At 69.0% G+C, this 56,723-nt stretch carries 50 protein-coding genes, 1 tRNA gene and 2 pseudogenes (2 of these 53 cut by a window edge); 22 read left to right on the forward strand and 31 right to left on the reverse strand.

Annotation, left to right across the window (positions count from 1 at the left end; translation table 11 throughout):
• Together VFE83_RS10390 and hrpB are read right to left on the reverse strand one after the other, a co-directional pair.
• Positions 1-284 carry the start of a hypothetical protein gene (locus tag VFE83_RS10390; protein WP_324905797.1) on the reverse strand. Its footprint begins 706 nt before the window's first position, so only the first 284 of its 990 coding nucleotides appear in the window; the start codon lies at positions 282-284; its stop codon lies beyond the left edge, outside the window.
• Positions 285-308: 24 nt separating this feature from the next.
• On the reverse strand, positions 309-2,849 hold the full coding sequence (hrpB, locus tag VFE83_RS10395; protein ID WP_324905799.1) for an ATP-dependent helicase HrpB: 2,541 nt from the start codon (positions 2,847-2,849) through the stop codon (positions 309-311).
• Between the two features lie 120 nt (positions 2,850-2,969).
• On the opposite strand from hrpB, the gene VFE83_RS10400 reads away from it, so the two are divergent.
• The gene (locus tag VFE83_RS10400; protein ID WP_324905801.1) at positions 2,970-3,764 is read left to right on the forward strand and encodes a TatD family hydrolase; all 795 of its coding nucleotides are present in this window, start codon (positions 2,970-2,972) and stop codon (positions 3,762-3,764) included.
• Positions 3,765-3,884: 120 nt separating this feature from the next.
• On the forward strand, positions 3,885-4,226 hold the full coding sequence (locus VFE83_RS10405) for a winged helix-turn-helix domain-containing protein (protein WP_324905803.1): 342 nt from the start codon (positions 3,885-3,887) through the stop codon (positions 4,224-4,226).
• A 9-nt stretch (positions 4,227-4,235) separates the two neighbouring features.
• Here VFE83_RS10405 and panE read toward each other — a convergent pair whose 3' ends face one another.
• The 4 genes from panE to VFE83_RS10425 are packed head-to-tail and all read right to left on the reverse strand — an operon-like array spanning position 4,236 to position 7,442.
• Positions 4,236-5,183 carry a 2-dehydropantoate 2-reductase gene (gene panE, locus VFE83_RS10410; protein WP_324905949.1) on the reverse strand — a complete coding sequence of 316 codons (948 nt, stop codon included), beginning with the start codon at positions 5,181-5,183 and terminating at the stop codon, positions 4,236-4,238.
• The gene (locus VFE83_RS10415) at positions 5,180-5,635 is read right to left on the reverse strand and encodes a hypothetical protein (protein WP_324905805.1); all 456 of its coding nucleotides are present in this window, start codon (positions 5,633-5,635) and stop codon (positions 5,180-5,182) included. The genes panE and VFE83_RS10415 overlap by 4 nt, the downstream gene beginning before the upstream one ends.
• Positions 5,636-5,643: 8 nt before the next feature.
• Positions 5,644-6,450 (reverse strand): ABC transporter permease, encoded by an 807-nt coding sequence (locus VFE83_RS10420; protein ID WP_324905807.1) that lies wholly within the window; start codon positions 6,448-6,450, stop codon positions 5,644-5,646.
• Complete coding sequence (locus VFE83_RS10425) at positions 6,447-7,442, reverse strand: ABC transporter ATP-binding protein (RefSeq protein ID WP_324905809.1); 996 nt, start codon at positions 7,440-7,442, stop codon at positions 6,447-6,449. Before VFE83_RS10425 ends, VFE83_RS10420 begins: the two co-directional genes overlap by 4 nt.
• 144 nt (positions 7,443-7,586) lie before the next feature.
• On the opposite strand from VFE83_RS10425, the gene VFE83_RS10430 reads away from it, so the two are divergent.
• Positions 7,587-8,300: a ferredoxin--NADP reductase gene (locus VFE83_RS10430; RefSeq protein WP_414674721.1), complete on the forward strand. Its 714-nt coding sequence runs from the start codon at positions 7,587-7,589 to the stop codon at positions 8,298-8,300.
• Here VFE83_RS10430 and VFE83_RS10435 read toward each other — a convergent pair whose 3' ends face one another.
• A complete protein-coding gene (locus VFE83_RS10435) occupies positions 8,301-8,660 on the reverse strand; it encodes an MmcQ/YjbR family DNA-binding protein (protein ID WP_324905813.1) in 360 nt (119 codons plus the stop codon).
• A gap of 1,040 nt (positions 8,661-9,700) precedes the next feature.
• On the opposite strand from VFE83_RS10435, the gene gltB reads away from it, so the two are divergent.
• The 4 genes from gltB (at position 9,701) to VFE83_RS10455 (ending at position 18,168) form a co-directional block, all read left to right on the forward strand.
• On the forward strand, positions 9,701-14,296 hold the full coding sequence (gene gltB, locus VFE83_RS10440) for a glutamate synthase large subunit (RefSeq protein ID WP_324905815.1): 4,596 nt from the start codon (positions 9,701-9,703) through the stop codon (positions 14,294-14,296).
• A 253-nt stretch (positions 14,297-14,549) separates the two neighbouring features.
• Complete coding sequence (locus VFE83_RS10445) at positions 14,550-16,037, forward strand: FAD-dependent oxidoreductase (RefSeq protein WP_324905951.1); 1,488 nt, start codon at positions 14,550-14,552, stop codon at positions 16,035-16,037.
• Between the two features lie 521 nt (positions 16,038-16,558).
• Positions 16,559-17,839 (forward strand): TCR/Tet family MFS transporter, encoded by a 1,281-nt coding sequence (locus VFE83_RS10450; protein ID WP_324905953.1) that lies wholly within the window; start codon positions 16,559-16,561, stop codon positions 17,837-17,839.
• A 95-nt stretch (positions 17,840-17,934) separates the two neighbouring features.
• Positions 17,935-18,168 (forward strand): hypothetical protein, encoded by a 234-nt coding sequence (locus tag VFE83_RS10455; RefSeq protein ID WP_324905817.1) that lies wholly within the window; start codon positions 17,935-17,937, stop codon positions 18,166-18,168.
• Between the two features lie 16 nt (positions 18,169-18,184).
• On the opposite strand, the gene VFE83_RS10460 is transcribed toward VFE83_RS10455, so the two are convergent.
• From VFE83_RS10460 to VFE83_RS10470, 3 genes are all read right to left on the reverse strand, one after another.
• Positions 18,185-18,622 carry a barstar family protein gene (locus VFE83_RS10460; RefSeq protein WP_324905819.1) on the reverse strand — a complete coding sequence of 146 codons (438 nt, stop codon included), beginning with the start codon at positions 18,620-18,622 and terminating at the stop codon, positions 18,185-18,187.
• Positions 18,619-19,047: a ribonuclease domain-containing protein gene (locus VFE83_RS10465; RefSeq protein ID WP_324905821.1), complete on the reverse strand. Its 429-nt coding sequence runs from the start codon at positions 19,045-19,047 to the stop codon at positions 18,619-18,621. The genes VFE83_RS10460 and VFE83_RS10465 overlap by 4 nt, the downstream gene beginning before the upstream one ends.
• 63 nt (positions 19,048-19,110) lie before the next feature.
• Positions 19,111-19,410, reverse strand: a complete 300-nt coding sequence (locus tag VFE83_RS10470) for an I78 family peptidase inhibitor (protein ID WP_324905823.1) — start codon at positions 19,408-19,410, stop codon at positions 19,111-19,113.
• Between the two features lie 840 nt (positions 19,411-20,250).
• On the opposite strand from VFE83_RS10470, the gene VFE83_RS10475 reads away from it, so the two are divergent.
• Complete coding sequence (locus VFE83_RS10475; RefSeq protein WP_324905825.1) at positions 20,251-20,874, forward strand: DUF938 domain-containing protein; 624 nt, start codon at positions 20,251-20,253, stop codon at positions 20,872-20,874.
• Positions 20,875-20,921: 47 nt separating this feature from the next.
• Positions 20,922-21,131: a hypothetical protein gene (locus VFE83_RS10480; protein WP_324905827.1), complete on the forward strand. Its 210-nt coding sequence runs from the start codon at positions 20,922-20,924 to the stop codon at positions 21,129-21,131.
• Between the two features lies 1 nt (position 21,132).
• On the opposite strand, the gene VFE83_RS10485 is transcribed toward VFE83_RS10480, so the two are convergent.
• The 8 genes and pseudogenes from VFE83_RS10485 to VFE83_RS10520 form a co-directional block, all read right to left on the reverse strand.
• A complete protein-coding gene (locus VFE83_RS10485; protein WP_324905829.1) occupies positions 21,133-21,594 on the reverse strand; it encodes a hypothetical protein in 462 nt (153 codons plus the stop codon).
• Positions 21,595-21,694: 100 nt separating this feature from the next.
• Positions 21,695-21,883: pseudogene (locus VFE83_RS10490) on the reverse strand (haloacid dehalogenase-like hydrolase); the annotation flags it as partial.
• A gap of 16 nt (positions 21,884-21,899) precedes the next feature.
• The gene (locus VFE83_RS10495; protein ID WP_324905831.1) at positions 21,900-22,403 is read right to left on the reverse strand and encodes a hypothetical protein; all 504 of its coding nucleotides are present in this window, start codon (positions 22,401-22,403) and stop codon (positions 21,900-21,902) included.
• Positions 22,400-23,560 (reverse strand): cell division protein ZapE, encoded by a 1,161-nt coding sequence (gene zapE / locus VFE83_RS10500; protein WP_324905833.1) that lies wholly within the window; start codon positions 23,558-23,560, stop codon positions 22,400-22,402. Before zapE ends, VFE83_RS10495 begins: the two co-directional genes overlap by 4 nt.
• The gene (locus tag VFE83_RS10505; protein WP_324905835.1) at positions 23,557-24,246 is read right to left on the reverse strand and encodes an alpha/beta hydrolase; all 690 of its coding nucleotides are present in this window, start codon (positions 24,244-24,246) and stop codon (positions 23,557-23,559) included. Before VFE83_RS10505 ends, zapE begins: the two co-directional genes overlap by 4 nt.
• Before the next feature lie 63 nt (positions 24,247-24,309).
• Positions 24,310-25,992, reverse strand: coding sequence for an ExeM/NucH family extracellular endonuclease (locus tag VFE83_RS10510; protein ID WP_414674722.1), 1,683 nt, complete (start codon positions 25,990-25,992; stop codon positions 24,310-24,312).
• A 136-nt stretch (positions 25,993-26,128) separates the two neighbouring features.
• Positions 26,129-26,644, reverse strand: coding sequence for a c-type cytochrome (locus tag VFE83_RS10515; protein WP_324905837.1), 516 nt, complete (start codon positions 26,642-26,644; stop codon positions 26,129-26,131).
• Between the two features lie 111 nt (positions 26,645-26,755).
• Positions 26,756-26,832: transfer RNA gene (locus tag VFE83_RS10520), tRNA-Arg, on the reverse strand.
• A gap of 145 nt (positions 26,833-26,977) precedes the next feature.
• On the opposite strand from VFE83_RS10520, the gene ubiA reads away from it, so the two are divergent.
• Positions 26,978-27,880 (forward strand): 4-hydroxybenzoate octaprenyltransferase, encoded by a 903-nt coding sequence (ubiA, locus tag VFE83_RS10525; protein WP_324905839.1) that lies wholly within the window; start codon positions 26,978-26,980, stop codon positions 27,878-27,880.
• 43 nt (positions 27,881-27,923) lie between these two features.
• Here ubiA and VFE83_RS10530 read toward each other — a convergent pair whose 3' ends face one another.
• A complete protein-coding gene (locus tag VFE83_RS10530; protein ID WP_324905840.1) occupies positions 27,924-28,475 on the reverse strand; it encodes an HdeD family acid-resistance protein in 552 nt (183 codons plus the stop codon).
• Positions 28,476-28,646: 171 nt separating this feature from the next.
• Here VFE83_RS10530 and VFE83_RS10535 point away from each other — a divergent pair, with 171 nt between their 5' ends.
• Positions 28,647-29,150 carry a Rid family hydrolase gene (locus VFE83_RS10535; RefSeq protein WP_324905842.1) on the forward strand — a complete coding sequence of 168 codons (504 nt, stop codon included), beginning with the start codon at positions 28,647-28,649 and terminating at the stop codon, positions 29,148-29,150.
• A 170-nt stretch (positions 29,151-29,320) separates the two neighbouring features.
• Here VFE83_RS10535 and VFE83_RS10540 read toward each other — a convergent pair whose 3' ends face one another.
• A complete protein-coding gene (locus VFE83_RS10540; protein WP_324905843.1) occupies positions 29,321-30,049 on the reverse strand; it encodes a ComF family protein in 729 nt (242 codons plus the stop codon).
• Between the two features lie 49 nt (positions 30,050-30,098).
• On the opposite strand from VFE83_RS10540, the gene bioB reads away from it, so the two are divergent.
• The 7 genes from bioB to VFE83_RS10575 all read left to right on the forward strand — a co-directional run bounded on the left by bioB (position 30,099) and on the right by VFE83_RS10575 (position 36,845).
• Positions 30,099-31,136, forward strand: a complete 1,038-nt coding sequence (bioB, locus tag VFE83_RS10545; RefSeq protein WP_414674723.1) for a biotin synthase BioB — start codon at positions 30,099-30,101, stop codon at positions 31,134-31,136.
• A 12-nt stretch (positions 31,137-31,148) separates the two neighbouring features.
• The gene (gene bioF / locus VFE83_RS10550; protein WP_324905845.1) at positions 31,149-32,372 is read left to right on the forward strand and encodes an 8-amino-7-oxononanoate synthase; all 1,224 of its coding nucleotides are present in this window, start codon (positions 31,149-31,151) and stop codon (positions 32,370-32,372) included.
• The gene (locus VFE83_RS10555) at positions 32,369-32,773 is read left to right on the forward strand and encodes an ACT domain-containing protein (RefSeq protein ID WP_324905847.1); all 405 of its coding nucleotides are present in this window, start codon (positions 32,369-32,371) and stop codon (positions 32,771-32,773) included. The genes bioF and VFE83_RS10555 overlap by 4 nt, the downstream gene beginning before the upstream one ends.
• A gap of 40 nt (positions 32,774-32,813) precedes the next feature.
• Complete coding sequence (gene bioH / locus VFE83_RS10560) at positions 32,814-33,587, forward strand: pimeloyl-ACP methyl ester esterase BioH (protein ID WP_324905849.1); 774 nt, start codon at positions 32,814-32,816, stop codon at positions 33,585-33,587.
• A 134-nt stretch (positions 33,588-33,721) separates the two neighbouring features.
• Complete coding sequence (gene bioC, locus VFE83_RS10565) at positions 33,722-34,642, forward strand: malonyl-ACP O-methyltransferase BioC (protein WP_324905851.1); 921 nt, start codon at positions 33,722-33,724, stop codon at positions 34,640-34,642.
• On the forward strand, positions 34,639-35,631 hold the full coding sequence (locus tag VFE83_RS10570) for a multidrug resistance efflux transporter family protein (RefSeq protein ID WP_324905853.1): 993 nt from the start codon (positions 34,639-34,641) through the stop codon (positions 35,629-35,631). Before bioC ends, VFE83_RS10570 begins: the two co-directional genes overlap by 4 nt.
• 620 nt (positions 35,632-36,251) lie before the next feature.
• Positions 36,252-36,845, forward strand: a complete 594-nt coding sequence (locus tag VFE83_RS10575) for a hypothetical protein (protein WP_324905855.1) — start codon at positions 36,252-36,254, stop codon at positions 36,843-36,845.
• Here the strand turns inward: VFE83_RS10575 and VFE83_RS10580 are convergent.
• The 6 genes from VFE83_RS10580 to VFE83_RS10605 form a co-directional block, all read right to left on the reverse strand.
• Positions 36,812-38,332 (reverse strand): glycosyltransferase family 39 protein, encoded by a 1,521-nt coding sequence (locus VFE83_RS10580; RefSeq protein ID WP_324905857.1) that lies wholly within the window; start codon positions 38,330-38,332, stop codon positions 36,812-36,814. The genes VFE83_RS10575 and VFE83_RS10580 overlap by 34 nt on opposite strands.
• Before the next feature lie 90 nt (positions 38,333-38,422).
• A complete protein-coding gene (locus VFE83_RS10585; protein ID WP_324905859.1) occupies positions 38,423-38,848 on the reverse strand; it encodes a ketosteroid isomerase-related protein in 426 nt (141 codons plus the stop codon).
• Positions 38,849-39,007: 159 nt separating this feature from the next.
• Complete coding sequence (locus VFE83_RS10590) at positions 39,008-39,754, reverse strand: MHYT domain-containing protein (RefSeq protein WP_324905861.1); 747 nt, start codon at positions 39,752-39,754, stop codon at positions 39,008-39,010.
• A gap of 30 nt (positions 39,755-39,784) precedes the next feature.
• Entirely contained in the window at positions 39,785-40,543 is a 759-nt protein-coding gene (locus tag VFE83_RS10595) for a hypothetical protein (RefSeq protein WP_324905862.1), read from the reverse strand.
• Between the two features lie 221 nt (positions 40,544-40,764).
• On the reverse strand, positions 40,765-41,751 hold the full coding sequence (locus VFE83_RS10600; protein ID WP_324905864.1) for a pyridoxal-phosphate dependent enzyme: 987 nt from the start codon (positions 41,749-41,751) through the stop codon (positions 40,765-40,767).
• Positions 41,752-41,766: 15 nt separating this feature from the next.
• Positions 41,767-42,690: a DMT family transporter gene (locus tag VFE83_RS10605; RefSeq protein WP_324905866.1), complete on the reverse strand. Its 924-nt coding sequence runs from the start codon at positions 42,688-42,690 to the stop codon at positions 41,767-41,769.
• A gap of 181 nt (positions 42,691-42,871) precedes the next feature.
• Here VFE83_RS10605 and VFE83_RS10610 point away from each other — a divergent pair, with 181 nt between their 5' ends.
• The 4 genes and pseudogenes from VFE83_RS10610 (at position 42,872) to VFE83_RS10625 (ending at position 47,657) form a co-directional block, all read left to right on the forward strand.
• A complete protein-coding gene (locus tag VFE83_RS10610; protein WP_324905868.1) occupies positions 42,872-43,423 on the forward strand; it encodes a hypothetical protein in 552 nt (183 codons plus the stop codon).
• A 510-nt stretch (positions 43,424-43,933) separates the two neighbouring features.
• Positions 43,934-45,739: pseudogene (gene mnmG, locus VFE83_RS10615) on the forward strand (tRNA uridine-5-carboxymethylaminomethyl(34) synthesis enzyme MnmG); the annotation flags it as partial.
• A 197-nt stretch (positions 45,740-45,936) separates the two neighbouring features.
• Positions 45,937-47,217, forward strand: coding sequence for a sialidase family protein (locus VFE83_RS10620; RefSeq protein ID WP_324905872.1), 1,281 nt, complete (start codon positions 45,937-45,939; stop codon positions 47,215-47,217).
• Positions 47,214-47,657: an aldehyde-activating protein gene (locus tag VFE83_RS10625; protein WP_324905874.1), complete on the forward strand. Its 444-nt coding sequence runs from the start codon at positions 47,214-47,216 to the stop codon at positions 47,655-47,657. Before VFE83_RS10620 ends, VFE83_RS10625 begins: the two co-directional genes overlap by 4 nt.
• A gap of 20 nt (positions 47,658-47,677) precedes the next feature.
• On the opposite strand, the gene VFE83_RS10630 is transcribed toward VFE83_RS10625, so the two are convergent.
• From VFE83_RS10630 to glyS, 5 genes are all read right to left on the reverse strand, one after another.
• Positions 47,678-48,184: a GNAT family N-acetyltransferase gene (locus VFE83_RS10630; RefSeq protein WP_324905957.1), complete on the reverse strand. Its 507-nt coding sequence runs from the start codon at positions 48,182-48,184 to the stop codon at positions 47,678-47,680.
• A gap of 191 nt (positions 48,185-48,375) precedes the next feature.
• Positions 48,376-48,795, reverse strand: a complete 420-nt coding sequence (locus VFE83_RS10635) for a hypothetical protein (RefSeq protein ID WP_324905875.1) — start codon at positions 48,793-48,795, stop codon at positions 48,376-48,378.
• A 16-nt stretch (positions 48,796-48,811) separates the two neighbouring features.
• Positions 48,812-52,753, reverse strand: a complete 3,942-nt coding sequence (locus VFE83_RS10640; RefSeq protein WP_324905877.1) for a translocation/assembly module TamB domain-containing protein — start codon at positions 52,751-52,753, stop codon at positions 48,812-48,814.
• 7 nt (positions 52,754-52,760) lie between these two features.
• A complete protein-coding gene (locus VFE83_RS10645) occupies positions 52,761-54,551 on the reverse strand; it encodes an autotransporter assembly complex family protein (RefSeq protein WP_324905879.1) in 1,791 nt (596 codons plus the stop codon).
• Positions 54,552-54,955: 404 nt separating this feature from the next.
• Positions 54,956-56,723 carry the 3' portion of a glycine--tRNA ligase subunit beta gene (gene glyS, locus VFE83_RS10650; protein ID WP_324905881.1) on the reverse strand. It continues 308 nt past the right edge of the window, so 1,768 of the gene's 2,076 nt are visible here — the last part of the coding sequence; its start codon lies off the right edge, out of view; the stop codon is at positions 54,956-54,958.

A 56,723-nucleotide genomic window follows, 5' to 3' on the forward strand; every position in this document is an offset into this window, starting at 1 on the left:
CCCTGCAACTCCGGCCAGCTGTCCAGCAGGCGGCTGAGCAGCGTCGAACCACAATGGCCGATGTGGAAGATCGCGTGCGCAGGCGTGGGGTTGGCATTGTCCGCGGCGAGCAGCGGGTCCAGCGCCATCCATCCACCCTGTGGATCGGACGGCATTGCGCGATCGTCGAGGAAAGCCGCCTCGCGCCGCTGCTGCGCATCCAGCCGCAGCCACAGCACGCGCCGCATCACCAGGTCGATCTTGAACGGCAGGAATTCAGGCTGCTGCAGGGGCGATGCGCTCATCGGGCGAGTGTAGCCAGAGTCCGGCTACGTACCGCGCGGTTTGGCGCGGTGCGTGGCGGTGGCGGTCCACGGGTCGTCGGGCCAGGGGTGCTTGGGGTAGCGGCCCTTCATTTCCTTCTTCACTTCCGGATAGGTGCGGTCCCAGAAGCCTTTCAGGTCCTGCGTGATCTGCAGCGGCTTGCCGCCGGGCGAGAGCAGGTGCAGCGTCAGCGGCACGCGGCCGTCGGCGATGCGCGGCGTGTCGGCCAGGCCGAACAGTTCCTGCAGCTTCACCGCCAGCACCGGCGCGATCGGCGCGTCCGCCGCGTCGTCGTAGCCGTATTCGATGCGGCGCTCCATGCCCGACGGCACGGTGATGCGCGTGGGCGCCAGGGCGTCGATCTTCTGCCGCAGCGACCAGTCCATCGTGGACCTCAGGGCTTCGCCGAGTTCCTGCTCGCTCAATGCGTCCAGGCGGGTCTTGCCGCTGAGGACCGGCTTGAGCCAGCCGTCGAGTGATGCAAGCAACGCCGCGTCGGACAGGTCCGGCAGGGCGCCGTCGCCTTGCGCGAGCTCCGGCATCCACGCGCGCAGGCTGCGTACGCGTGCGCGCCACTGCTGCAGCGATTCTGTCCATGGCAGCGCGGAGAGGCCGAGTTGGCGCACCGCATCGATCAACGCATCGGCGTAGCGCGCGGGATCGGGCCGGGCCAGCGGCCTGCTCTCGATGACGATGCGGTCGTAGCGCGTCTCGCGCACCGCGGCGATGCCGCGCGCAGCGGTATCCCAGACGACGCGATCCTCGGTGACGAAACGACGCGGGAAATCGCGGCGCAGGCGTTGTTCGTCCAGCGGCGCGCCACGCAGCACGCGCGCATCGCGCGGATCGTCGCGCAGTTCGCTGATCACGATCCACGGCTCGCCGTACAGCGTCGATTCGTCGAACAGCCGCGCGCTGCGGCCGTTGGCCAGCTGGTAGCGGTACGGGTCGGTCGGATGCTGTCGCGCGATGCGATCGGGGAAGGCATGCAGCAGCACGTCGCCGAGCAGGTGCGCGGGCATGCCGCTCGGCGGCGCGGTGTCCAGACGCAGGCGACGGCGCCATTGCTTCGCGGCCTGGTCGAGCGCGGCCAGCGCCGAGCGCGATGCATCCGGACCCACGCGACCGGCGCGGAAGGCGGCGAGCGCCTGCCAGCGCTCCGCGACCGAGTCCGATCGAGACCGCAACGGATCGCGCGCTTCCAGCAGGGCCGCGAGGTCGCACGCCAGCGCCTGTTCGTCCCGGTTCGCCGGCGCCAGCAGCATCGCGGCCAGCCGCGGATGCGTGCCCAGCGCCAGCATGCGCCGCCCAAGCGGCGTGATGCTGCCGTCGTCCAGCGCGCCCAGCCGCTGCAGCAGCTCGCGTGCGGCGGCCATCGCACCGGTCGGCGGTGCATCGACGAAACGCAGGTTGGCGTCGCCCCATGCGGCCAGTTCAAGCGCCAGCCCGGCCAGTTCGACCTGGGCGATCTCCGGACGCCGTTGCGGTTCCAGCCGCTGCGATTCGGGCCAGAGTCGATACGCCCAACCTTCTGCGACGCGACCCGCGCGGCCCGCGCGCTGGTCCGCGGAAGCCTGCGCGATGTTCACCACGTCCAGCCGCGCGAAGCCGCTGTTGGGGTCGTAACGCGGCTCGCGCGCCAGGCCCGAGTCGATGACCACGCGCACGCCGGGCAGCGTCACGCTGGACTCGGCGACGTTGGTGGCGAGCACGACGCGGCGGCGACCCTTCGGGTCGGGCTGCAATACGCGCGACTGCTGCTCGACGGGCAGTTCGCCGTGGAGGGTGAGGATGTCGACGCTTTGCTCCTCCCCCTGCGACTGCAGGGCAGGGAGTGAGCTGCCCAGCACCTGCTCGGTGCGCGCGATCTCGCGCTGCCCCGGCAGGAACACCAGCACGTCGCCCGGGTGCTGTGCGAGTGCGTGCTCGACGGCGCGGCGGGTCTGGTGCTCCAGCGCCTCCTCGCGGCGCGCGGGAAAGTGCGCGATCGACACCGGAAAGCTGCGCCCCGCGCTGCTCAGGCGCGGGGCGTCGAGGAAACTCGCCAGCCGTTCGCCGTCGAGCGTTGCCGACATCACCACGATGCGCAGGTCCTCGCGCAGGCCGGCCTGCACGTCCAGCGCCAGTGCCAGGCCCAGGTCCGCGGCCAGGTGGCGTTCGTGGAATTCGTCGAACAGCAGCGCGCCGACGCCTTCCAGCATCGGGTCATCCTGCAGCATGCGGGTGAGGATGCCTTCGGTGACGACCTCGATGCGCGTGGCCGACGAGACCCGGTTCTCGAACCGGATGCGATAGCCCACCGTGCCGCCCACGTCGTCGCCGCGCTGGCGCGCCATGAAGTGCGCGGCGGCGCGTGCGGCCACGCGGCGCGGTTCCAGCATCACGATCCTGCGGCCTTCCAGCCATGGCTCGTCGAGCAGCGCCGGCGGCACCTGCGTGGTCTTGCCGGCGCCGGGCGGCGCTTCCAGCACCAACCGCGGATGCGCCGCGAGGCTGGCGCGGATCTGCGGGAGCAGGGCGTCGATCGGAAAGGCAGGACGGTTCACCGCGAAAGGATACGTGCCCCTGCGATGCTTTCGTAGGAGCCAGCTTGCTGGCGACCGGGCGCTTCCGCCGCATTGTCGCCAGCAAGCTGGCTCCCACAGGCGAGTTGATAACATTCGGCGATGCAACTCATCGACATCGGCGCCAACCTCACCCACGACTCCTTCGACCACGACCGCGACGCGGTACTGCAGCGCGCGCGCGAGGCCGGCGTGTCGCAGATGGTGATCACCGGCGCCAGCCGCGAGCACTCGCCGCTGGCGCTGAAGCTGGCGAAACAACATCCCGGCGAGCTGTTCGCCACCGCCGGCGTACACCCGCACCACGCCACCGAGTACACGGACGAGTGCGATGCGGAAATGCGCGAGCTGCACACCCACAGCGAAGTCGTGGCCGTGGGCGAGTGCGGGCTGGACTACTTCCGCGATTTCTCGCCCCGCCCGGCGCAGCGCCGCGCGTTCGAACGGCAACTGCAGATCGCGGCCGAGACGGGCAAGCCGCTGTTCCTGCACCAGCGCGATGCGCACGCCGACTTCATGGCGATGATGAACAACTTCGACGGGCGGGTCGGCCCGGCCGTGGTGCACTGCTTCACCGGCACGCGCGCGGAGCTGTTCGACTACCTGGACCGCGACTGGTACATCGGCATCACCGGCTGGCTGTGCGACGAACGCCGCGGCCAGCACCTGCGCGAACTGGTCAAGCACATCCCCGCGCAGCGGCTGATGATCGAGACGGACGCGCCCTATCTGCTGCCGCGCACTATCAAGCCGGCGCCCTCGCACCGCCGCAACGAGCCGATGTTCCTGGCCCACATCGTCGAGGAACTGGCCCGCGACCGCGGCGAGGACGTCGCCACGACAGCGTCGCAGACCACCGCGGCGGCGCGCGCGTTCTTCCGCCTGCCGGGGCGCTGAAACCATCCTGCCGCCGGCCGCGACCGCTCCGCCATCACGCCGGGTATGCGACGGACCGGCAAAGCTCGGCCGGATCAAGGAGCGGCCTGCGTAGGGATGAAGATTCTCAGCCGATTTGCCATGAGCGGCCCCGACCCGCCCCAGCTGGTCTTCGACGACATCACGCTCGACCTGGCGGGCGGCCGCCTGTTGCGCGAGGGACGGCCGCAACCGCTGCATCCGGATGCCTTCGCCGTGCTGTGCCTGCTGGTGCGCTCGCCGGGACAGGTGTTCTCGCCGGCCGAGATCGCGGAGGAAGTGTGGGGCCGGCGCCCGGTCTCGCCTGCGCGGCTGGGCGCGGTCATGGCGCGGCTGCGCGAGGCATTGGGCGACGATGCGGAGCATCCGCGCTATCTGTGCCTGGTGCCGGGCTACGGCTATCGCTTCGACCGGCCGTCAGCCGCTTCATCGCGACCGCATTGATCGCGTGCCTTACGAGGCCTCGCGGCTCGCTTCATAGGCCTGCAGATGCGTCCACGCGGCGGCGAGCAGCGGTACGTCCTGGTCCGCGGCGCGGGCGCGCTGGCGCATGTCGCCGACGATCTGCATCGCTTCCACCGGCTGTCCGGCTTCCAGATCGCGCAGCATCGAAGCCTTCAGCGACGAGCCGCGCTGTGTGAGCGTCGCCAGCGCGGTGCGCTGCGCGGCGACCTCGATCGGCTCGCCTGCCGCGGCCGCCACCGCCACGCATTCGGCGTACAGGCCGCGCATCAGCGCCTCGCCATCTTCGGTCGCGACGATGCGGCCCACGCTGGAACGCATCAGGCACGTGCCCGCCGCCAGCGTCGCCAGGAAGGTGAACTTGGTCCACTGCTCGCGCGCGATGCTCAGCGAGCGCACATGGTCAATGCCGGCCTGCGCGCACGCATCCGCGAAGGCGCGCGTGCGGGCGCTGTCGGCTTGGTCGGACCGCTCGCCAAAGGTGATGGAGGCCGGCTGTCCCAGGTGCAGGATCTCGCCGTCGGGACCTTTCATCGCGCTGATGAAGCACAGTCCGCCGACGACGTGGTCGCGGCCAAAACGTTCGTCGAGTGGTGCGTAGTGGCGCAGGCCGTTGAGAATCGGCAACACCCACGTACTGCCGCTGACCGCCGGAGCGACGGCTTCCATCGCGCTGTCCAGGTCGTACGCCTTGCAGCTCAGCAGCACCATGTCGAATGGACGCTCGCCGGTCAGTGCGGGCAATGCATCCGCGGTGACATGCGCGGCGCGCACGTCCGCATCGCCGAGGGGACTGCGGATCGCCAGCCCCTGCGCCTTAAGCTGCGCCGCGCGCGCGGGTCGCACGAGGAACGTGATGTCGGCGCCGGACTGCGCCAGACGGCCGCCGAAATAACCGCCGGTGCCACCGGCGCCGAGAACGAGGATGCGCATCGTCAGGGAAGACTGGAGGCGGGCATGGCGGAAGGACCGGCATCGTCTGCAGCGGTGAGCAGTGCGTCCACTTCGCGCTGCACCTGCGTGCATTCTTCGACGTACTGCTGCACGCGTTGCGGAGACGGTGAGGTCGATTCCGACTCCCACTGCGCGTCTATGGATTTCAAGGTTCCGGCCATGCGCTCGAATCCTTCCATCACGACGCGCTGATAGGCGACCGCATCGAAACTCCCCGCGCCCGTGGGCGTTGCCGCCTGCGCCCGCCGCTGCAGCGCGGCCATCAGTGCCGTGCCGACGTTCTCCGGCGCACCGCAGTAGAGGGCCTGTGCGAGCAGCATGCCGTCGGCTTCGGCTTCGGCGCGCGCCTCCACGCTCGGCGGAGCCGCGTCGGCGAACACCGGCGGTGCGACCATCGCCGCAGCCGCCAGCACGATCAGCGCAGGACGAACGCGCACCATCACGCTCAGCTGCGCAGTCCTACGCCGCGCTTGAGCAGCCACAGCCCCAACGATGCCAGCGCCACGACGAAGGCCAGCATCAGCGCGTACGCCACCCACAGCGGCACGTCGCTCACGCCCAGCAGGCCGAAGCGGAACGCATTGACCATGTAGAAGATCGGGTTCGCGTGCGTCATCGCCTCGGCCCACGGCGGCAGCAGCTTCACCGAATAGAACACGCCACCCAGGTAGGTCAGCGGTGTGAGGATGAAGGTCGGCACGATGGCGATGTCGTCGAACTTCTTGGCATACGCCGCATTGACGAAGCCGGCCAGCGAGAAGATCGTCGCGCCCAGCAGCACCGTGGTGAAGGTGACCAGCGGATGCGGCACGCGCACCTTGGTGAACAGCATCGCGATGACCAGCACGATCGCGCCGACCATCAGGCCGCGCAGCACCGCGCCCGCGACGTAGCCGGTGAGGATCACCCAGTTCGGCATCGGGCTGACCAGCAGTTCCTCCACGTGGCGGCCGAACTTGGCGCCGAAGAAGCTGGAGGAAATGTTGCCGTAGCTGTTCTGGATGACGCTCATCATCACCAGGCCGGGAACGATGAAGTCCATGTACTTGATGCCGTCCATCGACCCCACGCGCGAGCCGATCAACCCGCCGAAGATCAGGAAGTACAGCGTCATCGTGATGGCTGGCGGTACCAGGGTCTGGCCCCAGATGCGCAGGATGCGCGCGACTTCGCGGCGGACGATCGTGCCCAGCGCGACGAAGTTGCGCTGCGTGACGGTGAGTTCGGAGGTGGTCTGCGTCATGTCGTTCATGCCACCTGCTCCGGCGGCGTCTGCGCGGTGCTGTCCTGCGCGTTCTCGCCGGTCAGGCGGACGAACAGTTCTTCCAGGCGGTTGGACTTGGTGCGCATGGAGCGCACGCGGATGCCCGCATCGCCCAGCGCGGCGAACACCCGGTTGAGGTCCATCGCGCGTGGCATCTCGATGTCCAGCGTGTGATCGTCGGTGGCGACCAGCGTGGTGCCCTCGATGGCCGGAAGCGTTGCGGGCAGGCGGCCGTCGATGTCGAGCAGGAAGCCTTCGACGTCGAGCTTGGCCAGCAGCGCCTTCATCGGGCCCTGTTCGACGATGCGGCCGCGGTCGATGATGGCGAGGTTGCGGCACAGGCTCTCCGCTTCCTCCAGGTAGTGCGTGGTGAGGATGATCGTCGTGCCGGCGGCATTGATCTCCTTCAGCGTCTTCCACATGCCGCGACGGATCTCGATGTCCACGCCGGCGGTGGGCTCGTCCAGGATCAGCAGCTTCGGCTGCGTCATCATCGCGCGGGCGATCATCAGCCGCCGCTTCATGCCGCCGGAGAGCGTGCGGCTCATCACGTTGGCCTTTTCCCACAGGTGGGCGCGCTTGAGCTCCACCTCGGCCCGGCGCAGCGCCTCCGCGCGCGGCACGCCGTAGAAGCCGGCGTAGTTGACCAGGATGTCCAGCGGCTTCTCGAACATGTTGAAGTTCAGCTCCTGCGGGACAAGCCCGATCAGGCGCATCGCCGCGTCGCGGTCGCGCAGCAGGTCGACGCCGAAGATCGACACCGATCCCGCGCTGAGATTGACCAGCGAGCTGACGATGCCGATCAGCGTGCTCTTGCCGGCCCCGTTGGGACCCAGCAGCGCAAAGAAATCGCCGGGCGCGACGTCCAGCGAGACGCCCTTGAGCGCCTCGACACGGTTGTCGTAGGTCTTGCGCAGGTCGCGGACCGACAGTGCGGGCGCGGCCAGTGCCGCCGGAATGGGCTCGGAAACGGGAGTCATCGTGAAGGCCTGCGCCGCGAGCCGCGCGGCGATAGACGGTAGTATAGGCGGCCTCGTGTGGGCGCTCCGGCCACACACTGTTGCATCACCGTCGGTACCGCCTTGGCCATCCAGCACTTTCCCCTCAAGCTTGTCTCGCGCCGGATGCTGGCCCCCACCGTCGGGCACTACACCTTCGTGCGTGACGACGGCCAGCCGCTGGACTTCATCCCCGGCCAGTTCATCCAGGTGCATTTCACCTACGCAGACGGCACGGCCACCAAGCGCAGCTATTCGCTGGCGACCATCCATGACCACGCGCTGGGCCCGGGCGAGGCGGTGGAGATCGCGGTGAGCTACGTGCCCGGCGGCGCCGCGACGGCGCTGTTCGAGGGACTGGACGTCGGCGGCCACGTCGACGCAAGCGGACCGTTCGGCCGGTTCTGCCTGATGCCGAGCGACACCAACGCGCGCTACCTGCTCATCGCCACCGGCACTGGCGTCACGCCGTACCGCGCCATGCTGCCGCAGCTGGACGCGCTGATCCGCGAGCGCGGCATCCGCGTCGTGCTGCTGTTCGGCGCGCGTACGCCGGCCGAACTGCTGTACGGCGGCGAATTCCGCGCGTTCGCCGATCAGCATCCGGAACACTTCCGTTTCGTGCCGTGCTTCTCGCGCGAACTGCCGGAAAACCCGCATCCCGACGTGCGCCACGGCTACGTGCAGCAGTTCCTCGAAGAGTTTGGTCCGAATGCCGGTGGCGACGTCGCCTACCTGTGCGGCAACCCGAACATGGTCGATGCGTGCTTCGAAGCGCTGAAGGGCCACGGTCTGCCGGTGCCGCAGATCCGCCGCGAGAAGTACGTCAGCAGCAAGTGATCAACCGCCGATCAGTTCGGCACGGCGCTTGCGGCTGAGCTTCTCCAGCGCGCGCCGGTACGACCACGTCACCAGCTCGCGCAGGTACTCCTCAGGCACGCGCCGCACGTCCACCACCGTCACCCAGTACCAGCGGCCCATCCAGCGTGCCGGCTTGATGCCGGGCTGGTCGGTGAGCTCGACGAACCGCTCCGGCGTGACGCGGAAGCTGAAGCGCCAGCGTTCCGGCTCGCTGGTCTTGAAATACGCGAACGTCTTGCCGCCGACGGCATAGACCAGGATGTTCGACGGCTCGCCGTGCAGGGTTTGCTCCGCGGCGGGAAACGAGGCACAGAATCGCTTGAGGCCGGCGGTGTCCATGAGGGCATTGTGGACCGGGCTGCTGACAGCGCGTTGTCAGCAGGGTGAGTGGCTTGGGTCAGGTGTACCGAAAGTCGAGTTTCGCCGTTGATTGCCCGCTAGTCGTCGGGCGAAGCGGATTCCGCCTTGCTTCGGTTTAGCCGAACATCCAGCGCCTTTTCATGCTTGCGGGCACGCTCTGCGGGCAAGCGCAGCTGGCACTTTCGCCGTTGCTCGTCATCCGGTGAAGCTGCGATCCGTTGTGTTGTTGCCCTTGTTCGTCATCCCCGCGAAAGCGGGAATCCAGCGCCTCTCCACGCTTTACCGATTGCCGTGAAGCAATTGCCAGAGGTTCCCGCCGCCTAAAAGGTCCGGCTGGACTCTGGCTCTTTCGCGGCGAAGACGCGAGTGGCATGTCTCTAAGTTGCTGGATGGTTCTACCAGGCGAAAGAGCGGAATTCGCTTTCGCGAATGACGAGCATGGATCGCTAGTGCGATTGCGTTGACCGTTGCTCTTGCTGTCTAACAGACCGATCCCTTTGGCTACGTTTGACAGAAGGCGCCCAGTCGGACCTGGGTCAGCAAAGCCAAGTGACCCGGCCTGCTTTAGAGGGAAGGAAGCTTTGGCTGTCGCTCCTGACAAGGCAACGGTGAAGCGTGAAACGTCCATGGATCCCCGCCTTCGCGGGGATGACAGGCAGAAGCAACAGCAAAATGGATCCCGGCTTTCGCCGTGACGACGAGCACTCTGCGAGGCGTCCTCATCCTGGGACCGATCGATCCCGCGCAACCTCCGTCTCAATGGTTTCAATCGTTACCAAACGCCGGCGCATGGCGCTTGGTTTTCTCAGGTTGATCAATCACTTGCATCCCCGCACTTGACGGCCCGCGCCCGAGTTGATCCACAAATTGCCGCAGCGCACAAAGTGTGGTCTAGTCGGAAGAACCATGGGTGGTGAGGCAGGCCGGACCGCGCGAGCGGACCGCGGTGCCCCGTCGCCGGAAGCCAGGTTCGTTGTCTCGTTCGACAAACCCAGCGGTACAACCCGCACGGAGAAACGATGGAGCAGCAGCATCGCCCCGGTCCTGTCGGTCTTTACGATCCCCACGACGAGCGGGACGCGTGCGGCTTCGGCCTGATCGCGCAGCTCGACGACAAACCCAGTCGCGAACTGGTCGACCGTGCGATCGAGGCGCTGGTGCGCATGACCCATCGCGGCGGCATCGCTGCGGACGGTCTGTCCGGCGATGGCTGCGGCCTGCTGATCCGCCAGCCTGACGGCTTCCTGCGCGCGCTGGCGCGCGAGTCCGGCATCGCGTTGCGCGCGCATTACGCGTCGGGCCTGGTGTTCCTGCCGCACGACGAGGCGCAGGCCGCGCACGCGCGCGAGATGCTGGCCGTGCAGCTGCAGCGCGAGCGCGTCGATGTCGCCGGCTGGCGCGTGGTGCCGGTGGACACCGCCGCATGCGGCGAACTCGCGCGCCGCACGATGCCTCGCATCGAGCAGATCTTCGTGCAGCCTTCGGGTGCGTTCGATGCGGCGAGCTTCCAGCGTTCGCTGTTCCTGGCGCGCCGCCGCGCCGAACAGCAGCTGTCCGAAGTGGCCGACTTCTACGTCGTCAGCCTGTCGATGGCGAGCATCGGCTACAAGGGCATGGTGCTGCCGGACCGCCTGCCGCAGCTGTATCCGGACCTTCAGCGCGCGGACCTGGCGGCCAGCGTGGTGGTCTTCCACCAGCGCTTCTCGACCAACACCACGCCGCGCTGGCCGCTGGCGCAGCCGTTCCGCCTGCTGGCGCACAACGGCGAGATCAACACCATTTCCGGCAACCGCGCCTGGGCGCAGGCGCGCGCGCATGCGTGGCGCACGCCGACGCTGGACCTGACCGAGTTCGATCCGGTGATCACGCTGCAGGGCTCGGACTCGCAGTCGCTCGACAACATGCTCGAGCTGCTGCAGGCCGGCGGCATGGATCTGCTCAAGGCCATGCGCATCCTGATTCCGCCGGCGACGCAATCGCTGGAATACAAGGACGCCGACCTCGCCGCGTTCTACGAGTACTACGCGCTCAACACCGAGCCGTGGGACGGGCCGGCCGGCATCGTCACGGTGGACGGCCGCTATGCGGCGTGCACGCTGGACCGCAACGGGTTGCGCCCCGCGCGCTGGATGCGCACGCGCGACCGCCACTTCCTCATCGCGTCCGAAGCCGGCGTGTGGGAGCGGCCCGCGGAGGAGATCGAAGCCAAGGGCAAGCTCGGTCCGGGCGAGATGATCGCGGTGGACCTGTACCTGGGCGAGGTGCTCGACTCCGACGCCATCGACCGCATCAACCGCGCACGCGCGCCGTACAAGCGCTGGCTCAAGCAGGGCATGACCTACCTGCAGACCGAGCTGATCGACCCGGCGCTGGCCGCCGAACCGTTCGACGCGGAAACGCTGACGCGCTTCCAGAAGCTGTTCCAGCTCACGCGCGAGGAGCGCGAGCAGGTGCTGCGTCCCATCGCAGAAACCGAGCAGGAAGCCGTCGGTTCGATGGGCGACGACGTGCCGATGGCGGTGCTGAGCCAGCAGGTGCGGCCGCTGTACGACCAGTTCCGCCAGGCGTTCGCGCAGGTGACCAACCCGCCGATCGATCCGCTGCGCGAGGACTGCGTGATGTCGCTGTCCACGCAGCTGGGTCGCGAGGGCAACGTGTTCGTCGACGGCCCGGCCAACGTCAACCACATCCATCTCAACTCGCCAGTGCTGTCGCAACGCAAGCTGCGGCAGATGCTGGCGATGGAACAGTACGAGTACGCCAACGCGCTGATCCATCTGCACTACGCGCCAGAGGAAGGCCTGAAGGCCGCGATCGAGCGCATCTGCGCTGAAGCCGAAGCCGCGGCGCGCGCCGGCAAGGTGCTGCTGGTGCTCAGCGACCGCTATCCCGAGCAGGGCCGCCTGATGGTGCACGCGCTGCTCGCCACCGGCGCGGTGCACCAGCACCTGGTGCGCACGGGCCTGCGCTGCGAATCCAACCTCATCATCGAGACCGGCACCGCGCGCGATCCGCATCACTTCGCCTGCCTGATCGGCATGGGCGCGACGGCGGTGTATCCGTACCTGGCCTACCAGACACTGCACGACCTGGGCGTGCGCGGCATCCTCAAGACCAAGCACGGCGAAGTCGCGCAGATCGGCCGCAGCTATCGGCGCGGCATCAAGAAGGGCCTGCTCAAGATCATCTCGAAGATGGGCATCAGCACCATCGGCAGCTATCGCGGGTCGCGTCTGTTCGAGATCGTCGGCCTGGATCGCGAGGTGGTGGACCTGTGCTTCGCCGGTACGCCTTCGCGGATCGGCGGCGCGGGTTTCGCCGACCTGCAGGCCGACGCGCAGGAACTGGCCGATCACGCCTGGAACGCGAACGCGCTGCCCGCCATCGGCGGCCTGCTCAAGTACACGCCGGGCGGCGAGTACCACCTGTTCAACCCCGACGTGGTGATGAACCTGCAGCGCGCGGTGAGCACGGGCGACTGGAGCGACTGGCTGCGCTACGCCGCCGCCGTCAACGAACGCCCGACGGCCGCGCTGCGCGACCTGCTCGAAGTCGACACCGCCAATGCGGTGGCGATCCCGCTGGACGAGGTCGAACCGGTGTCGGCCATCGTGAAACGCTTCGACTCCGCGGCGATGAGCCTGGGCGCGCTGTCGCCGGAGGCGCACGAAGCGCTGGCCATCGCGATGAACCGGCTGGGTGGGCGCAGCAATTCCGGCGAAGGCGGCGAGGATCCTGCGCGCTACGGCACGGAGCGCGTGTCGAAGATCAAGCAGATCGCGTCGGGACGCTTCGGCGTCACGCCGGAATACCTGGTCAACGCCGAGGTATTGCAGATCAAGGTCGCGCAGGGCGCCAAGCCTGGCGAAGGCGGCCAGCTGCCGGGGCACAAGGTCAACGAGCTGATCGCGCGCCTGCGCTACGCGATGCCGGGCATCGGCCTGATCTCGCCGCCGCCGCACCACGACATCTATTCGATCGAGGACCTGGCGCAGCTGATCTTCGACCTCAAGCAGGTCAATCCGCAGGCGCTGGTGTCGGTGAAGCTGGTCTCGCACGCGGGCGTCGGCACGATTGCGACGGGCGTGGCGAAGGCCGGCGCGGACCTGATCACCGTGTCGGGCCATGACGGCGGCACGGGCGCCAGTCCGATCTCGTCGATCCGTTACGCCGGCACGCCGTGGGAGCTGGGGCTGTCGGAAGCGCGCCAGGCGCTGGTGTCCAACGACCTGCGCGAGCGCGTGATCCTGCAGACCGATGGCGGCCTGAAGAGCGGCCTGGACGTGGTGAAGGCCGCACTGCTGGGCGCGGAGAGCTTCGGCTTCGGCACCGCGCCGATGATCGCGTTGGGCTGCAAGTACCTGCGCATCTGCCACCTCAACAACTGCGCAACCGGCGTGGCCACGCAGGACGACGCCTTGCGTCGCGACCACTTCACCGGCCTGCCCGAGCGCGTGGAGAATTTCTTCCGCCTGCTGGCCGAGGAGGTGCGCATGTGGCTGGCGCAACTGGGCGTGCGCACGCTGGGCGAGATCGTTGGCCGCACCGACCTGCTTCGTCAGCTGGAAGGCGACGGCCAGCGCCAGCACGGCCTGGACCTGTCGCCGCTGCTGGCAGGCGTGCCGGGCAAATCCCCCCCAGCCCCCCTTTTGCAAAGAGGGGAGACGAGCAGCGCGGTGGGATCGGACGACGCGACAGCGCCGCCGCGGGTTGGATTCCCCCCTTTGCAAAAGGGGGACCAGGGGGGATTGGCTCTTCCCGACGCAGCCTGCTGCGGCGCTCCGACACCGGTGGCCGAGCCCGCCGGCCTGGCTCTGCAACTCGACGCCGACCTCGCCGAGGCCATCGCCCACAAGCATGGCGGCACCTACGCCTATGCGATCCGCAACACCGATCGCAGCATCGGCGCGCGCCTGTCCGGCCGCATCGCGCGGCTGCACGGCGATCGCGGCATGGACGATGCGCCGATCGCGGTGCGCTTCGACGGCACCGCCGGCCAGAGCTTCGGCGCGTTCAACGCCGGTGGCCTGCAATTCGAGCTGCACGGAGAGGCCAACGATTACGTCGGCAAGGGCATGGCAGGCGGACGCATCGTGATCCGGCCGCCGCAGGGTGCGCGTTACACCGCGCACGAGACGCCGATCCTGGGCAACACCTGCCTGTACGGCGCGACGGGTGGCGAGCTGTATGCCGCCGGCCGCGCCGGAGAACGTTTCGGCGTGCGCAACTCCGGCGCGACGGCCGTCGTCGAAGGCGCGGGCGACCACTGCTGCGAGTACATGACCGGCGGCGTGGTCGCGGTGCTGGGCCGCACCGGCCTGAACTTCGGTGCGGGCTTCACCGGCGGCATGGCGTACGTGCTGGACATGGAGCGCGATTTCGTCGACCGCTACAACCACGAGTTGATCGACATCCTGCGCATCGCGCCGGACGGTTTCGAGAACCATCGCTCGCACCTGCGCGACCTGCTCGACATGCACGTGCAGCTGACCGGCAGCCTGTGGGCGCGCCGCATCCTGGACGAAATGCGCGACTTCCTCGGCAAGTTCTGGCTGGTGAAGCCAAAGGCGGCGAGCCTGGAGTCGCTGGCGGAGAATCTGAGGAGGGCGGCGTGAGCCATCGCTTCCCTGCAATGAGGTTGCGTCCCGGCCCGGATTGCAGTGGCTCCCTCTCCTTCGGCCGTGCCGGGGGAGAGGGTCGGGTGAGGAGGGCTTTCGCTGTCGTTGCAGCTTGCAAGGAAGCAAAAGTCCTCACGCCTTCGGCATTCGCCCCCTCACCCCAACCCTCTCCCCCGCCTCGCCGGGGAGAGGGAGCGGAGATGGCTGCGTGCGAAGTGACGGCACATGAGCGGAGGCACGCGTGAGCAAGATGGACAGCAAGAAGCCCGTGTTCGCTTTCCGCGAGACGCCCCGGCAGATGCCGTCGCGCATTCCGCTGGAGTTGCGCCGCAGCGGCGACTGGAGCGAACTGTACGGCCGCTTCGGCGAAGCCGAGGCGAAGCACCAGGCCGGTCGTTGCCTCGATTGCGGCAATCCGTACTGCAGCTGGAAGTGCCCGCTGCACAACTACATCCCGAACTGGCTGGAACTCGCGCGCGAAGGCCGCATCGCCGAAGCCGCAGCACTCGCGCACGAGACCAATCCGTTGCCAGAGATCTGCGGCCGCGTGTGTCCGCAGGATCGCCTGTGCGAGGGCAGCTGCACGCTCAACGACGGGTTCGGCGCGGTCACCATCGGCGCGGTGGAGAAGTACATCGCCGATCGCGCGCTGGCGGACGGCTGGCGTCCGGACCTGTCGCGGGTCGCGGCCACCGGCAAGCGCGTGGCGGTGATCGGCGCGGGCCCGGCGGGGCTGTCGTGCGCGGACCGGCTGGCACGCGCGGGCATCGAGGCGGTGGTGTTCGACCGTTACGAGCAGATCGGCGGCCTGCTGCATTTCGGCATTCCCAGCTTCAAGCTCGATAAGTCCGTGCTGTCCACGCGCCGCGAGGTGCTGGAAGGCATGGGCGTGGCGTTCCGCCTGGGCGTGGAGATCGGCCGCGACGTCGGCCTGGACGAATTGCTGGCGCAGTTCGATGCGGTGTTCCTGGGCCTGGGCAGTTACCGCTACACCGACGGCGGCCTGCCTGGCCAGGACCTGCGAGGCGTGGTGCCGGCGCTGCCGTTCCTGGTGCACAACGGACGGCTGGTGCACGGCGACGACGAAGCGCACGCGCGACCGATCGCCGGCTGGGAAGACCGCGTCGCCCTGCCCGACCTGCACGGCAAGCGCGTGGTTGTGCTGGGCGGCGGCGATACCGGCATGGACTGCGTGCGCAGCGCGGTGCGCCTGGGCGCGGCGCGCGTGACCTGCGCGTACCGGCGCGACGAAGCCAGCATGCCCGGCTCGGCTCGCGAGGTCGCCAACGCGCGCGAGGAAGGCGTGCAGTTCCTCTTCAACCGCCAGCCGCTGGCGCTGCTGGGCGACGATGGCGAGGTCACCGGTGTGCGCGTGGTCGAGACGCAGCTGGGCGAGCCGGATGCGCGCGGCCGCCGAAACGCGGAAGCGGTACCCGGTACCGAATCCGTGCTGGCCGCCGACGTGGTGATCATCGCCTTCGGCTTCCAGCCCGATCCGCCGCAGTGGCTGTCGGCGCACGGGATCGAACTGGAGTCGAACGGGCGCATCCGCGTGACACAACCCGCGTCGGGCTGCGGCTCACGGCGCTCGGCTGCATCGGACGCGCTGCCGTTCCAGACGACGAACCCACGCGTGTTTGCCGGCGGCGACGGCGTGCGCGGCGCCGACCTGGTGGTCACGGCCGCATACGAGGGCCGCGAAGCCGCGGCCGGGATCGTGCGGTTGCTGGTAGGGTGAGGTGCGCGCGTTCCTCTGTTTGCGGCCAGCTCATCCTTCTGCGGTTGCGTGCAGCACGCGAACGACCTGCGTGATGCCCATGGAGTCGGCGTTCCAGGTTGCCTGGCTGCCCGGATAGAAACCGCAACTGCAATCACAACGCAGCCGCAACCGCAATCAGGCGCCCTGGCCTGCTCTTGCCCGTCATCCCGGCGAAGGCGGGGATGCAGTTCCTCTCCGCGTTTTGCCCGTTCCCTCTGAAGGGCTGTCGCTTAACTAAGCGAAGCAGAACGACAACAAATGGACCCCGGCTTTCGCCGGGATGACGAGCGTGGGCGAGGGGCGACAGCGAAACGGGCAGCGGCAGCGCGAAATGGGGCCACGCCCCAAAACGCACGAGAGCCGTTGCTGCGGCAATCGCGGCTCACACCTGGCACAGCGGAACCAGACCGCGCAGCGACCATTGGCCCGGTCACGCAAACGCGCGCACCAGACCCGCATTGCCACCATCGCGGCGTTAAACTTCCCGCCTTCCCGACCGCATCCCGGCCCTCGTGACCGACACCGCTCCCGCCACGGGCGCGCGCCGACGCGCCGCGCTCGTCTTCATCTTCATCACCATCCTGATCGACGTGCTGTCGTTCGGGCTGATCATTCCCGTGCTGCCGCACCTGATCGAGCAGTTCGCCGGGGGCGATACCGCGCATGCGGCGTACTGGGTGGCGGCGTTCGGATTCCTGTTCGCCGGCATCCAGTTCGTGACTTCGCCGATCCAGGGCGCGCTGTCCGACCGCTTCGGCCGTCGGCCGGTGATCCTGCTGTCGTGCCTCGGCCTGGGCCTGGACTTCGTGTTCATGGCGCTGGCGCCGTCGCTGGCGTGGCTGCTGGTGGGGCGCATCATCTCGGGCATCACGTCGGCCAGTTTCACCACGGCCAACGCCTACGTCGCCGACGTCACGCCGCCGGAAAAGCGCGCCAAGAGTTACGGCCTGCTCGGTGCGGCGTTCGGCGTGGGCTTCATCGTCGGGCCGTTGATCGGCGGCGCGCTTGGGGAGATCGATCTGCGCCTGCCGTTCTGGTTCGCCGCGGGGCTGGCGCTGCTCAACTTCGCGTACGGCCTGTTCGTGTTGCCCGAGTCGCTGCCGAAGGAGCGCCGCAGCCCGCGCTTCGACTGGTCGCATGCCAATCCGGTGGGCTCGCTGGCGTTGCTCAAGCGCTACCCGCAGGTGTTCGGCCTGGCGGCCGTGGTGTTCATCGCCAACCTCGCGCATTACGTGTATCCCAGCGTGTTCGTGCTGTTCGCCGATTACCAGTACAGGTGGGGTCCGCGCGAGGTCAGCTACGTGTTGGCCGTCGTCGGCGTGCTCAACGTGATCGTGCAGGCAGGCCTGGTCGGCAAGGCCGTGCACGCGCTGGGCGAGCGCCGCGCGTTGATGCTTGGCCTGGCCTGCGGCGCCATTGGTTTCGGCATCTACGGTTTCGCGGACGTGGGCTGGATGTTCCTGATCGGCCTGCCGATCTCGGCGGTCTGGGGCCTGGCGGCGCCGTCCACGCAGGCGCTGATCACGCGCCAGGTGGGGCCGGAGGTGCAGGGCCGCATCCAGGGCGCGCTGATGAGCCTGGTGAGCCTGGCCGGCATCATCGGACCGGTGCTGTTCGCAGGCAGCTTCGGTTACTTCATCGATTCGCGCGCGCCGGTGCACCTGCCGGGTGCACCGTTCCTGATCGCCGGCGTGCTGCTCGCGCTCGCGGTGGGCATCGCATGGCGCTACGCGCGTGCACCGCAGCCCGCGGCGCCGTCGGGCGCAACCGAGCCGGGCTGAGCGCGGCCGTTAACATCGCCTTGGCGCCGGCTTCACCCTGCCGGCGCGGCGCGGTGGCAAGACTGCGTGTTCCTTTCCACGCGAGGGAGCACGCCATGCCGACCTGCGACGTCTGCGGCAACGACTACGACAAGGCCTTCACCGTGACCACGGTGCGCGGCAGCGGCACGTTCGATTCGTTCGAATGCGCGATCCACAAGCTCGCGCCCAAGTGCGAGCACTGCGGCTGCCACATCATCGGCCATGGCGCCGAACACGACGGCAAGTTCTACTGCTGCGCGCACTGCGCCAAGAAGTCCGGGATTACCGGCATAGACGACCGGATCTGAGGCGGCCCAGCCGTCGTCAGTCTTCCAGCGCGGTCAACTGGTCGCCCGGAAACGCCAGCAGCGCCCAGAACGCAACGCCATCGCCGGCCCACTCGAAGGCGGCCTCGTTGAGCACGTCGAGCAGCACGTCGAAATCCTCGCCGTGCGCCGCGCGCCACGTCGCCGCGTTGACGATGAGCCAGAGGTAGCCCGGTGCGCGTCGCCAGGACAGATCGCGCAGCGCATCCGACAACGCATCCCAGTTGCCGCCGAACCATTCGGGGAAACCTCCGGCCTGTGCGATGCGGCCGAGCAGGTCGCCCTTGTCGGTGCAGTCCGCCAGGTCGACGCGCATCACCTCGTAACCCAGCGCGGCACCGGTCTGCGCCATCGCGTCGCCGTCGCGTTCGTCGATGAAGTAGGCACCGCTGTGGTCGGCATCGGCCAGGATGGCGCGCAGGTCGACGGCGCTCATGGGCGGACCTCCGGGGCAGGCAGCTCGAAGCGGCGGAAGCTGCGGTAGTGATCCTGCGTGTACCAGTATTCGACCGGTGGATCGCCTCCGGTCACGATGCGCCGCGCGCCGCGGTCGGCCGAACCGGGCGTTTCCACCGTGTATTCGCGGTAATAGCCGCGAGGCTGCGCCGGCAGCCGCTTCTCGCGATTCTGGAACACGCCGCCGTCCTGCCGGTACGGATGCGGCTCGCCACGCGCCATGCGCTCCAGCACCACATGCGCCTCGCGCGGCAGGAACTCCGGGTATGTGGCCGGAACGGAACCGCCGACGCTGTTTGCGCCTGGAGCCGGTGCATGCAGGCGGCCGGTATCCGGCCGTTGCGTCCACGTCCACAGGCCGAGCAACGCGACAAGCGCGATGAGCCACGGTAGCGATCTGCGCAAGGTGGTTTTCCTCAGGTCGGAAACGGCGCGCCCGCCGAACAGGGCGCGCCGCTTCGCGCCGCATCAGCCGCAGCGGATGCCGGTGATCGCGCCGCGATCGTTGACGTCCACGTTCACCCGGTCCTCGCGGAAGTCCATCGTCGCCATCTGCCCCGGACGCAACACGCGCGCATCGCGACTCCCGGTGTCGCGCAGGATGCGGTTGACCACGTCGTCGTTGACGGCCGAACCGATCGCCCAGCGCGCGCCTTCCGCATTGCACACGCCGCTGGGCGCCGTCGGGCCACCGGCTGCCGGCGGCGGAGTGGACGCACAACCGGCCAGTGCGAGGGCAAGAGCGGCGAGGGACAGGCTGCGGATCATGGCGATTCTCCGGTTCGTGGTTCGGGCGCACCCTGCGCTGCGGGGTGTGTGCGGGGTGTAAACGGGGGAAGGATAGTCGGTTGGCTTGTGCGTTGGGATGACGGGGCGGGTCGTATGGTTTTCTTGTTCGTCGTCCCGATGTGCGCCCCAGCGACGACGCGCTCATTCTTCGCTCGTCATCCCGGCGAAAGCCGGGATCGATTCTGCTGTTGTCCTCGCTCGGAGACGGGTCTGCTCCACTTCGCGTTTAGTAGAACGTCCAGCGCCGCTTCACGGATCAACCATGTGTTTACATGCGGACTGCCGCCCTTGGTAGCCGGCCGCCCTCTTGCGAGGTGAAGAAGAAGGACCGTCGCCGGATTGCAGCTGTTGCTGTTGAACAGCCGATCGCACTTCTAGACCCGTAGGGCGCCGCACAGGGATGTGCGGCGCTAAGCAAGGAGGCACGGATGCCGACTTGCGGGGCCCCGACTCCTTTGCCGGTCGTGGGACTGCTGTGTCGGGGAAGACCCTTTCTTTGGGTTACTTTTCTTTGGGTCAGCAAAGAAAAGTGACCCGGCCGGCTTCAGACGGACGGAAGCTTTGGCTGTTCCGCTTTTCACAGGCGACCGGGAAAGCGTGAAAAGTCCCTGGATTCCCGCCTTCGCGGGAATGACGAGCGAAGAGAAAGAGCAAAGAGCAAGAACAAAGATCAAAGATCAAAGACAAGAGCCTGCGCGCGAACCGGAGTGCTCGGTATCACTGCCGAAATGAAGCGGAGCGCGCCTCGCGCAGTAATACAGCTACGAATATCACGATCACCAAAGCAGTCCTCCTGCCCCAACGTGCTGTACCAATCCCATGACCGAGCGCCCCCATTCTCCATCCTGCGACCGCAATCGCGAGCCCATCCTCGAAGTACTGCAGCGCCATTTCCAGGATCGACACCGCGTGCTCGAAATCGGTAGCGGTACCGGGCAGCACGCGGTGTACTTCGCGGCGGCGATGCCGTGGCTGCAGTGGCAGTGCAGCGATCGCGCCGAGAACCTCCCCGGCATCCGCATGTGGCTGGACGAGGCGCAGCTGACGAACACGTCGTTGCCGGTCGAGCTGGATGTCGCGACCGGCCCTTGGCCGCGCGCGGGGGCGGGCGATGGCCACTTCGATGCGGTCTTCAGCGCCAACACGCTGCACATCATGGGGTGGCCCGTAGTCGAAGCATTCTTCGCGGGGCTGGACGGCATGCTGGCGGACGATGCAATCGTCGTGGTGTATGGGCCCTTCAACTACGGCGGCGCGTACACCAGCGACAGCAATCGCGATTTCGATGCATGGCTGAAGGCGCGCGATCCGCGCTCGGGCATTCGCGACGCAGAGGCGGTGAATGCACTGGCGGCCGGAATCGCGTTGCAAATGGTCGAGGACGTGGCGATGCCCGCCAACAATCGCTGCCTGGTGTGGCGAAGGGCGCCAACGGCGCCTTGACGCGGCGGCGCTACAGTCGCCTCCGAGGTTCCGCCGGAGGCGACACAATGGCGCACAAGGTCATCTTCAACCTGCCCAGGCGCGAACTGGGGCGCGAGGACATCGAGTTCGTGGTCGAACGCGATGGGCGCCGCTTCGGAACGCTGCTGGTGTCGAAAGGCGCCATCGAATGGCGGCCCACCAACAAGGTATACCGGCGCAAGCTCAGCTGGGTGCGCTTCGACCAGCTGATGCGCACGCTGGGGCGTCCCGTGTAGCTCAGTACGCCAGCAGGTCCGACCTTGGTGGTTCCAGGTCCGCCCAGGCGCGACGCAGACCGGCGTAGTGCAGCAATCCCGCGAGCAGCGAGAACGCCGAGCTCCACATCCAGAAGCCGAACGGGTTCTCAGGGAACAGCGGCACGAACACGCCGAAGCCGATGCCGCGGAACAGATAGACCGCGGTCACCAGGCACAGCACCGTACGCGCGAATGGCAGCCGCCGCAGCATTCCGGCTCCGGAGAACGCGTACACCGCTGCCGCCGCGATGCCGGCCGCAAGCGTGAGGCTCACGGCGGCCGGCAGCATTTCGCCGCGCCCGGCCATGCGCACCATGTCGTCTCCGGCGCCGAGCATTCGGTAGAGCGGCGCGCCGTAGGTCAGGCAGGCCGCATGGACGGTGGCCGCGGCGACGCTGAGCAGCGCACCGGCAATGAGCGGGAGGTTCGGGCGACTTTCCATGGACGTGTCGATGGCGAGGGGCCGCCACCATCGCGTGCACGTCCGTGCGCGCACATCGGAACAATCCGAAACGCCCGCTACCGCGGATTGCACATCGCTTTCAGGCCTGTTCCTGCCAGCGATACACGCGGCGGTGCGCAAGCTCCAGCAACTCGCGGTCTTCCTTCGTGTCGCCATAGGCGTACACGAGCGGATACGCCGACAGGTCCACACGCTCGCGCACGCGTCGTGCCTTCTCCTCACCCATGCATTGCGCGCCCAGGTAGCGACCCGTCAGCACGCCGTCGCGCGATCGACTACGCGAATCACTTGCCGGTGTACGTCTCCACTATCTGCACCCGCACGGGTTGCGTCGCGAAGGAAGTGTCGGCCTGGATCACGGCAACTTCCAGCGCGTACGCGCCAGGAGCGAGGGTCGCCCGTACCAACTCGGTCGAGATGGAATTCGCGTCATGGGCCATGCGCTCCGGTCGCCGCACCTCGCGTTCCAGCGCCGGCATGTCGGGGTCATCAAGCGATCGCAGCGCGACCTTCAGCGTGAGGTCGGTGCCGAACGTGGCGCCGACCGAGCGCCACTGTGCCAGCGCGCGTTCCTCGTCGGTGCGGTGGAGGTAATCCAGCTCGACCGAGTACAGATCGCGCGTGACGACGCGGAACTCGCCATGCATGCGATGGCCCGTGGCCAGCGCCAGCGGGAACGTTGCCGGTGGTGCCGGCCGCGCCGGCTCGCATCCACCCAGCAAGAGCAGGACCATCGAATACACCATCGCACCGCCGATGCGCCAGCGCCGACGGCAACGGACGTTCACCCGCGATGCTCCAGCGCCAGGTATTCGGCCGACTGCATCTCGATCAGTCGCGAGGCGGTGCGTTCGAACGCGTGCGCCAGCTTCCTGCCCAAATACAGCGACGGCGGCGCGGCGGCGGCGGTGCAGACCAGATTGACGTGGCGGTCGTACAACTCGTCGATCAGGTGCACGAAGCGACGCGCGGGGTCGTCGTTGCTGCCGTCGAACAGCGGAATGCCGCCGACCAGCACCGTGTGGTACTCGGTGGCGATCTCGATGTAGTCGCTGGCCGCACGCGGGCCTTCACACAGCGCGGCGAAATCGAACCACGCGTGTCCCTCGGCTAGCGCGCGCACCGGGATCTCGCGGCCGTCGATGACCAGCGGGCCGTGCTCGCGCGGGCAACTGGCCGACAGTTCGTGCCAGCGCTCGCCCAGCCAGGTGTCGGAGGCCGCGTCCAGCGGCGCGCGGTACACCGGCGAGCGCGTCAGCGCGCGCAGGCGGTAGTCGTGCGCGCTGTCCAGGTACAGCACCTTGCAGTGCTTCTGGATCTGCGTGATGGCCGGCAGGAAGCTGTCGCGCTGCAGCCCGTCCTTGTAGAGGTTCTTCGGCTCGGTGTTGGACGTGGTGACCAGCGCCACGCCTTCTGCGAACAGGCGCTCCATCAAGCGGCCCAGCAGCATCGCATCGCCGATGTCGTTGACGAAGAACTCGTCCAGCACCAGCACGCGCAGCCGTCCGCCCCACTCGCGCGCGATGGTCGCCAGCGGATCGCTCTGGCCGGCATGGGCGCGCAACTGCGCATGCACCTCGCGCATGAAGCGGTGGAAGTGCGTGCGGCGCTTGGCCGGCGCATCGCTGGTGCCGCCGTGGTCCGCGAGGTCGTGGAAGGGCAGGGCGTCGTAGAACAGGTCGATCAGGAACGTCTTGCCGCGGCCCACGCCGCCCCACAGGTACAGGCCCTGTGGCGCTTCGGGCTTGCGCCCGAGCAGGCTGTCGAACAGGCTGCGGCGCGGCGGATCCAGCAATGCCGCGTGGATGCGGTCGAGTTCGCGCAGGGCGGGATGTTGCGCGGGGTCGTCGGTCCAGTCGCCGCGCGCCACGCCGGCGGCATAGACCGCCGAAGGCGCTGTGTGAGCCGGGGCGTTGGCGGACTCCGCCGCAGTGCGTGCGTTCATGCGTGCTGGGGCTGCTCCGGCGGCAGATAAGCCTTGATGCCGTGCTTGATCGCGCCGCGCAGGTCGATGAGGCGGCGATGGAAGAAGTGGCTGGTGTCGGGCATCTTCACCAGCTCGGGCGGCTGGCGCAGCTGCTTCAGGCTGTCGAGCCACGCATACACCGCCTGCGGGTCGACGATCTCGTCCGACTCGCCCTGGATCACCAGCCACGGACATTCCGGCGGCACGATGGCGCTGAAGTCCCAGTTGCGGCCCGCGGCGGGCGGCGCAATCGAGATCACCATCGACGGCTTGAGCTCCGACGCGCACTTGAGCGTGACGTACGAGCCGAAGCTGAAGCCCGCCAGCCACAGCTGCGCATCGGGCCGCTGTGCGCGTACCCACGCGGCGACGGCGCGCAGGTCGTCGGCTTCGCCGCGTCCCTGGTCGAAGCTCCCGGTCGACGCGCCGACGCCGCGGAAGTTGAAGCGCACCGTGGCCAGCCCCGACTCGCGCAGCGCGCGTGCGGTCATCGTCACGACCTTGTTGTGCATCGTGCCGCCCTCGGTCGGCAGCGGATGGCAGACGATCGCCACCGCGTTTCTCTCCGGCGCCTCGGGGGCCTCGACGATGGTTTCCAGCACGCCGGCCGGTCCATCCAGGTGCAGCGTGGTGGTTTCCGCGGTGGGGAAGGCGGGGTTGTTCATGCGGCCATGATACGGCGTGGCGGATTCAGGCCCCGTCGCCGCCGTGGCAACACGCTGTCGCGCTCACAACTCGAAGCCGAGCAGCAGCGGGTCGTGATCCGAACTGCGCCACGGGCCTTCGCCGCCGTCGCGGTAGCCGGACGATTCCGGTTCGTCGGCATTGGCGTGCCATTCGGCCGCGCCGCGCAGGCGCTGCGCGAACGCCGGGCTCAGCAGCGCGTGGTCGAGCCGTCCGATGCGGCCGTCGTACACGTAGCTGTAGGGTTCGGCGACACCAGCCGCTGCGAATGCGTCGCGCCAGCCCGCATCGATCAGCGCGCGCACCGGAGACTCGCCCGCATAGGCATTGAAGTCGCCGACGACCAGCGTCAGGTCCGACCGCTGGCCGGTGGGGTCGGTGGCCAGCCACGCGTGCAGGCGGTGCGCGGAATCGGTGCGCATCGCGTTGTAGCAGGAGGCGCCATCGCGCTGGTCGCGGTCGGCGCCTTCGGCATCCGTACAGCCCTTCGACTTGAAGTGGTTGGCGACCACCACGAACGTCTTGCCGCCGCGCACCGGTGCGAACGCCTGCGCCAGCGGCACGCGGCTGTGCGGGCCGAACGGTCCGGCTTCCAGCGTCGCCGGCCGGCCGCGCGTGCGCACGCGATCGGCACGGTAGATCAGCCCGACGCGGATCGCGTTGTCGCCCGGCCCCTGTCCGGCATCGACGAAACGCCAGCGGCCGCCGTCCGCATTGAGTGCGTTCACCAGCGCCGCGAGGCTGGATTGCGGGCCGTAGCCGTCGTTCTCCAGTTCCATCAGCGCGACCACGTCGGCGTCCAGGCCGCGCAGCGTAGCCACGTGCTTGCCCAGCTGCGCGGACAGCTCCTGCGGCGTGCGCGCGCCGCGCAGTGTCGGGAAGCCGCCTCCACGACCGTCGCCGTTGAACAGGTTTTCCAGGTTCAGCGCGGCGATGCGCAGGTTGCCGGGCACCCGCGGCGGCTGCGGGCGTTGCGCCGCCTGCACGGAGGGCGCAGCGTCCAGTCGCAGCGCGTAGGCCTTGCCGCTGTGGTCGATCACACCGGAGGGCTGCACGATGCGGCTGCCGGTGCGCGCGTGCGCCATCTCCGCAGGCCAGGCGTTGCCTTCGAGATAAAGCGAGCGACGCGCGTTGTCGGCGGCAATCGCGCGCGCCTCGTCGCTGCCCGCGATGGCGCGCTCGGTCGGTTGCCACAGGCGCTCGTTTAGCGATGCCTGCACGCGTCCGCGCTTTTGCAGTTCGCGGGCCTCGGCCAGGTATAGCGGCGCATCCACGCGCACGCGCATGCCTTCCAGTGATTCCCACTGTGCGGGTGCGGCAGTCAGTGCAAGTGCATCGACTTCACCGGCGCCGACGCGGTCGACCTGTGCATCCACCAGCGCGGTGCGTGTGCCGGCACCGGCCTCGAGTTCGGCGACCACGCCACGCACGCTGACCTCGTCGCCCGGCTGTGCGTCATCGCGCGCGCCCTGCACGAAGATCGCGTCCGACGTGGCGTCGTCGCCGTCGCCCCGATCCTGCACGAACCAGCCGTCGTCGACGCGGGCGGTCACGACTCCCCGCACCGTGACGGCCTGACCGACCAGCGCGCTGCGTGCCTGCGCGCCCTGCACATGGCCGATGGGTTGCACGGAAGCGCGGTCGGCGGTGGGCAGCGCGCTGCAGGCCAGCAGCAGGCCGGGCGCCAGCAGCAGCGCCGCACGCGGCAACAGGTTCGGACGGATCATCGGGCGCTCGCCAGGAAAGCCGGGCGTGCATTATCGCGGCCCGGTGCGACAGCGGCTTGTCGGCCCCGGCCGGGCAGGCGCTGAAACGACAACGCCGCCCGGAGGCGGCGTCGTGCGAAGCGGTGTGGAGCGGGCCTTACTTGAGGTTGGCCAGCATCCAGTCGACCGTGGCGATGACCTGCTCGTCGGTCAGCGCCGGGTTGCCGCCCTTCGGCGGCATCACGCCGGCGGTGCCGGTGAAGCCTTCGATGGCGTGCTTGTGCAGGGTGTCGGTGCCCTTGGCGATGCGCTCGCCCCAATGCGCCCTGTCCATGGTCGGAGCGCCGCCGGCGCCGGAGGTGTGGCAGCCGGTGCACAGGTTGTTGAAGATCACCGAGCCGTCGGTGGTGCCGCCGTAGGCGACCTGCGAGGCGGCCTTGGCCGCGGCGGCCGCGGCGGCGGCCTGCTGGGCGGCGGCGCCGGTGCTGCCGGCATAGACCGCGCCGACCGGCGCGATGCGCTCGGCGGTGCGCTTGGCGACGTCCGGGTTGACCTCGGGCGGCAGCTGGTGGTGGACGTACATCGCACCGACGATCAGGCCGAGCGTGACCAGCATCAGGAAGCCGATCACCATCGAGAATTTCTTCAGGAATTCAAGGTCGTAATTGCGCACAAACCCACCTATGGCGCACCCGGCGGGGCGCGCGAAGCCATCGACAAACGACCGCCCAACGGCGGCCGCGCGCCAGTATAAGGCCCGCTCCCGCACCCGATGGTGCGGGAATGGCGCGCCCGGAGGGATTCGAACCCCCGACCAATGGCTTCGGAAGCCACTACTCTATCCGGCTGAGCTACGGGCGCCTGGCTGAGATCCCGGCGGAAGCGCGTGACCGGTCGATCACGTCGCACCGCGCGGGGCTGGCATTCTAGCGGCAAAGCGCGGCGGCGTGCTGCCGCGCCCGTCCGGTCACCCCACCGCGCCGCACCGATCAAGTCTTCCGCTGGTATGAGTTACGAACGTTTCGAAACCCCCGCGGCGTCGCCGTGGAAATCCCGCCTCGCGCTGTACTGGCAACTGGTCCGCGGCGACCGTCCGATCGGCTGGCTGCTGCTGTTGTGGCCGACTTGGTGGGGCCTGTGGCTGGCCGCCGAAGGCATGCCGCCGCTGTGGACGCTGTTCGTGTTCAGTGCGGGCGTGTGGCTGACGCGCTCGGCCGGGTGCGTGATCAACGACTACGCCGACCGCTGGCTCGACCCGCACGTGGAGCGCACCAAGGGCCGCCCGCTGGCGACCGGTGCGGTGCGCGGGCGCGAGGCGCTGGTGCTGTTTGCTGTGCTGATGCTGGCGGCTTTCGCGCTGGTGCTCACGCTCAACCGCCTGACCATCCTGATGAGTTTCATCGGCGTGGTGCTGGCGGCCAGCTATCCCTACCTCAAGCGCTACACGCACCTGCCGCAGGTGTACCTGGGGCTGGCGTTCGGCTGGGGCATCCCGATGGCGTTCGCGGCGGTGCGCGGCGAGGTGCCGGCGCTGGCCTGGCTGCTGTATGCGGCCAACATCGTGTGGTCCACCGCGTACGACACCTGGTACGCCATGGTCGACCGCGAGGACGACCTGCGCATGGGCAGCAAGTCGACCGCGATCCTGTTCGGCGACATGGACCTGGTCGCACAGGGCGTGCTGTACGGCCTGTTCCTGCTGGCGCTGCTGCTGGTGGGCCAGCGTGCCGGCATGGGGGCGTACTACTGGGTCGGACTGGCGGTGGCCGCCGCGCTGATCGTGTACGAGTTCGCCATCGCCCGCGGCCGCGACCGCGCGGCATGTTTCCGCGCGTTCCTGCACAACCATTGGGTCGGGCTGGCGGTGTTCGCAGGCATCGCCGCGGACTTCGCCCTGCGCGGGACGTAAGCGGACGCCCGCCGGTCTTGCGGACCGGCGGGACGCGGCACGCTCAGACCGCCTGGCCCAGTTTGCGCAGGCGGAATCCAGCCATGACCTGCAGCACGCCATAGACCAGTGCGATCAGGCCGATCCACAGCGTCACCGTGACCAGCCCGGCCGCCGGCGAGGCGAGGAACATCACCCCGAGCACGATCGCCAGCAGTCCGCTCAGCGCGATCATCCACTCGCCGGTGATCTCCTTGCGGATGCGGATCGCCAGCACGATGCGGTAGACGCCGGCGACGATCAGCCACGCGGCCAGCAGCAGCAACAAAACTTTGGCGGTCTTGACCGGATTGGCCACGGCCATCAGGCCGAATACCAGCGACGCCAGTGCGTACAGCACCAGCCAGGCCTTCGACACCACCACGTCCTTGCTGACCAGCGCGACGATGCTCAGGACCGCTTCGGCCAGGGCCATCACGCCGAACGCCCAGGCCAGCGCGATGGCGGTCTTCGCCGGCCAGAGGAAGGCGCTGATGCCGAACAGCACGCCGATGACTCCGTACAGCACCAGCACCCACCAGCTGCGCTTGAGACTGCCGAACAGTGCTGCGCTCATGACGACCTCCTCCTTGGCTTCATGGACCGGCCGGCGCAGCGTGGACAGGCAGCGGTGGGCGCGATGTGAAGGCCACGTGGATGTGCCCGGGCATCTCTGTCGCCACGCGGCACGCGCGGGGCCGGCACGTGTGTGCTGCAATCCGGCGAATCGCTCGGAAGGAGTGCACTCATGCGTCGACTGTCCCTGTCCGTCGTGTTGTCGTGCCTGGCTTGCACGGTGTCTGCGCAGCAGGCGCCGACACGCGAACATTTCGCGCCGCCGGGTTGGGAGGGCTCATACCACGGGCTGCACTACACGCCGGCAGTGCGCGTGGGCGACCGGGTGATCGTTTCGGGCATTCCGGCCATCGAGGGCGACACGGACGAAGCGAAGATCCGCTGGGCGTTCCAGCAACTGCAGGCGCACCTCGAAAAGGCCGGCGCGAACATGGCCGACGTGGTCGAGCTGCAGAGCTTCCACGTCGCGCGCGACCACGACGAGTTCCGCCGCCGCGTCGAGCCGGCGTTGAAGGCGCACCGGGAGTTCTTCAAGGACCACTACCCCGCATGGACCGCGGTCGGCACCACCGCGCTGTTTTCGAAAGACGCGCCGATGGAGATCCGGGCCGAGGCGGTAATCGGGTCGGGTGCGCGGGCGCGGGCGGAGATTGCACAGCCGCCGCCGCGACCGTAGTCCCAACGGGCGCTCGGCCGCCCCTCGCGGCGCAGGGAGGGTCGGGGAGGGGTTCCAGAGCTCGGCGCCGACGTGCCTCCGCAACCCTTGCGCAGCCCACGGCCATCGGGGCGTTCGCCTGCGCACGCGCGGCTTCGTTCCGCTCCTGTCCTGCAGGCAGGCCGCGACCGTCAAGGCACGCGTGCGCACACCCACACGTCCACCCGCACCACGCCCGCCCGTCGCAGCGCGGTGGCGGCGGCTTCCACCGTGGCGCCGGTGGTCATGACGTCGTCGACCAGCGCGACATGCATCGGCAATGCGCCCGACGTGCTCACTACAAATGCACCACGCAGGTTGCGACGGCGCTGCGGTGAGGCAAGCCGCGACTGCGGCGCCGTCGCGCGGGTACGACGCAGCAGGTCGTCGCGCAGCGGCAGCGCGAGGGCGCGGGCGAGTGGCCTCGCGAGCTCCAGCGCCTGGTCGTAGCCGCGTCGACGCAGGCGATCGCGGTGCAGCGGCACCGGCACCAGCGCCTGCGGTCGTTCCGCATCGGCCAGTTCGCAGGCCATCAGCCGGCCGAGCAGGCGCGTGCTGGCCAGGTCGCCGTGGAACTTGGCGCGGGGCAGCAGACGGTCCAGCGGGGCGCGGTATACGAACGCGGACCGGGTGAGGTCCTGCGGCGGTGGGCGGCGCAGGCACGTGCCGCAGGCTTCGGCGGCCACGGCCATCGGCATCGCGCAGCGTGCGCAATGGACGCGGTTGAATGGCAGCCGATCGTGGCAACTTGCGCATAGATCGACCCCGTTCGTTCCACGTTCATCGCAGATGAGGCAGCGCGGCGGCAGCAGGGCAAAGCCGAGCCGGTGCAACAGGCTGTCAACTCCATGCAGGGGTGTTTGGTTGACAGAGTCGGTCATGGTTTCCAGACTGCCGGCCCCGCATCGCCACGACCGTCGGATGTCGCCCATGACCGCTGTCAGCCATCACCCCGCGGCCGAGCCGCGCCACGACTGGTCCCGCGCCGAGGTCCGCGCGCTGTTCGACCTGCCGTTCCCGGAGCTGCTGCATCGCGCCGGCACGGTCCACCGCCAGCATTTCGACCCGGCGGAAGTGCAGGTGAGCACGCTGCTGTCGATCAAGACCGGCGGCTGCCCCGAGGACTGCGGCTACTGCCCGCAGGCCGCGCGGTACCACACCGGCGTGGAAGCCACGAAGCTGATGTCCACCGAGGCCGTGCTCGAAAAGGCGCGCCAGGCCAAGGCCGCGGGTGCCTCGCGCTTCTGCATGGGCGCGGCGTGGCGCTCGCCGAAGGACCGGGACATCCCGAAGGTCGCCGACATGATCGCCCAGGTGAAGTCGCTGGGCCTGGAGACGTGCGCGACGCTGGGCATGCTGTCGGGCGACCAGGCGCGCGCGCTGAAGGACGCCGGCCTGGACTACTACAACCACAACCTGGACACCGCGCCGGAGTTCTACAACCAGGTCATCCACACCCGCGAGATGCAGGACCGGCTGGACACCCTGTCCCACGTGCGCGACGCGGGCATGAAGACGTGTTGCGGCGGCATCGTCGGCATGGGCGAGTCGCGCGAGCAGCGCGCCGGCCTGCTGCAGACGCTGGCCAACCTGCCCGCGCACCCGGACTCGGTGCCGATCAACCGCCTGGTGCAGGTCGAGGGCACCCCGCTCAACGGCACCACCGAGCTGGACCCGTTCGAATTCGTGCGCACGATTGCCGTGGCCCGCCTGCTGATGCCGCGCTCGATGGTGCGCCTGTCGGCCGGTCGCGAGGCCATGAACGACGAGCTGCAGGCGCTGTGCTTCCTGGCCGGTGCCAATTCCATCTTCTACGGCGAGAAATTGCTGACGACCGGCAACCCCGACACCGAGCGCGATATGGCATTGTTTGCCCGATTGGGCCTGAAGCCGATGCCCAAGCTGGAACAGGGGGAGACCGTCCATGCCGACATCGTCGAAGCGCCGGCACGCAGTTGCGCTGCGTGAAGCGGTGCACTCATGAGTCGCCCGAGCTGGCGTGAGCGGGTCGACGCGGCCCGCGCCCAGCGCGCGGCGACCTCGCGCGTACGGGTGCGCCGCACCGTCACGCACCGCGATGGCGCGCGCTGCCTTGTCGACGGCCGCTCCCTGCTGAATTTCTGCGGCAACGACTACCTGGGCCTGTCGCAGCACTTCGCCGTGGTCGGCGCGCTGCAGGACGCCGCCTCGCGCGAAGGCGCCGGTGGCGTGGGTTCGCACCTGGTCTGCGGCCATCACCAGATCCACGACGCACTGGAGCGCGAACTGGCCGACTGGCTGGGCGCCCCGCGCGCGCTGCTCTTCGGCAGCGGCTACCTGGCCAACCTCGCCGTCGTGCAGTCGATGCTGGGCGACGAGGACGTGTGCGTGCAGGACCGCCTGAACCACGCCAGCCTCATCGACGCCGCGCGCCTGTCCGGCTGCCGCCTGCGTCGCTATCCGCACGCCGACGCCGAAGGGGCGATCCGGCAACTGCGCAGCATGCCCGAGGGCGCGGCGATGCTCGCCACCGACGGCGTGTTCAGCATGGACGGCGACATCGCGCCGCTGCGCGAACTGGCCCTGGTGGCGCGCGTGCAGAAGGCGCTGCTCTATGTGGACGATGCCCACGGGGTCGGCGTGGTCGGCCCGGACGGTCGCGGCAGCGTCGCGGCGGCCAAGCTGGGCGTGGCCGACGTGCCGCTGCAGCTGGCTACGCTGGGCAAGGCGCTGGGCGGCTACGGCGCCGCGGTGCTGGGCGATGCCGACCTGATCGGCCATCTGGCCGAAACCGCGCGTCCGTACGTCTACACCACCGCGCTGCCGCCGGCGCAGGCCGCGGCCACACTGGCGGCGGTCAAGCTGGCGCGCACCGAACACTGGCGCCGGACCAAGCTCGACGAGCTGACCGGCCGTTTCCGCGACCGCGCCCGCGCGCTGGGCCTGGAGCTGATGGACTCGCAGACGCCGATCCAGCCGGTCCTGTGCGGCGACGACGCCCGCGCGCTGGAAATGGCTGCCGCGCTCGAACAGGCCGGCTACTGGGTCGCGGCGATCCGCCCGCCCACCGTGCCGGAGGGGCGGGCGCGGCTGCGCGTGACCCTGTCGGCACTGCACGGCGTGGCCGATGTCGATGGCCTGGTCGAGACCATGGCCAAGGTGCGCGACCGCATCCGCCTGGGCATGGCCGCCACCAACTGGCGCGAGGCCGCGCTGGTGCGATGAGCGGCGAGCGGGACCTCGCGCGCCTGCTGGCCACGTTGACGGCCCGCGCGCGCGACGGCGAATACGCCTTCCTGACCCGCGTCGACGGCGATCCCGCGCTTGCCGTCGCGGCCCTGGCCACCGTGCGCGAGGACGAGGGCGTCACCTACGTGGTCCCCTGCGGCTTCGCGGACGCGCGCGGACTGGCCTACGATTTCCGCGCCGCCTGGCTGACGCTGGGCGTGCATTCGGCGCTGGACGCCGTCGGCCTGACCGCGGCGGTCGCCACCGCGCTGGCGCGACACGGCATACCGTGCAACGTGCTGGCGGGTTTCCACCACGATCATCTGCTGGTCCCGGCCGAACGCCGCGACGAAGCACTCGCGGTACTGGCGGCGCTGGCCGCATCGGCCGCGGCGTAGGCGCCGCGGCGCCGCGTACCGCTCAAACAAGGTTGGCTGCATGTACATCGAAACGCGCGGGCAGGGTCCGGCGCTCGCACTGATCCACGGCTGGGCGATGCACGCCGGGCTGTTCGCACCGCTGGTCGAGCGCCTGTCCGACCGCTATACGCTGCATCTGGTCGACCTGCCGGGCCACGGCCACGCGCGCGAGGACGCGGCGCCGCTGGTGCCGGAGACGCTGGCCGCCGAGCTGGTCGCGCGCGTGCCCGATGCGGTATGGCTGGGCTGGTCGCTGGGCGGACAGTTCGCGCTGCGCGCTGCGCTGGATTTTCCGGAGGAAGTGCGCGGCTTGATCATGATCGCGTCCTCCCCGCGCTTCGTGATCGGGCCCGACTGGACCCACGGCGTGAAGCCGCAGCTGTTCCGCGATTTCGGCGAGGCGCTGGGCCGCGATTTCCGCGGAACGCTGGAAGGCTTCCTCGCGCTGGAGGCGCTGGGTTCAAGCTACGCGCAGGAAGAACTGCGCAGCCTGAAGGCGCAGGCGTTCGAACGCGGCGAACCGGCCCCGCGCGCGCTGCAGGAAGGCCTGGTGCTGCTCGACCGGCTGGACCTGCGCGACGAACTATCGCAACTGCGCGTGCCCAGCCTGTGGATTTCCGGCCGCCGCGATCGGCTGATTCCAGCCGGCGCGATGCCCGCCGCCGCGGCCATGACGCCGGACGCGCGCAGCGTGGTCATCGCCAGCGCGGGACACGCGCCGTTCCTCGGCGCGGCCGACGAGGTGGCCGCGGAAATCGATGCGTTCATGCGCACCGTCGCCTCGCCTGCTTAGCCTTGAAGCCCTTCCCTTCAAGGGGAGGGTTGGTTGGGGATGCGTTCGCCGCCCCGCCTCAGCAATCGAACCACGACCCTCCCCGACCCTCCCCTGAAAGCGGGGAGGGAGCAGAAACAGCAGTACTGGAACCGATGACCGACACCTTCGACCACCGCCAGGTCCGCCGCGCGTTCTCCCGCGCCGCGCACGGCTACGACAACGCCGCCGCGCTGCAGCGCGAAGTCGCTTCGCGACTGATGGAACAACTGGACTACCTCGACGACCCCGCGCTGGACCGCGCACCGCCGCAGGTGATCGCCGACATCGGCGCGGGCCCGGGGCATGCGAGCGTGGCGATGCAGAAGCGCTGGCCGAAGGCGCACGTGCTGGCGCTGGACCTTGCCCTGCCGATGCTGCACGAAGCGCGCAGCAACGCCGGCGGCTGGCGCCCCAGCTTCCTTCCCGGCGTCGCGCGCCGGCCGGATGCGGTCTGCGCCGATGCGCGCGCGCTGCCGCTGCGCGATGCCAGCGTCGACATCCTGTTCTCCAACCTGTGCCTGCAATGGGTCGAGGACCTGCCGGCGGTGTTCGCCGGATTCCGTCGCGTGCTCAAGCCCGACGGCCTGCTGCTGGTGTCCACGTTCGGACACGACACGCTGCACGAACTGCGCGGCGCGTTCGCCGAAGCCGACAGCGCGCCGCACGTCAGTCCGTTCGTGTCGATCGCGCAGTTCGGCGATGCGCTGATCGCGGCGGGCTTCAGGAATCCGGTGCTCGATCGCGACGAGTTCGTGATGGGCCACGACGACCTGCCGGCCCTGATGCGCGAGCTGCGCACGCTCGGCGCCACCAACGCGATGACGGATCGCCGCCGCAGCCTGACCGGCCGTGCGCGCTTCACCCGTGCGGCCCAGGCCTACGAGCCGTGGCGGCGCGATGGCCGCCTACCGGCGACGTGGGAAGTGATCTACGCGCACGCGTGGGGCCCGCAGCCCGGCCAGCCGATCCGCGTGGGCGGCATCGACGAAGTGCACGTGCCGGCCAGCGCGATCCGCGTCAGGAAGCGCACGTGAACGCACGACGCACAGCGCTGGCCGCAGTCGCCATCGCGCTGGCCTCGGCGTTCTTCTTCACCTGCACCTACGTGCTCAACCGCGCCGCCGCGGTGGATGGCGGCCATTGGGCGTGGACCGCGGCGCTGCGTTACCTGATCACGCTGCCGCTGTTGTTGCCGGTGATGCCGTGGCAGGGCGGCATGGCGCCCGTCTGGCGCGCGATCCGCGCACATCCCGGCCCGTGGCTGCTGTGGAGCGGCATCGGCTTCGTGCTGTTCTACCTGTGCCTCAGCTATGCCGCATCGAGCGGCCCGTCGTGGCTGATCGCGGGCACGTTCCAGCTCACCGTGATCGCCGGCATGCTGTGCGCGCCGTTCCTCTATCGCGACGAACGCGCACGCATACCGTTGCCCGCGCTGCTCACCGGCACGGTGGTGATCGCGGGCGTGCTGCTGATGCAGTTCGGCCATCGCGATGGCGCGCTGGATCGCGATGCGTGGATCGCGCTGGCGCTGGTCGCGATCTCCGCCTTCGCCTATCCGCTCGGCAACCGCGGCCTGCTGCTGCACCTGGAGCGCGCGGGCGTGGAACTCAACGCGACCCAGCGCGTGTTCGGCATGACACTGGCGAGCCAGCCGATGTGGCTGGCGGTGGCGGCGTGCACGTTCGCCACCGTCGGCCCTCCGCCGATGTCGCAGACGTGGCTGGCCGGCGGCGTCGCACTGGGCGCGGGCGTGGTCGCGACGGTGTTGTTCTTCCAGGCCACCGGCATGGTCCGCAACAACCCGACCGCGCTGGCCGCCGCCGAGGCGATGCAGGCCGCGGAGATCCTGTTCGCCACGCTGATCGGCGTGCTGTGGCTGGGCGAGGCATGGCCGCAGAGCCACGCGCTGCTCGGCGCGCTGCTGGTCGTGCTGGGCATCGTGGTCTTCAGCGCCGTTGCGGCGCGGACGTCCGCGGGGGATCTAAAGGCGATCCAGGAGCTGGAGGGGGATCGGGGGGCGTAGGTTTAGCTCGTCATCCGGGCGGAGCCGGGATTGGGGCGAGCGCCAGGGCGCATGTACGCCTGCGCTTCTCGCTCGTCATGCCCGTGAAAGCCGGGATCCATTCTGCTGTGGCTCTTGCTCGTCAGCCGTTGCTCTTGATCGTCATCCCCGCGAAGGCGGGGATCCAAGGACTTTTCACGCTTTCCCATTGCCTTCAGAAGTAAGAGCCAAAGCTTCCGTCCGTCTAAAGCCGGCCGGGTCACTTTTCTTTGCTGACCCAAAGTCCGACTGGATTCCCTTCGGTCAAACGTAACCAAAAGAAACGGTCTTCCCCGACACAGCAATCCCACGACCGGGGAACGAGTAGGTGCCATTCGCGAGTCGGCATCCTGCCTCCGCGCTCAGCAGCGCACGTCCTGTGCGCTGCCCTCCAGGGCTTGAGGCGTGGTTGGCTGTTCAACGGCAACGGCAACGGCAACGGCAACGGCAACGGCAACAGCAAGAGCAAGAGCAAGAGCAAGAGCAGGGGACGACAGCGACCGCGACCGCAGCCCAGCCAAGGGGCAGGCGTAACCGCCACACAGCACATCATTCAGCCCCGCCGACGTAAATTCGCCTCACCCTCCATCGCTGACATCCACATGGTTCGCAAAGCCGCTGCTTCGCTGCTGCTCGTCGCCGTCGCGGTGCTCGCACCCGCCCACGCGCAGTCGCTGTCCGATTGGGGCTTCGATCCCGGCGTGTTGATGGCCGACGGCCGTGAGCTGGTGATGCGGGCGCCGGATGCGAGTGTCGACGCGCTGTTCCAGGCGGTGCATGCGAGTTCGCGATCGACGCAGGACTCGAAGGTGCTTTGCGAACTGTTCGATCCCGGTGCGGAACGCACCCTGGAGGGCTACCAGCGGCTGGCGTCGCAACTGAGCGAATCCGGTCGAGTGCGCTTCGCCGATGCGGTCACGAACTTCTTCCTTGCCGCCGCGCAGAATCCGCGCCAGCCGTACGACGCGGCCGGTGCGCAGCAGGCGCTCAAGGCCGCCGGTGTGCGTGCGGCCATCCTCAACGACGGCTTCCTCGCGGGCCTCAACGGCAACGAGCACGCGTCGCGTTGCCGTTCGGTCGGCTGGCTGCTCGATGCGCTGCAGGCGCAGCCGGTCACGGAGCGTGCCTCGGTGATGCGCTTGTTGCTGAGCCAGGGGCTCGACTACCTGGCGCTGTCGGGCAATTCCGCGCGCTGAGGGGCCGCGCGAGACGGCTCGACGCGGAACATCACGCGTCGCTGGTATGGCGCGCCCAACGCAATGGCGCGATACCCCGATGCATCGATGCGCGATCGCACGCGTGGCCAGTCCGCCTGCTTGCAGATCCACACCACGCCATTTTCGTGTTCGTCCAGCTCGACTGCGAGCGGCTCGTCGTACGACGGGTTGAAGCGTGGCTGCGGCGTCGGCTGCAACGAGATCTTCTCGATCTGCGTGCCGCGGCCCAGGTGCAGGTGCAGGCCGTAACGCGCCATGTCCTCGACGAACACGACTTCCTGCACCGGCGATGGCGCGCGCTCGCGGATCGCATCCGCCCAGCGCGCCGCGTTCTTGTGGGTCGGCCATGCGGCAGCCAGGAGTTTCAGCGCCAGCAGCAGCACGCCCCATGCCACCAGCCATCGCCAACGCGGCGGCGCGCGGCCTTCGTGCTGCCACTGCATGGCCACGATCACCGCCACCGGCACGAACAGCGGCAGCAGGTACAAAGGCATGCGCGAACGCGCCACGCAGAACACGGCCAACGGCAGCAGCAGCCAAAGCGTCATCAGCAGCCATCCGGCGTCGCGCTGGCTTCGTTGCGGATCCTTCCACCAGGGCCTGACCAGCCCCGGGAACCTGCGCGCCCAGCGCAGCACCGCGGGCGTCCACGGCAGCGTGCCCAGCAGCAGGGTCGGCACGTAGATCTCGATCCAGCCGTACCACTCGCCGTGGCGGCCGAATTCGTCCGTGGTCATTCGGTTGACCAGCTCATCGCCAACGAAATACGAAAGCAGGCCCGGGTTGCCATGGAACACCGCCAGGTACCAGGGCAGCGCCACCAGCACGAACAGCAACAGGCCCGACCACTGCAGCACGCGATGCTCGCGTCGCCCCGGCATGAGGAAGTCGAACAGCAGCACCACCGGCAACGGCATCAGGCCGGCCGGTCCCTTGGTGACGAAGGCCAGCGCAAAGCCAAGCCACATCAGCGCGACCCAGCGATGCGGGTGCCGCGCGCCGAAGCGTGCCTCGACGAAGGCCCACACCGCCACGGCATCGGTGGCGGCCAGCAGGTAGTCGGTGGTGATCAGCTGCGACGCACCGAAGGGCAGCAACATGGTCGCGTAGACGGTCGCGGCCATGCGTTGCGTGCCGGGCGCCACGCGCGCGGCGATGCGCCATGCCAGCCACACGCACAACAGGTACGACAGTGCCGCGGGCAGGCGCGCCGCCCAGGCGGTGGTGCCGAATGCGCCGATGCTGGCCGCGATGGTCCAGTACGTCAGCGGCGGCTTGGTCCAGTGTCCGACTTCATGCGTACGGCGCGGATTGAGCCAGTCGCCGCTGTCGAGCATGTTCAGCGCGACATTGGTGTAGCGCCCTTCGTCGGGGTCCCAGATGCCGCGCGTGCCGAGGAACGCCAGCGCGAGCACGGCCGACAGCAGTGCGATCCACAACGCGGGCGAGCGCAGGATTCGGGACATGCCGGCTTACGGCGAGGGAGGCGGCGCAATCTAGCGCCGGGCGCGTCGAAGTCGCGTGGGAACGATGCGCCGTGTCCAGCTGCGGGCCGCTCAGCGGACCTGCGCGACCCAGTCTTCCAGGTTGTAGTAGTTGGTCACGCGATGGATGCGGCCGTCGCGCACCTCGAAGAACGCGCCACCCGGCAGCATGTACTTCTGCCCGTGGGCGGGCGGCAGGCCGGTGTCGTCGGCCAGATACTCACCGTGCACGATGTACTCGGCCGCGGCACGGGCGCCATCGGGCGACACCATCACCACGATGTCGTGCAACTGCTCGCGATAGCTGCGCGCCATACGCTGCAGGAACGCCGCGAATGCTTCGCGGCCGGTCTCGCGCGGGCCCTGGTTGAGATCGTGCACCACCTCGTCGTCCAGCAGTGCGAGCATGCCGTCCCAGTCGCCACGGTTGAACGCGGCGTAGTAGGCCAGGATCAGTTCGGTGGCGCGATCGTGGGTGCGGGTGCCGTCGATCTTCATCGCGATTCCTTGCGGAAAAACAGCGCCGGGCGGCGCAGGGGAACCGCATGATAGCCGCGCCCGGCGCCGCCATGACCGTGACAGACGCCCTAAAGCAGAAGGCCCGCGCCGGGTGGCACGGGCCTTCCACGTTGACACCGGTTGCGACGCGATGGCGCGTCAGATCTGCACCGATGCGCGCTGGCGCTGGCGGATCAGGCTGATAGCCAGCACCACCGCCAGCAGCAGCGTGGTCACCGCGAAGATGCCGGTGCCGAGGTTGGCGCCACTGAGTCCCGGCGCGGCGACGCTGCCTTCGCCGGGCACGAACGTCGCGGCCAGCATGCCGGTGTAGTGCATGCCGCACACGGCCACGCCCATCACCAGTGCGCTGCCCAGCATCTGCACCCAGCCGCGCAAATTGAAGGCAAGCCACAGCGCGACGATCGAGGCCACCACCGCGATGGCCGCCGACGCCGCCACCAGCGTGGTGTCGTAGTGGATGGTCGCCGGCATCAGCATCGCCGCCATGCCGGTGTAGTGCATGCCGGTCACGCCCAGGCCCATGAACAGGCCCGCGACGATGAGCTTGCCCCAGCCGAACACGCCGGCGCTGGCGATGGCCAGGCCGACCATGCACGACGCCATGCCGATCAGCGCCGACAGCGCGGTGATGCCCAGGTCGTAGGAAACCTGCAGGTCCATCCGGCAGGAGAGCATCGCGATGAAGTGCATGGCCCAGATCGCGCCGCCGCCCATCGCGGCACCAGCGGAGACGATGGCCCGCCAGCGTTGCATCGCGCCCCGTGCGGACGGAATGGCGATGGCCAGTTGCAGTGCAGTGAACGAGCCCAGGACTGACACCAGGTACGACAGGACGACCAGCAGCGGATCATGGACGCATTGGATGGCGTGATCGTGCGGCATTGCGGACTCTCCTTGTGGTTGGCGTGGGACTCAGGCGCTGAATTCGAAACTGCAGATCTCCGCTCCGGTGTTGCGGCATTGGCGTTCGATGACGTGGAGGCCTTCCGTCCCATGCGGGCCGCCCAGCAGGCCGCCGAGCATGCCGCGCAGGAAGTGGCAGCACGCGCCGTGCTGGCCGCGATGCGGGAAGGGGCTGTTGCGCACATGCAGGTGGTCTTCGTGCATTTCCGCCTGCACGAGCTGGCGCAGCGCAGGCAGCCCGATGTGGCGGATCGCGTCGGCCAGCGTCAGGTGCCCGCCCAGCGCGAAGTCGCGCTTGTACACCCACGCACCCACGCGCTGGCCGATGTAGCGCAGCGCGGGTTCGCGCTGTTCGGCATCGAGTTCGCGCTCCAGCGCGAGCAGCGGGATGAAGATGTTGGGATAGTCGCGCGCCAGTTGCGGCAGCAACGCCTCGATGCGGCGCGAATCGGCAACGGTCGGCAGCGTATTGGTGCGCGTGGGCGAGGACGGCCCGGGCACTTCCGGTGGCGCCTCGACGGCCGCGGTCGGCGCGCCGGGCTGGCTCGCCTCGAAGCTGCGCACCAGCGGATGCGTGCCCAGGCATTCCTCCAGCGGCAGCAGGCTCGCCTGAGGGCCGCGCACCAGCATGGTCAGCACCACGCCTTCCTGGGCCGTCGTCATGCGCTGGCGCAGCAAGGTGAAGCCGTTGGCGATGATCGCCTGGCCGAGAGCCAGCAACAGTCCTTCGCGGCGGTCGGAGACCACCCGGAACTCAACATCCACCATCAGCCACCTCCCCGTATGGCCTGCGTGTCCTTCGCGATGTCCGCCGCCTGGGCGCAACCGATGAACACGACATCCCGGGTCCCCACCCGTCCGTCCGCCCTCTCGGCGGTACGGCTGTCGTCGTCGGCTCACGCCAGAATCGGCAAAGGAGTTTGCGTGCAGGTTCCGCAAAAAAGCAATGGCGTGCGCCGATGAGCGGACGGTGCGGCTTTACGTGCGGATCAGCCGCGCGCGAACAGCTGCGGCAGGGCGTCCGGATCGACGTTGCCGCCGGACAGGACGATGCCCACGCGCTGGCCGGCGAAGTGCTCGCGATGGGTCAGCACGGCCGCCAGCGCGACCGCCGAGGAAGGCTCGATCACCTGCTTGGCGCGCTGCCAGAACAGGCGCATCGCGGCCACCGTGTCGGCGTCGTCGACCTTCAGCACCTGCGCGTGGTGCGAACGCAGCATCGTGAAGTTCGGTGCACCCAGCGTGCCGCGCAGGCCGTCGCAGATGGTGTCGGGGGTGAACTCGGTGACGCGTTCGCCCGTCTGCATGGACGCCCAGGTTTCGGCCGCGCCGCTGGGCTCGGCGAGGAACAGGCGCGTGGAAGGCGAACGCGCTGCAACGCTGAGCGCCGTACCCGCGGCCAGGCCGCCGCCGCCCACCGGCACGACCAGCGCATCGAAGCGCGCCTCGCTGTTCAGCAGTTCCAGCGCGGCGGTACCCTGACCCGCGATCACGCGCGGATCGGTGTAGGGATGGACCAGCTCGGCGCCGGTTTCGGCCTGCAGCTGTGCGCAGCGTTCCTCGCGCGCGGCGATGGTCGGCGCGCACCGCAGCAGGGTCGCACCGAAGGCCTGGATGGAGGCCAGCTTCGCGGCCACCGCGCCTTCCGGCACGACGACGTGGCAGGCGATGCCGCGGGTCCGGGCTGCCAGCGCCAGCGCGGCGCCGTGATTGCCGGAGGAATGCGTGACCACGCCGCGCGCGGCCTGTTCGTCGCTGAGCGACCAGATCGCGTTGCACGCGCCGCGGAACTTGAACGCGCCCGCGCGCTGCAGGTGCTCGGCCTTGAAGTGCAGCTCGCACCCGGCCAGTTCGTCGATGCTGCGCGAGTGCAGCACCGGCGTGACGTGCGCGTGCGGCGCGATGCGCGCGGCGGCGGCGAGTACGTCGTCGAACGTGGGCAGGATGGAAGCAGCGGTCCGGGCGGTGTCGTTCATGCGTCGATGGTAGGCCTAGCGGCGGCGGTTGAGCAGGCTGACGGCCGCGGACCCGGCCACGACCAGCGCGGCGCCGATCCAGCCGATCGGCGCGATGCGTTCCGGCGCCAGCCACTGTGGCCACAGCGCATGCACCGCCCAGGCGGCCACGATGCACAGCAGCGGCGTGGTGGCCAGGATCGCCGACACGCGCGAGGCCTCCCAATGGGCGAGGGCTTCGGCGAACGCGCCGTACGCACCGATGGTGTTGAACGCGCAGTACGCCAGCAGTGCCCAGTGCAGCGCGTCCAGCCGCAGCAGGGCCGACGGATCGGAGAACGGCAACAGCACGATGCTGGCCACCACGTAGATGAAGCACAGGATCTGCATCGACCCCAGGCGCACGAGCAGCTGCTTCTGCAGCAGCGCGTAGATCGCCCACACCACCGCGCCGACGATCACCAGCGACGATCCCAGCACATAGCCTGGAGCGCGTGCGCTGGCGGCCAGCTGGTCGTAGAAGAACAGGCCCATGCCCGCGGCCAGCAGCGTCAGGCCCAGCCATTGCGCCACGCGGAAGCGCTCGCCGAACACCCAGATGCCGCCCAGCGCCATCAGCAGCGGGGCCAGCTGGATCAGCAGCTGCGCGTTGGCCGGCGTGGTGTGCTGCACGCCCAGCAGATAGAAGACGTAGTTGCCCACCAGCATCAGCGCGGCCACGCCGAGCATCGCCCAGTTGCGTCCGTCCAGTGCGCGGTAGCCGCCCAGACGCCCGCGCCATCCGAGCCACGAGCCGGTGAACACCGCCGCGACGATGAAGCGGAACCAAGTCAGCGTGATCGGATCCAGCTCCTGCAGCACCAGCTTCAGCGCGATCGGCAGCGTCGCCCAGCAGGCGGCGGTGATCAGCGACAGCAGCAGCCCCAGTCGCCAATGGTCGGAAGCGCGGTGCAGGTTCATGGGCAGGCTCGATGCGGACGGCGTGGCATGCTGGCATCGCATCCCGCGCACCACAATGCGCGCGAAGGCGACCGCGTCGCGACTGAACGCCCGCAATGCCCAGGCGCGAGGGCAGGAACAATTAAGGGCGAGTTCAAAGCGCCGGCCGGATGCTGGCACCATCATCCCGGGGGGACCGGCCATGCTTCGCAAACTTCTGCTGCCCGCGCTCGCCGCCACCCTGCTGGCCGGCTGCGTGACGGGTTACACCTACCGCGGCCATGGCGGCAGCGGCGACTACTACTACGGCCAGCCGAGCGTCGAGTACCGCTACTACGGCGGCTATGGCTACGGCTATCCGGGCTACTACGGCTACCCGTACCGTTATGGCTATCCGTCTCGCTACGGCTGGTACGGCTATCCGTACTACAGCTATCCGCGCTATCCGTACTACCGCTATCCGTACCGCTACGACCGCCACCCGGACTATCGCCCCGACTATCGTCCGGGCAAGCCGCGCCATGACGGCGGCGGCCGGGGCAACGGTCCCTGGACCGGCGTCGAGGACATCCGCCGTCGGGTCGAGCAGAGCCAGAATCGGCCGCCGTCCAACGGCGCGATGCCGCGCAGCTCGATGCCGGCCCCGCGCCAGATCCAGCAGGCACCGCGGGCCAGCGGCGAGCCGCGTCCGGCGCCGGGCCGTTCGTACCAGCCGCGGCCGGGCTCGGGAAAGGTCCGGACCCAGGAGCGGTGACCGTCGGTCGCAAGCTCCGGGCGCGGTCACACTTTGCCTCTTGCGTCCAAAGCCGACTGACGGCAATCTGCCTTCATTGACCGATTACGTCGCTTTTGGACGTAATCCGCTGACAGAAGACTCTCCATGTCGGCGCCCGATGAGGAACCACGGATCCCCCCTGTTCCGTCCCCATCGGGCGTCGGCGCCCCTAAGGCCCCGGCCAGCGCCTGGGTCAAAAATACGAAAGGCGCCGGAAACGGCGCCTTTCGTATTTGCGGCATCTGCCGCGCAAATAAAAAGGGGGCCGAACGTCCCCCGACATTCGGCCCCCCGGCTTCCCCCGCGAGCGCTTGGCCAGCCCCTGTTCCAATTCCGGCCGGCGTCGAGCGCCTGCCCCGCTGGGTGCAGGGAATATGTCGCAGGAACCGTGCCAACTTTCACCTGGCGTTCATCCTGGCCGGCGCCGGTGGGCGCACTGACCTAGAATTCGCGCGCGGGCGCGAAGCCCCCGATCCGACAGCAGCAACCATGAGCCAGAACTTCTACCAGTACGACGTCATCGTGGTCGGCGGCGGCCACGCCGGCACCGAAGCCGCGCTTGCCGCCGCCCGCGCGGGTGCGCGCACGCTGCTGCTGACCCACAGCGTCGAAACCGTCGGCGCCATGAGCTGCAACCCGGCCATCGGCGGCATCGGCAAGGGCCACCTGGTCAAGGAGATCGACGCCCTGGGCGGCGTGATGGCGCATGCCGCCGATGCCGCCGGCATCCAGTGGCGCCGCCTCAACGCCAGCAAGGGCCCGGCCGTGCGCGCCACCCGCTGCCAGGCCGACCGCGCGCTGTATCGCGCCTTCATCCGGCACGCCGTCGAAAACCAGCCGAACCTCACGCTGTTCCAGGCGGCGGTCGACGACATCGTGTTCGACGACGGCCACGTGACCGGCGTGGTCACCCAGACCGGGCTGCGCTTCGAGGCGCCGGCCGTGGTGCTGACCGCCGGGACGTTCCTGGCGGGCAAGGTGCACGTCGGACAGACCACCTATGCGGCTGGCCGCGCCGGCGACCCGCCCGCGGTCGCGCTGGCGCAGCGGTTGCGCGAAGGCCCCTTCGTGGTCGATCGCCTGAAGACCGGTACGCCGCCGCGCATCGACGGCCGCACGCTGGACTACTCGGTGATGGAGGAGCAGCCCGGCGACGATCCGCGCCCGGTGATGTCCTTCATGGGCACCACGGCCGACCATCCGCGCCAGGTGTCGTGCTGGATCACCCACACCTCCGAGCGCACGCACGAGATCATCCGCGGCGCGCTCGACCGCAGCCCGCTGTACACCGGCCAGATCGAGGGCATCGGCCCGCGCTACTGCCCGTCCATCGAGGACAAGGTGGTGCGCTTCGCCGAGAAGGCCAGCCACCAGATCTTCGTTGAACCCGAAGGGCTCACCGTCGCCGAGATCTACCCCAATGGCATCTCGACCTCGCTGCCGTTCGACGTGCAACTGGAACTGGTGCGCTCGATCCGCGGCTTCGAGCAGGCGCACATCACGCGCCCGGGTTACGCCATCGAGTACGACTTCTTCGATCCGCGCGGGCTGAAGTCCACGCTGGAGACCAAGGCCATTGCCGGCCTGTTCTTCGCCGGCCAGATCAACGGCACCACCGGCTACGAAGAGGCCGCCGCGCAGGGCCTGCTGGCCGGCGTGAACGCCGCGCGCTTCGTGCAGGGCGTCGAAGGCTGGAGCCCGCGCCGCGACGAGGCCTACCTGGGCGTGCTGGTAGACGACCTGATCACCCACGGCACGTCCGAGCCGTACCGCATGTTCACCTCGCGTGCCGAATACCGTCTGCAGCTGCGCGAGGACAACGCCGACCTGCGCCTTACGCCGATCGGTCGCGAACTCGGTCTGGTCGACGACGTGCGCTTCGCCCGTCTCGAAGCCAAGCGCGAGGCCATCGCCCGCGAGAACACGCGGCTGGGTGCCATCTGGGCCGCGCCTAACAACGCGCTGGGCCGCGAGGCGATGGACGTGCTGGGCATCGAGATCAGCCGCGAAACCAGCGCACTGGACCTGCTCAAGCGTCCGGAGCTCGATTACGCGAAGCTGATGGAGGTGCCGGCGCTCGGTCCCGCGGTGGACGATGCGGAAGTGGCCGAGCAGGTGGAGATCGGCGTGAAGTACGCCGGCTACCTGGACCGCCAGCGCGAAGAGATCGCGCGCCAGCAGCGCCACGAGAGCACGCCGATCCCGGGCGATTTCGACTATGCCGCCGTGCGTGGGCTGTCGGCCGAAGTGCAGCAGAAGCTCGAACGCGTGCGGCCGCAGACCGTGGGCCAGGCGCAGCGCATTCCCGGCATGACGCCGGCGGCGATCTCGCTGCTGCTGGTGCACCTGACCCGCGCCCGGCGCAGCCGCGTCGCCTGAGTCGCGCGGACGGTTACCCGAACCGTCCGACGCGCGACGTCTTCTCGGCGAAACCGGCGGTGCGGCACATTGCCGCACCCGGAGCCGACATGGCGTGGCGTACGCTTCGCCGCATGACCCGACTCCTTCCGCTCGCGCTCGTCGTCGCCCTGGTGTCCGGCTGCGGCGATACGCCGCCGCCAACGGCCACGCCCCCCGCATCGACGGTCAAGCCCGCCGCGCAGTACCAGCGCGAGGACTGGACGTTGCCCGTCAGCGTCGCGGCGGCGCAGCCGGACCTGGTGCGCGCACCGGATGGCAGCCTGCTGCTGTCGTGGATCGAACCGCAGGACGAGGCGCATGCGTTGAAGCTCGCACGCTACGTTGGCGGCCACTGGAACGGCGTGCGCGAGGTCGCGCGCGGCGACGACTGGTTCGTCAACTGGGCCGATACGCCGCACATCGCGCAGACGGCCGACGGCGCGCTGTGGGCGCACTGGCTGCGCAAGTCGGCCCAGGCCAAGTACGCCTACGACGTGGTGCTGTCGCGTTCCACCGACGACGGCGCGACCTGGTCGAAGCCGATGCCGGTGAACGACGACGGCACGCCCACCGAACACGGATTCGTGTCGCTGTGGTCGGCAGCGCACGATCGCCTCGGCGTGGCCTGGCTCGACGGACGCAACAGTGCCGGCGGGCATGACGGACATGGCGGGCACGCTCCGGCAGGCGCCGGGCATGCCATGGCCGCGATGACGCTGCGCACGGCAGTGTTCGACGCCGCGTTGCAGCGTCACGGGGAGCGCGAACGCGATGCGATGACCTGCGACTGCTGCCAGACCGACGTCGCACTCACCGCGGACGGCCCGCTGTTGGTGTATCGCGACCGTACGCCGGAGGAAATCCGCGACATCGTGGCGCTGCGGTTCAACGATGCGTCGGCCGGCCGTCGCGTGCATGCAGATGAGTGGAAGATGCCGGCGTGCCCGGTCAACGGACCGGCCGTTGCCGCGCGCGGTCGCGAGGCCCTCGTTGGCTGGTACACCGCGGCCGGTGGCGAGCCACAGCTGAAGCTGGCACGCAGCACGGACGGTGGCGATCACTTCGCCGCACCGCTGGAACTGGACCGTGGCCAGCACGTGCAGGGTCGCGTGGACGTGGCGCTCGATGCCGACGCTGCGTGGGTGCTGTGGCTTCGCGAAGACGCGCAGGGGCAGGCGCTGTGGCTTGCGCGCTTCTCTTCGGACCTGTCGCGCGAACTGCAGCGGCATGAAGTCGCGAAGTTGCAAGGCCGGGGGCGCGGCACCGGCTTCGCCCGGCTCGCACTGGCCGATGGCGTGGCCCACGTGGTGTGGACCGACGTGATCGACCAGCGCCCGCAGTTGTCGGGTGCGCGATTCCGGAAATCGCCATGAGCGGCGCCACGTTGCACGGCGGTTGCCACTGCGGCTACCTGACCTTCGAGGCACGCCTGACGCGCGCCACATCCGATTACGCGCCACGGGCCTGCGATTGCAGCTTCTGCCGCAAGCACGGCGCCGCGTGGCTGTCGGACCGGCAGGGAGCGTTGATCGTGCGAACGCGCGGCGACGTCGTCCGCTACCGGCAGGGTTCGGGACAGGCGGAGTTCATCGCGTGTCCGCAGTGTGCGGTGCTCGTGCTGGTGGCGTGCGAAATCGACGGACGACTGCACGCAGCCATCAACGTGCGTGCGGTGGAACACGATGCGGAGCACGACGTGCCGTTTGCGACGGAGCAGACGGCATCGCCGCAACGGCTGCAGGCCGATGCGAAGCGCGAGCGCTGGGAGCAGGTGTGGTTCGCGGACGTGCGGATCGCGAACGCCGACGACTGAGCGACGGCGCCGCAGCGCAATCAACCGTTGAGCGAATAGAGCAGCAGGTCCTTGGAATCGTCGCCGAGCTGCACGTTACGGCGGAACTGCAGGCCGATGCGCTCGAGCACCTTCACCGAGGCGGCATTGCCGGGCGACACGATCGCCAGCAGCTCGCCCAGCCCCAGGTGCTGCATCGCATAGTCGCGCACCGCGGTGCACGCCTCTACCGCATAGCCCTTGGACCAGTATCGCGGCAGCAGTGCATAGCCGATGTCCGGACCGGGCAGCGTGTCGCGCCTCACCAGGCCACACTGGCCGATGAGCTCGCCGGTCTCGCGCAGTTCGATCACCCACAGGCCGAAGCCGTCGCGCTCGTACGTAGCGCGCCACTTCCCGATGTACGCCGCGGCGGTATCGAGATCGTGCACGCCACGGTCGCCGATGTTCGCCAGGAATGCCGGATTGGTGAGCATTTCGACGATGAACGGGGCATCGGAAGGCACCATCTCGCGCAGCGCGAGGCGTTCGGTCTGCAGTACGTACATGTTCACCAGCGTCCCTTGTGTCGATGCCAGCGATACGGCTGGCGGGCGGATATGTTGTGGGTCCAGCGCATCAGCGACGAGCGGCCTCGCCCGGCCAGCCACCCGACCTCAATGCCGCAAGCCTGCACGTCCGTGCGACTCGACGCCTAGCGGGCAGGCGCTGTAGAGGGCTTGTGGTTTGCCGTCCTGGATCATCGCTTTTTTCCCCTGCTCGGCTGACGCGGCAAGACAATCGCCGACTCGGCGCTGCAGGTCCAGTGCCGCCTGGTCGACACCGAGGTCGGTGTAATAGAGGCCGCCGCCTTGAGCCGCAGGAAGATCAGTTGCGCTTCCGGCACGAACACAACCCGGGTGCGCAGCCCGACGATGTTCGCGTGTGAATAGTTGCCGGTCTCGATCACGCCGCGCTCGCGGTCGATGCGGGTCACGCGCGGATCGAACCAGCCTCGCCCGCGCGCAGGGATGCTGGCCTGCGTGCAGTCGAACACGTTCGTTATCGTGGCCTGAGCGGGTACTTGCATCAGCGCCGACGCGCGCGGCTCCACCGCCGCTTCGATGGCGAAGCAGCCAGACAACAGGAGCGCGGGCCACGCAACGGCGAGAGCCTGCACGCTCCGCCACACGCGGTCACTTCTCCCGCCGCCAGTTGATCGACGCGCGGTTCTCCACCGTGCTCGATTCGATCTGCACGTCGAAGCCCTTGCGCAGCAGGTATTTGAGCATCAGCACCTGGCCGGTGCCGAGCAGCGACACGCCGTAGCCCACGTACAGCTTCGGCGAGAGGTGCTTGCCGACGCCCAGCACGCTGCCGCCGAGTGCGCGGCTTTCGCTGACACCCGCGTCGTCCAGGCCCAGCTTGGCGCCCAGCTGCGAGGCGATCAGGCTGCCGCCGGCCGACAGGGCCGCGCTCGCCGCATTGATCTGGCGGCTTTCGTCGCCGCTGGCGCTGGCGAGCGGACGGCCGAGGGTCAGGTAAGCCAGCGCCTCGGACTGTGAGCTGGCGGGGTCGGACCAGACATTCGCGGTAGGCGCGCTGGCGCGACCGCGGATGTCGACGCCTGCCGTAACGTCGCCGACCACGCGTTCGGCACGGACGTTGAGGATCGGATCGGACACCGGCCCGCCGGACCACGACAGCTCGCCGCGCGTGATGTTGAGTTCCTGTCCGTAGGCCTTGTACCGACCGGCGACCTGCAGCTGTCCGCTGGCGGTCATTTCGCGGCCGGGGTGCGAACGCACGCGCATGCGTCCGCCCAGCGTGCCCTCCAGCCCGAAGCCGTTGAGACGAACGTCGTCGCCCAGCGCCAGGGTCAGGTCCAGGTCGAGCGGCGAGGCGCCGCTTTCCTCGGGGTCTTCGGGATCCAGCACCACCACGTCGGGCGAGGTGGAGACACCCTGGTCCAGGCGCTCCAGATCGATGCGTGCCGACGGCACGGTGACCGTGCCGGTCACGGTGATCGGCTGGCCGGCGGCATAGCGCACCTGCACGTCGGGACTGGCGATGGCATGCAGGTCGCGCGTGTCGGAGACGGTGACGTTCTGGCCGGTCAGCGTCAGCAGCAGCGGCGCGTCGGTGTTCTGCCAGTTGAGCGAGCCGTCGACGTTGAGCGTGCCTTCGCCGGAGCGCACCTGGCCGTCGATGCGTGCGGTGCCATCGGGCAGCGCATCCAGGCGCACGTCGCCGTCCTCCAGCACGATGGCGAGCGACGGAATCTCGGTGGTGAAGTCGCTCAGGCGTGCCTGCCCGCCCAGCTGCGGGCGCGCACGCGTGCCGGCCAGTGTGATGCGCGCGTCCAGCCGGCCCTTGGGCTCCATGATGTCGGGCGAGAACAGCTCCAGCCACACCAGTTCGGACGTGTTGACCGACAGCTCGCCGGCCAGCGGCGCGTAATCGTCCCAGCCGGTGGTGATGCGCGCCTGGATGCGGCCGCCGCTGTTGAACGCAGTGTCGAGTTCGGCGTTGATGCGGCGCGGATCGAACGTCGCGTCGAGCACCAGGTTGTCGTAGCTGAGCACTTCGCGGCGCGAGCGTTCGCTGTTCTTCAGGCCGCCGCCCGACGAGCGTAGGTTGAGCTGGCCGCGCCACGCATTGCCGACCGGACGCATCTGGCCTTCGAATGAGATATCGCCGCGCAGCAGCCACGGGCGGTCGCCCTCGCGCTCGGGCAGGTAGGGAACGATCAGGCTCAGCGGCAGCGCCTCGCCGCGCGCTGCGAGGCCGCGCCGCGGCCAGTCGGCGCTGGCGCACAGCGACCCACCGCCACTGGATGCCAGGCAGGCGTTGCTGAGCGAGCCGTTGCGACCGTCCCAGCTGAAACGTGCGGGTTGCTGCAGCCGCCACGACGCGCCGCGCGCCGGCACCAGTTGCAGCGCGGCCAGCGCGCCCTGCCAGGTCGCGCCGCGCTTGGTGGCATTGCCGGCCAGCGACAGCGTACCGATGTCGCCGCGCGCTTCGCCCTGCACCTGCACCGCTTCGACCGAGCCACGCGCGTCCAGGCTGATCGACGACAGCGGAATGCCGACCTGCAATCCGCTCGCGCGCACGGCGATCTCGCCGTTGCCGCGGTTCCACGGCAGCCGGCCCTTCGCGGTGAGCGAATCTGCTGCGTACTCACCGAACTTCAGTCCGCTGCCGGTGAGGTCGGCGGTGATGTCGGGCGCGGTGCGCGGTCCGCGAATCTGCAGAGTGCCGCGCAGCGTGCCGGCGCCGCCGGGCAGCAGGTCGCTCAGCACCAGCGGCGAGAACTTCGCGTCCACGTCCAGCGCCGCAGCGATCTTGCCCGTCGCGTCGATGCGGCTGCTGCCGAGCGTAAGCGCGACGTCGCCCTCGTACGCGGTCTCGCCGCCGGCGGTGCCGGCGCCGTGCATCGCGAAACGCGCGTTGCCTCCGAGCGGACGGTTGCGAAGGCGTCCGCCGAGGTTGTCCGCGGTGGCGGCGATCTCCAGTCCGCCGTCGCTGCGCGTGCTGCCCTGCGTGCTCAGTCGGCCGTTGACCGTGCCCTTCCAGTCGGGCGCGAAATACCCCGGATCGAAGCCGGCGAGCGTGGCATCGATGTCCCAGCCCAGCGCGGGCGCCCACGCGACCGTGCCGGTGCCATCCAGCGTGCCGCTGGGCATGCGCGCCTGCAGCGCCTTCAGCACCATGCGCTCGTCGTTGCCGCGCCCATCGAACTGCACCGTCGCCTGCTGGTTGTCGCGGCTCAGCGTGGCGTTGCCGATGGCCGCCCACGATTGCATCGTGCCGGCAAACCCCAGCGCGGCATCCACGCCGATCGTCACTGGCTGCGTCTGCGCCGTGGAGGCCGGTGCCTGCGTCGTCGCGCGCTGCAGCTTGCCGGCGCTGACGCTGGCCGGCGGATTCGCGGCCGGCGCGGCGGCGACGGTGGTTTCGCCACCGAAGGTGAGGCCGCGCGCGTTGGCGGCGAAGCGGAAGCGCGCGTTCTGCGGATCCTTGAAGTCGGCCGTGCCGCGCAGCATGGCCTCGCCGCCGAAGATGCGCAGCGCCAGCGGTTGCACGTCCAGCACCTGGTTCTCCAGGCGCACCTTCGACGGCAGCACGGTCGCGACCAGGTCGCCCTGGCGGAACTCGCCGCGCAGGTCGGCCGCGCCGCCCACGCCATCGGCACTGACGCTGAAGACCAGCGGCTGGTCCTCGTCGCTGGCTTCGGCGCCGGTGAGCAGGCCGATGTCGAGGCCCTCGGCGTCGGCATCCACGCGCCAGCGCGGCTGCTCGCGTCCGCGCAGCACGATGCCGGCGCGCAGCGGCGAAGGCGTGTGGCCGGCCAGCGCGAGGTCCATGCGCGACAGGTCGCCGCGCGCGACCAGGCCGATGCGCGCTGGCGTGCGACCTTCGGCGGCCGGCAGCACGGCGCTCGCGGTGAGGTCCATGCGGTAGTCCTCGCGCGGCACGTAATCGCCGTGCACGAGGAAGCGCCCGCGGTCGCTGTCGACGAACAGCCGCTCCACGTGCAGTTGTCCCTGCCGCGCATCCAGCCCGCCGCGCAGCGTGCGCACGTCGATGAGCTTCTCGCCGCCCTGCGTGAGCAGGAAGCCATCCACGCGCACGTCGTCGGCCTGCAGCTCCAGCGGCGGTGCGATTTCCGGCAGCACCTCGGGCCAGCGCGGCAGTTCGAACGGTTCGTCGCTCGCGGGAATCTCGAGCTTCGCGTTGGCGATCTGCAATGCATCCAGCCGCAGGCGACGGCGGATCAGCGGGCGGAGCGCCGGATCGATGTGCACGCGATCGGCGGTGAACACGATGCGCTCGTAAGTGAAGCGCACGCCGTTGAGCGTGAGCGGCCCCGACAGCGGGCCTTCGACCGTGCGCCACGACAGCGTCGCGTTTTCCGGCAGGCGCGCGACGATCTGCGCCAGCAGCAGGTCGCGGCCGCCGATGCTGGTCAGCAGCCAATACACGAACACGCCGGCCAGCAGCGCCAGCGCCACCGACACGATGCCCGCGCGGATCGCCAGCCAGCGCAGGCGAGCGAAACGCCGCTGGCGCAGTTCGCGGATCCGCTGTTCGTGCGGATCGGGCGAAGCGCTGGCGTTGGAAGGCGTCCGGCTCATGCGTGGCTCACCAGTCTGCGCCGATGTTCAGGTAGATCTCGTAATCCGAGTCGGGATCCTTCAGACCGTGCGCGATGTCCACGCGCACAGGCCCCACCGGCGAGCGCCAGCGTACGCCGAAGCCGACGCCGGTGTGGATGTCGGGCGTGTCGTCGAACGCGTCGCCCGCGTCGACGAACACCGCAGCGCCCCAGGTGTCGTTGAAGTAGTGCTCGAACTCAGCCGAACCGGTCAGCACGTTCTTCGCGCCCAGCGCGTACTTCTTGCCGTCGCTGCCGATGGTGCTGGGGCCGACTTCGCGGAACGCGTAGCCGCGGATGCTGCGGTCGCCGCCGGCGAAGAAGCGCAGGCTGGGCGGCATGTTCACCAGCGCGTTGGTGAAGGTGCCGCCGGCCTCGGCGCGCAGGATCAGGCGATTGCGGTCGCCGATGCCCTGGTACCAGCGCGCCACGCCCCAGGCCTGCGCGAAGTTGGCGTCCGAACCCACGCCTTCGACGCCGCCGCGGACCTCCACCGTCACGCCGATGCCGTGGCGCGGGAAGATGCGGTCGTCGGCATCGATGTACTCACCGCGCAGCGCGGGATACAGGAACGTCGCGTACTGATACGCCACGGGCGTGTTGTCGTCGCCGTCGTCGTCGGCCGCGTACGCCCAGCGCTCGCGCAGTGCATGCAGCGACGCGACCGCGTTGAGGCGTCGGCTGAGCTGGCCGCTGCGACTGGCCACGACCTCGACCTTGCGCGTGTCCATGTAATCGGTCTGTTCGTCGTAGTACTGCGCGCTGAAGGTGTACCAGCCGTCGAGCCACGCGAACGCGGGAATGCGGTATTGCGCGGTGGCGGTCTTGCGCTTGGACGCCCAGTCGATCTGTCCCAGCGCCTTGTGCCCGCGATCGTTGACGTAGCGGCGCTCCATGCCCAGGCGCACGCCGGGCCCGCTGTCGGTGCCGTAGCTCAGGCCCGCGGTGTAGATGGTGCGCTTGGCCGGCGTCAGCGTGACGTTGACCGGAACCTCGTTGTCCACCGCCTGGTCCGGCAATGGCTCGATCTCGATGCTGGAGAAGTAGTCCAGCCGCGCCAGCGATTCGCGGAAACGGTCGAGCTTGCCCTGGTGGTAGTAACTGCCCTGTTCCCAATAGATCAGCTTGTCGAGCAGGCTGCCGCGGATGATCTGGTGCGGCGTCTGGGTGATGTTGATCGGGCCCATGTCGTAGCGGCCGCCGCTGTTCCACACCAGGTCGATGTCGGCCGCGCGCTCGGCGCGCGTGACTTCGACGCGGCGCGAACTGAAATCCGCATCGAAATAGCCGCGCTCGGCCAACCGCCGCGTGATCCGGGTCTTGCTGGCTTCGTACAGCTCGTGCTCGAACACGTCGCCGGTCTGCGGACGGAACGCCGCCAGGTCCTCGCGCAGATAACGGTCTTCGTTGCCTTCGCCGATGATGGCGATGTCGGCGCGGCGTACGCGCACCGGTTCGTCCAGCGTCACGGTGATGGTGACGGTCACGCCGGTCTGGCCGTTGCCCTCGCGTTCGACCTTGATCTGCGGCGAGTAGAACCCGAACGGTTCGAGCGCCTCGCGCGTTTCGTCCTCGGCTTCGCGGATCAGATAGGCGAGGCGTCGTCCGGGCACGTCCTGCCCGATCGTGTCGACCAGCGACAGCGCGCTGCGCACGTTGGCGGTCTTGGTGTCGTCCAGACCGTGGATGTTGACCTTGGCGACCTTCGCGGCCTGCGCCGACCCGGCTGCGGCCAGAAACAACGCAGCGGTGGCCAGGATGCGCAGGGGGGTGTGCATGCGGGGGAGGATAACCGGCGGGCGCGAGGGGGCTGGTTAATGGCGAGTGTAGAGAGAACTCGTGGAATTCTCTCCTGCGGCGTGGGGCAAGCGCTTGCGGCGTGGCTGTACTGATGGGTTCGGCGGATGCGTATCCGCATGGGGGCGCGTTATTGGCGCTTGCTCTCCTCTCCCCCAACCCCTCCCCGCTGGGGAGGGGAGCAGAAGCAACGCCGTTGCACGGCGAGGCGACACTTCATCCGTGGCAGTGCCGCTCCTCTGCTTCCCCATTTGAAAGAGGAGACGCAGGGGCCGTGCAGTCCGCTCCTGCTTCTTCCCCCTTTGAAAAAGGGGGACACAGGGGCCCGTGCAGTCTGCTCCTGCTTCCTCCCCCTTTGAAAAAGGGGGACACAGGGGGATTGCTTCTAGATCGACAGATGCTCGATCGCCGCGACGCTGCCCAACCGGTCCGACAGGCGCTTGAGCAGTGCCAGGCGATTGTTGCGCACGGCCGCATCGTCGACATTGACCATCACGCCGTCGAAGAACGCGTCGACCTGCGGACGCAGCCGCGCAAGGCGGCCCAGCACAGCCACGTAATCGCGCGAGGCCAGCAGCGGATCGGTGTCGGCGATGGCCGCGTTGACGGCGTCGGCCAGTTCGCGCTCGGCGGGTTCGGCGAACAGCGCCGGATCCACCTGCGAAGGCACTTCGCCCTCGACCTTCTTCAGAATGTTGCGGATGCGCTTGTTGGCTGCGGCCAGCGCCTGCGCTTCCGGCAGCGTGGCGAACTTGGCGATGGCGTTGAGGCGATGGTCGAAATCGGGCAGCGAATCGTGCGCGACGTTCTCCACCGCATCGAACTGCACCGAGGCCACACCGCGGTCGGCGTAGTAACCGCGCAGGCGGTCGTACACGAACTGGGTGACGTCGAAGCTGCCGACATCCGTGGACTTCGCAGGCTGCAGTTCGACGGCGCGCTCGATGAGTTCATGCAATAGCAGGTCGTGGTTGCCTTCCAGCAGCGTGCGCGCCAGACCCAGCGCATTGCGACGCAGCGCGAACGGGTCCTTGTTGCCGGTGGGCTTCAACCCCGCGGCAAAACCGCCGGCCAGCGTGTCCAGGCGCTCGGCTATCGCCAGCACCTGGCCCAGCTTCGACGGTGCGATCGCGTCGCCCGCGAAGCGCGGCATGTAGGCCTCGTCGATCGCATGCGCGATCTCCAGCGGCTCCTTCTCAACCGCGGCGTAGTAGCGGCCGGCGATGCCCTGCAGTTCCGGGAACTCGCCGACCAGTCGCGACTGCAGGTCGGCCTTCGACAATTCGGCGGCGCGGCGCGCCTGCTGCGGGTCCACGCCCACCTGCGCGGCGATCGACTCGGCCAGCGCGGCCACGCGCGCGACCTTGTCGGCGATGGTGCCCAGCTTGTCCTGGTACTTCACCGTCGCCAGGCCGTCGTTCATCGAGGCCAGGCCCTGCTTCATGTCCTCGACGAAGAAGAACTTCGCGTCGGCGAAACGCGGGCGGATCACGCGCTCGTAGCCCTTGCGGACCTCGGCCTCGTCCTTCGATTCGATGTTGGCGATGCCGATGAAGTGCTCGCTCAGGCGGCCGTCTGCGTCGAGCACGGGGAAGAACTTCTGGTTCGCTTCCATGGTTGCAATCAGCGCTTCCTGCGGCACGGCCAGGAACTCGCGCTCGAAGCTGCAGGCCACGGCCTTCGGCCATTCGGTGAGGCCGTTGACCTCCTCAAGGATGCCGTCATTGATGCGGGCGACGCCGCCCGCGGCGCGCGCCGCATCGGTCACCTCCAGCACGATGCGCTCGCGGCGTTCGTCCGGGTCCACCAGCACCTTCGCGCCGCGCAGCGATTCGACGTAATCGTCCGGCGTGCTGAACCACACCGGCTTGTCGTGCATGAAGCGATGCCCGCGGCTCATGCGGTCGCCGGTGGCGCCGAACAGCTGCGCCGGCACCACGTCCTTGCCCAGCAGCAACACCAGCCAGTGCACCGGGCGCGCGAAGCCGTAGTCGTGGTCGCCCCAGCGCATCGGCTTGGGGATCGGCATCGCGGCGATCGCCTCGCGCAGGATCTCCGGCAGCAGGTCCGCGGTGCTCGCACCGGGCTTCACCGCGCGGTGCACGAAGCGCTCGCCCTTGTTGTCGGTGGTCTTCTCCAGCTGCGTCCAGTCG

Origin of the sequence: Lysobacter sp. (assembly GCF_035655815.1) — a bacterium.
Classification (GTDB): Bacteria; Pseudomonadota; Gammaproteobacteria; order Xanthomonadales; family Xanthomonadaceae; genus Lysobacter_J.

Coding starts and splice junctions, on each gene's coding strand:
- VFE83_RS10510 (WP_414674722.1), bottom strand. CDS start 25,992: ATGATCCGTCCGAACCTGTTGCCGCGTGCGGCGCTGCTGCTGGCGCCC.
- VFE83_RS10625 (WP_324905874.1), top strand. CDS start 47,214: ATGAGCGGCGCCACGTTGCACGGCGGTTGCCACTGCGGCTACCTGACC.
- VFE83_RS10405 (WP_324905803.1), top strand. CDS start 3,885: ATGAGCGGCCCCGACCCGCCCCAGCTGGTCTTCGACGACATCACGCTC.
- VFE83_RS10600 (WP_324905864.1), bottom strand. CDS start 41,751: ATGAACGACACCGCCCGGACCGCTGCTTCCATCCTGCCCACGTTCGAC.
- bioF (WP_324905845.1), top strand. CDS start 31,149: ATGAGTCGCCCGAGCTGGCGTGAGCGGGTCGACGCGGCCCGCGCCCAG.
- VFE83_RS10595 (WP_324905862.1), bottom strand. CDS start 40,543: ATGGTGGATGTTGAGTTCCGGGTGGTCTCCGACCGCCGCGAAGGACTG.
- VFE83_RS10555 (WP_324905847.1), top strand. CDS start 32,369: ATGAGCGGCGAGCGGGACCTCGCGCGCCTGCTGGCCACGTTGACGGCC.
- VFE83_RS10575 (WP_324905855.1), top strand. CDS start 36,252: ATGGTTCGCAAAGCCGCTGCTTCGCTGCTGCTCGTCGCCGTCGCGGTG.
- VFE83_RS10530 (WP_324905840.1), bottom strand. CDS start 28,475: ATGAGCGCAGCACTGTTCGGCAGTCTCAAGCGCAGCTGGTGGGTGCTG.
- bioH (WP_324905849.1), top strand. CDS start 32,814: ATGTACATCGAAACGCGCGGGCAGGGTCCGGCGCTCGCACTGATCCAC.
- VFE83_RS10470 (WP_324905823.1), bottom strand. CDS start 19,410: ATGATCCGCAGCCTGTCCCTCGCCGCTCTTGCCCTCGCACTGGCCGGT.
- VFE83_RS10400 (WP_324905801.1), top strand. CDS start 2,970: ATGCAACTCATCGACATCGGCGCCAACCTCACCCACGACTCCTTCGAC.
- VFE83_RS10430 (WP_414674721.1), top strand. CDS start 7,587: ATGCTGGCCCCCACCGTCGGGCACTACACCTTCGTGCGTGACGACGGC.
- VFE83_RS10460 (WP_324905819.1), bottom strand. CDS start 18,622: ATGAGCGCCGTCGACCTGCGCGCCATCCTGGCCGATGCCGACCACAGC.
- VFE83_RS10605 (WP_324905866.1), bottom strand. CDS start 42,690: ATGAACCTGCACCGCGCTTCCGACCATTGGCGACTGGGGCTGCTGCTG.
- bioB (WP_414674723.1), top strand. CDS start 30,099: ATGACCGCTGTCAGCCATCACCCCGCGGCCGAGCCGCGCCACGACTGG.
- VFE83_RS10425 (WP_324905809.1), bottom strand. CDS start 7,442: ATGACTCCCGTTTCCGAGCCCATTCCGGCGGCACTGGCCGCGCCCGCA.
- VFE83_RS10475 (WP_324905825.1), top strand. CDS start 20,251: ATGACCGAGCGCCCCCATTCTCCATCCTGCGACCGCAATCGCGAGCCC.
- zapE (WP_324905833.1), bottom strand. CDS start 23,560: ATGAACGCACGCACTGCGGCGGAGTCCGCCAACGCCCCGGCTCACACA.
- ubiA (WP_324905839.1), top strand. CDS start 26,978: ATGAGTTACGAACGTTTCGAAACCCCCGCGGCGTCGCCGTGGAAATCC.
- VFE83_RS10540 (WP_324905843.1), bottom strand. CDS start 30,049: ATGACCGACTCTGTCAACCAAACACCCCTGCATGGAGTTGACAGCCTG.
- VFE83_RS10590 (WP_324905861.1), bottom strand. CDS start 39,754: ATGCCGCACGATCACGCCATCCAATGCGTCCATGATCCGCTGCTGGTC.
- VFE83_RS10585 (WP_324905859.1), bottom strand. CDS start 38,848: ATGAAGATCGACGGCACCCGCACCCACGATCGCGCCACCGAACTGATC.
- VFE83_RS10580 (WP_324905857.1), bottom strand. CDS start 38,332: ATGTCCCGAATCCTGCGCTCGCCCGCGTTGTGGATCGCACTGCTGTCG.
- VFE83_RS10535 (WP_324905842.1), top strand. CDS start 28,647: ATGCGTCGACTGTCCCTGTCCGTCGTGTTGTCGTGCCTGGCTTGCACG.
- bioC (WP_324905851.1), top strand. CDS start 33,722: ATGACCGACACCTTCGACCACCGCCAGGTCCGCCGCGCGTTCTCCCGC.
- VFE83_RS10640 (WP_324905877.1), bottom strand. CDS start 52,753: ATGAGCCGGACGCCTTCCAACGCCAGCGCTTCGCCCGATCCGCACGAA.
- VFE83_RS10620 (WP_324905872.1), top strand. CDS start 45,937: ATGACCCGACTCCTTCCGCTCGCGCTCGTCGTCGCCCTGGTGTCCGGC.
- VFE83_RS10610 (WP_324905868.1), top strand. CDS start 42,872: ATGCTTCGCAAACTTCTGCTGCCCGCGCTCGCCGCCACCCTGCTGGCC.
- VFE83_RS10435 (WP_324905813.1), bottom strand. CDS start 8,660: ATGGACACCGCCGGCCTCAAGCGATTCTGTGCCTCGTTTCCCGCCGCG.
- VFE83_RS10480 (WP_324905827.1), top strand. CDS start 20,922: ATGGCGCACAAGGTCATCTTCAACCTGCCCAGGCGCGAACTGGGGCGC.
- VFE83_RS10505 (WP_324905835.1), bottom strand. CDS start 24,246: ATGAACAACCCCGCCTTCCCCACCGCGGAAACCACCACGCTGCACCTG.
- VFE83_RS10455 (WP_324905817.1), top strand. CDS start 17,935: ATGCCGACCTGCGACGTCTGCGGCAACGACTACGACAAGGCCTTCACC.
- VFE83_RS10485 (WP_324905829.1), bottom strand. CDS start 21,594: ATGGAAAGTCGCCCGAACCTCCCGCTCATTGCCGGTGCGCTGCTCAGC.
- gltB (WP_324905815.1), top strand. CDS start 9,701: ATGGAGCAGCAGCATCGCCCCGGTCCTGTCGGTCTTTACGATCCCCAC.
- VFE83_RS10630 (WP_324905957.1), bottom strand. CDS start 48,184: ATGTACGTACTGCAGACCGAACGCCTCGCGCTGCGCGAGATGGTGCCT.
- VFE83_RS10445 (WP_324905951.1), top strand. CDS start 14,550: ATGGACAGCAAGAAGCCCGTGTTCGCTTTCCGCGAGACGCCCCGGCAG.
- VFE83_RS10420 (WP_324905807.1), bottom strand. CDS start 6,450: ATGAACGACATGACGCAGACCACCTCCGAACTCACCGTCACGCAGCGC.
- VFE83_RS10645 (WP_324905879.1), bottom strand. CDS start 54,551: ATGCACACCCCCCTGCGCATCCTGGCCACCGCTGCGTTGTTTCTGGCC.